The following is a 47,379-nucleotide window of genomic DNA, read 5'->3' on the forward strand; positions in this document are numbered from 1 at the left end:
TCCAGGTACCCCAGCCATATTCCTGAATGTTTTCATAAAATTTACGGTTAACGTAAATGGCTACGTAGCTCAGCTGGTTAGAGCACAGCACTCATAATGCTGGGGTCACAGGTTCGATTCCCGTCGTAGCCACCATTTAAAATTCAGTTGGGGTATCGCCAAGCGGTAAGGCACCGGATTCTGATTCCGGCATTCCCAGGTTCGAATCCTGGTACCCCAGCCAGATTTTTCAAAGTGTTAACTGAATTGACCACCACCGATAGGTGGTTTTTTTATTTTTCTGCCACTAAATTTCCCCTATATCTTCATCAAACAACACTTAATACATGTTATTAAAATATGGCAGGTCATAGATTAAACAATAAATACTTGCCGAAGTCCCATTTCGGGACTACCACGAAGATTATGAAAATAATATCCGTTGCATCACTGAAAGCGTTTTGGGAAAAACGCCCAGTGCTGAACAACATTATCAAGGCGCACTGAAAGCGATAGCACCACTACTTAATCCAAAAATATTCGATCAAGAAACAACAATCACACGCCCAACGCATATTTTAGCGCCAGTTTTTTCATCGCACCTGAACGTTGTGCTGCCATCAATGCCAGATTACGCATGGTTTTCAATCCCGGCAAATCATGACTGAATACCGTATGAAAGAGATCCATTCCCGCCTGCATGACCAAATTATCCGGCATCCTGCGACATTGATAGCGTTTCAGAACTGCCAAAGACTCCCACTTTTCATGCAAGTCCTTAGCATTGATCAATACATTAAGCAAAGTATCAACATCCCGATAGCCCAAATTAACCCCCTGCCCCGCCAATGGGTTAATAGTATGAGCGGCATCTCCCAGTAAAACCAAACCTTCGCGTACATAATCGTTGGCATGATGGCGCATCAAAGGAAACGACCCTGTGGCAACCGGCGTTACTTTGCCTAAACGGGCTGGAAATGCCTGAAATATTTCCCGTTCAAGTTGTGTCATTGACATCGCCTGCAACTGGCGAATACGAGCGGGAGAGTCATACCACACTAATGAAGCCCATTGTTCAAACAATGGCAGGAAGGCTCTAGGGCCGGAAGGAAAAAATTGCTGCCATGTTATATCTTGCTGAGGCCGTTCAGTTTTGACTGTAATCAGCATACACGACTGACGATATTGCCATCCTCTGCTACCGATACCAGCCAATTGCCGAACCTGCGAGCGGGCACCATCAGCACCAATAATTAAACGTGTGTTTAATTCTGTACCATCAGTCAATTCAACCCGCCATGTTTTATGATCATATTGCCGATGCATCGATTTCAATGCAGTTGGACAGAGAAGCGAGAGGTTGGGATGCTGTTCAAATTCCTGCCACAATCCTAGCTGCAAAACACGGTTTTCTACCATGTACCCCAATTCCGGTAAACCAAGACTTTCTGCATCGAAAATCACGTTGGAGTCATTCTGTTCCCAAGTTTCCAGAGTCCGATAAGGTGCACTACGCATCTGTAAGACATTTTTCCATGCCCCTAGCTGTTTCAATAAATTCACAGAAGCGCAGCTAACCGAAGAGACACGAATATCCGGTTCATGAGCTGCATGGTACGGTTGTGGTGCCTGGTGTTCCAATAATGCAACACGCCAGCCTTCTTGTGCTAACCCCAATGCCGTTGCTGCACCAATCATACCTGCACCAACGACAACAATATCGAATTTTTGTTTTGGATTATTCATATTCATCACATTATTAACCTCTTGATTAAAAGTGTACCGGAATTTTCCCTTTCCGGCTGTGAATATCCGGTGTTACAGTCTGGTCACTGGTGTCTCAAATGACTACAATAGCCAGCAACATTATGATGCTAAATACACTGTATTCAATACGCAGGTTTAATACACTACGCTTTTCAGTGTTGATGCATTATTTCACTGAAAACACCGGATACACAAAATGTCGACGATAAAAAAACTGTATATCAAAACCTGGGGCTGTCAGATGAACGAATACGATTCATCCAAGATGGCCGACCTGCTGGAAACCACTCACGGTTATCAGTTAACCGATGTCGCCGAAGAAGCAGATATCTTACTCCTGAACACATGTTCAATTCGTGAAAAAGCACAAGAAAAAGTCTTCCACCAACTCGGACGCTGGAAGGGGCTGAAAGATAAAAACCCTGAAGTCATTATTGGAGTCGGTGGTTGCGTTGCTTCTCAGGAAGGAGATTATATCCGCCAGCGTGCACCTAGTGTTGATATTATCTTCGGACCACAAACACTGCACCGTCTGCCAGAAATGATTAATCATGTAAAAGGCACTCGCAGCCCTGTTGTTGATATCAGTTTCCCTGAAATCGAGAAGTTCGACCGTTTGCCAGAACCACGAGCTGAAGGTCCGACTGCATTCGTTTCTATCATGGAAGGCTGTAATAAGTACTGCACATTCTGCGTGGTTCCTTACACCCGCGGGGAAGAAGTCAGTCGTCCTTGCGATGATATCCTATTTGAAATTGCCCAACTTGCGGCCCAGGGCGTGCGTGAAGTTAACTTGCTCGGCCAGAATGTTAATGCTTACCGTGGAGCAACGTTTGATGGGGATATCTGCACATTTGCAGAATTACTGCGTCTGGTTGCGGCTATTGATGGTATCGACCGTATACGCTTCACCACCAGCCATCCAATCGAATTTACTGATGATATTATCGCCGTTTATGAAGATACACCGGAATTAGTTAGCTTCCTGCATTTGCCCGTCCAGAGTGGTTCTGATCGTATTCTGACCCTGATGAAACGCGCCCACACCGCGCTGGAATACAAAGGCATTATTCGCCGTTTGCGTAAAGCACGCCCTGACATTCTCATCAGTTCTGACTTTATCATCGGTTTCCCAGGCGAAACACAAGACGACTTTGAAAAAACGATGAAATTGATTGCCGAAGTTAATTTCGACATGAGTTTCAGCTTCATATATTCAGCACGTCCGGGAACGCCTGCGGCTGATTTGCCAGACGATGTGAGTGAAGAAGAGAAGAAACAACGCCTGTACCTGCTCCAGCAGCGTATTAACCAACAAGCTATGAGCTATAGCCGCGCCATGCTTGGCAGCACACAGCGTATTTTGGTTGAAGGCCCATCCCGCAAAAATATCATGGAGCTTTCTGGCCGTACTGAGAACAATCGCGTGGTTAACTTCGAAGGTACACCTGATATGATTGGTAAATTTGTTGATGTCGAAATTGTTGATGTTTATGCCAACTCCCTGCGTGGTAAGGTGATCTGTACCGAAGATGAAATGGATTTACGTATCCATGAATCGCCTGCGTCAGTGATTGCCCGTACCCGTAAAGAAGACGAAATCGGCGTTGGCATTTATCAGCCCTAAAAAATAGGTCAACTTTAACAAATAGGCCAGTCTTGACAGGCCCTAATATAGAGATAATCAGTGACACAGATAAACCCACAAGTAGCAACACAAGAGATTTTTCTGGAACCCGCAGACAATCAGCGACTAATGAGCCTGTGTGGCCCACTTGATGACAATCTGAAACAACTTGAACGTCGCCTGGGAGTCGAGATCAACCGCCGCGACAATCGTTTCAAATTGGTGGGCAAGCCACTGTGTGTCAGTGCAGTAACAAGCATATTACGCCACCTTTATGTCGAAACCGCACCTGTACGTGGCGTGATACCGGATCTTGAACCTGAACAGATCCATCTGGCAATCACAGAAAGTCGCGTACTGGAACAGTCAGCAGAAAGCGTACCTGCCTACGGCAATGCCGTGAATATCAAAACCAAACGGGGTGTTGTAAAACCCCGTACTCCTAATCAGGCACAGTATATTGCTAATATCCTTGACCATGATATTACATTTGGGATCGGGCCAGCAGGAACAGGTAAAACCTATCTGGCCGTTGCCGCAGCAGTTGATGCACTAGAGCGGCAAGAAATTCGCCGGATACTTCTTACCCGTCCTGCGGTTGAAGCCGGAGAAAAACTGGGATTCTTACCGGGTGATCTGAGCCAAAAAGTTGATCCTTACTTACGTCCACTTTACGATGCCCTGTTTGAGATGTTGGGTTTTGAAAAAGTTGAGAAGCTGATCGAAAGAAATGTTATTGAAGTCGCTCCATTGGCTTATATGCGTGGACGAACACTCAATGATGCTTTTATTATTCTTGATGAGAGTCAGAACACTACCATCGAACAGATGAAAATGTTCCTGACTCGTATTGGTTTTAACTCTAAGGCGGTGATTACTGGTGACGTAACCCAGATCGACCTGCCAAGAGGCCAGAAATCTGGTTTGAGCCATGCAATGGAAGTCTTGTCGGAAGTTAACGAGCTGAGTTTTAATTTCCTCCATAGCGAAGATGTGGTTCGCCACCCTGTAGTTGCCAAAGTCGTTATCGCCTATGAAGCATGGGAAGCTACAGAGCAAAAACGCAGACAAGCGCTTAACGAAAAACGCAGACAGGAAGCGCAATGAGTTCAGTTATATTAGATTTACAAATCGCGTGTGAAATCCCAACAGGACTTCCTGAGGAAGTCCTTTTCCAACGTTGGCTGGAAAGCGTTTTGCCGCAATTTCAGGCTGAAAGTGAAGTGACAATCCGTGTGGTTGATGAGGCAGAAAGCCACGAATTAAACCTCACTTATCGCGGGAAAGACAAACCAACCAATGTGTTATCCTTCCCATTTGAAGCTCCGCCCGAAGTGGAACTGCCCTTACTCGGCGATTTGATTATATGCCGTCAGGTTGTTGAGAAAGAAGCGAAAGAACAACAAAAAACTGTTGAAGAGCACTGGGCACACATGGTAGTTCACGGCTGTCTCCATCTACTTGGATATGACCATATTGAAGATGAAGAAGCGGAAGAAATGGAATCTCTGGAAACAGAAATCCTAAAAAAAATGGGTTATCCTGATCCTTATCTTGCGGAAAAAGAATAACCCCTAAGAACATTTTTATGTTAAACATTACGATCCGTACCTATAGATTTCAGGATGCAGCCAACAAAGCTGCTACCTGAAAGACGACAGGTATCTAACTTTAATTAATGAGGAATTTTAATTAAAACGCCATGAGCGACGACCATCCTTCTAGTAACGATAGCCCTAGTCCTAAGAAAGGCTTTTTTGCACTTCTTAATCAGATTTTTCACGGTGAGCCGAAAAACCGTAACGATTTGGTTGAACTGATCCGTGATTCTGAACAGAACGATCTGATTGACCCTGATACCCGAGAGATGCTCGAAGGGGTAATGGATATTGCTGACCAACGCGTGCGTGACATTATGATCCCACGCTCACAAATCGTTACCTTAAAACGAAATCAATCTCTGGACGAATGTCTGGATGTGATTATCGATTCAGCCCACTCTCGCTTCCCTGTGATCAGTGAAGATAAAGATAATATTGAAGGCATCTTGATGGCAAAAGATCTTCTGCCATTTATGCGTACGAATGCAGAACCTTTCAGCATTGATAAAGTGTTGCGTCAGGCTGTCGTGGTGCCGGAAAGTAAGCGGGTTGACCGACTGCTGAAAGAATTCCGTTCTCAACGCTATCATATGGCAATTGTTATCGATGAATTCGGCGGTGTTTCCGGCCTTGTCACGATTGAGGATATACTTGAATTAATTGTGGGGGAAATTGAGGACGAATACGATGATGATGAAGATAACGATATTCGTGCCTTGAGTCGCCATACTTATTCAGTGCGAGCATTGACTCAAATCGCAGACTTTAACGATGTTTTCGGTACTAATTTCAGCGACGAAGAAGTTGATACCATTGGCGGGTTGGTTATGCAGGCCTTTGGACATCTGCCTTCCCGTGGAGAATCCATCAATATCAATGGCTATCACTTCAAAGTAGCAATGGCAGATAGCCGGAAAATCATTCAGGTTCATGTCAAAATACCGAATGATGCTGAAGTTCCTAGCCTTGATAAAGATTAATAGGATCTGGATGAACAAAGCCTCATTAATGAGTTGCCAGCGGCTGCGTGCTTTGCTGGCACTTTTCTTCGGAGCCAGTGGAACACTGGCTTTTTCACCTTTTGACTTCTGGCCCGCAGCCCTTGTTTCTCTCTGTGGTCTGCAAATACTGACACTTAACCGGACTACCCGACAAGCGTTCTTTATTGGCTTCTGCTGGGGCCTTGGCTTGTTTGGTAGTGGCATAAACTGGGTTTATGTCAGTATCGCAAATTTCGGAGGTATGCCAACCACCATTAATATCTTTTTAGTGATCCTGCTTTCTGCTTATCTTGCTCTTTATCCCGCCCTGTTTGCCGGTCTGCTTAACCGCTTTTTCCCGACCTCAAATGGGATGAGATTAATCATCGCCAGCCCTGCATTATGGCAATGCACTGAATTTTTGCGTAGTTGGGTATTAACGGGGTTTCCGTGGCTACAATTTGGCTATAGCCAGATTGATGGGCCCTTGAAAGCAGTTGCCCCGATCTTCGGAGTAGAAGGTATCACTTTCCTGCTAATGATAAGCAGTGGCTTGTTAGTTTTTGCTGCCGTTCATAAAAAACGCTCATCTGCCATCGCTGCTATTATCTTATTACTGCTGCCGTGGCCAATGAGACATTATCAGTGGTATACCCTGATGCCGGAAAAATCAACCGATGTAGCACTGATACAAGGCAATATTCCTCAGGAAATAAAATGGGATCCCGCTGTATTGGGGAAAACCTTGGATATTTATCTGGATCATAGTCGGCCTTTTATCGGCAAAGTCCCTATTATTATCTGGCCAGAAGCGGCTATACCTGATTACGAACATAATCAGAATAATTTTCTGACCAAGCTGGATACTCTGCTCAGACAACATAACACCAGTCTGATTACAGGTATTCCCGATGCGCGTCCCACACTGGATGGGTACAAATTCTATAACAGTATCATTGTATTAGGAGAAAATACTCCTTATCAATATCCAGCGATTAGCCGCTATGACAAACATCACCTTGTTCCCTTTGGTGAGTTTGTTCCTCTGGCATCATTACTGCGCCCATTGGCTCCCTTTTTTAACCTGCCAATGTCCTCTTTCAGCCAGGGAAATTATATCCAACCTCAGCTTTCTGTTGCGGGACACGAAATTACCGCAGCAATCTGCTATGAAATTATTTTGGGCGAGCAGGTCCGTGATAACTTCAAACCCAATACAGAATTTCTGTTGACCGTTTCCAATGATGCCTGGTTTGGACGTTCTATTGGGCCGTGGCAACATTTCCAAATGGCGCGTATGCGTTCCCTTGAACTGGGCCGTGCTCTGTTAAGAGGGACAAATAACGGGATTACAGCGGTAATCAAACCCGATGGTTCAATACAAGCCGAAATTCCACAATTTACTCGTCAAGTTTTGGCAACTAAAGTCACACCAGCCAGTGGTATTACACCTTATTTCCGATTCGGTAATTGGCCAGTCTGGGGAATAACCGTATTGTTTATTTTATTCGGTTTGATAAGCAACCGTCGCCAAATCTAGCTAATCATTTAGCGATATTCCAGAAAATACCCAATATAAGTCCAGAAATTTAATTTATTAACTGGGCTTATATTTTTTTACTTTCTCACCTTGATAACCTCAATAAATATTACCCGTCATATTTAATATCAAAACATAAATGCTTTCATAAAAGATAAAATTAAATAATACCCAATAAAATAGTTGATCCTAAAAAATAGAAACTGTGAACAAGATTAAAAATTCTTCACCTCAAAATCACACTTAAATAAAATTGTTTATTTTTAGTGCGAAGTAGCTCGCGAAATGAAAACATATGGTTTAAAAAAAGTAACATTATGAATTATTTTTTTACAACCCATACACAAAATAATTCAAAAAATCGTTTCTACAAAAACAGAAACACCAATATGTGCAAGCAAACCCAACTTTGCGCAAAGCAGTTTGTAGAAAACTCATCGTACACAACAAACTGTACAAAATAAGTTGCGCAAAACAACCAAATGAAGGAGCTATGTATGCGTAAGTTGATTTTAACCATGATGTTGCTTAGCGCAGTAGGGGCTGCCCATGCTGAGGAATTGACTGGAACATTAAAAAAAATCAAAGACAGTGGTGTTGTTGCTGTCGGACACAGAGAATCTTCTGTTCCATTTGCTTACTATGATGGTAAACAGAATGTTGTCGGTTACGCCCAGGACTATTCCAATTTAATTGTGGAGGCAATTAAGAAAAAAATTAATGTGCCCAACCTGCAAGTTAAGCTGATCCCTGTCACTTCTCAAAACCGTATTCCATTGCTACAAAACGGTACTTTTGATTTTGAATGTGGTTCAACCACTAACACCCCTGAGCGCCAAAAACAAGCTGCGTTCTCCAATACCATCTTTATCGTCAACACCCGCCTGCTGACTAATAAGGATTCAGGGATCAAAGGATTTGACGATCTGACTGGAAAAAATGTCGTTGTGAGTGCAGGCACAACTTCTGAAATATTGCTGAATAAACTCAATGACGAAAAGAAAATGAAAATGCGCATTATTAGTGCAAAAGATCATGGCGATTCATTCCGTACGCTGGAATCAGGCCGCGCTGTTGCCTTCATGGTTGATGATGCACTACTGGCAGGCGAACGTGCAAAAGCGAAAAAACCTGATCAATGGATTATCGTCGGTGAACCCCAATCCAAAGAAGCTTACGGTTGTATGATGCGCAAAGACGATCCTCAATTCAAAAAGTTACTGGATGACACTGTTGCAGAAATACAAACTTCTGGCCGGGCAGAAAAAATGTTTGATCGCTGGTTCAGAGCGCCAATCCCACCTAAGAATTTGAACCTGAACTTCACTCTGCCAGACGAAATGAAAGCTTTGTTTAAATCACCAAATGATAAGTCTCTAAATTAATAAACCGGAGATCCCGATTTTATTGGCACGACGGGTATGAGGTAGTCGTTCCCTACCTCATTTTTTTATGCTTCAGGGAGCATGTGTATGTCAGTTGATTGGAATTGGGGCATCTTTCTGCAAGAAGCCCCTTTTGGTAATACCACCTATCTTGGGTGGATCATTTCTGGATTGCAGGTGACAATTGCTCTTTCTATCTGCGCCTGGATTATTGCGTTTATTGTCGGCTCGTTTTTCGGCATTCTTCGTACTGTTCCGAATAAATTACTGGCAGGGTTAGGAACCTGTTACGTTGAACTGTTCCGTAACATTCCTCTTATCGTCCAGTTTTTTGTATGGTATCTGGTTGTACCAGAATTCCTGCCTAAAGACCTGAGTAATTGGTTCAAGATGGATTTGGATCCCAATATCCAATTTTTCCTTTCCTCGGTAATTTGTCTGGGGCTATTCACTGCGGCCCGTGTATGCGAACAGGTTCGTGCCGCCATTCAATCGTTGCCGCGAGGACAAAAAGCCGCAGGGCTGGCAATGGGTTTGACCCTGCCACAAACCTACCGTTATGTCCTGCTACCTAATGCCTATCGTGTCATTACGCCACCAATGACATCAGAAATGCTTAATCTGGTGAAAAATTCCGCGATTGCCTCAACCATCGGTTTGGTAGATATGGCAGCACAAGCAGGAAAATTGCTGGATTATTCAGCGCATGCGTATGAAACATTTACAGCAATCACTCTGGCATATGTTGGTATCAATCTCGTTATCATGTTTGCAATGAGTATGCTTGAGAAAAAAGTACGCTTGCCGGGCAACATGGGGGGACGATAAGAATGTATCAATTTGACTGGAGTTCCATTATCCCTAGCCTTCCCCTGTTGTTAGACGGGTTAATCATCACTGCTGAAATTACCATAATAGCCATTATCATCGGTATTGCCTGGGGAACGGCTCTGGCAGTTATGCGGCTTTCTTCCATTAAAGTACTGAGCTGGTTTGCCACCTTATATGTCAACCTTTTCCGCTCTGTGCCACTAGTAATGGTATTGTTATGGTTTTATTTAATTGTGCCTAACTTAGTCCAAAACGTTCTAGGCATATCACCAAAAACTGATATCCGTTTAATCTCTGCAATGGTAGCGTTCTCGCTCTTTGAAGCAGCCTATTATTCCGAAATTATTCGGGCTGGTATTCTGAGTATTTCCCGTGGTCAGTCATCTGCATCATTAGCACTGGGAATGACGCATATGCAAAGCATGCGTCTGGTCATCTTGCCACAGGCATTCCGTGCGATGATCCCATTACTGCTAACACAAGGCATTGTATTATTTCAGGATACCTCTCTAGTATATGTATTGAGTCTGGCCGATTTTTTCCGTACAACAGCCAATATCGGTGAGCGTGATGGCACACAGATTGAAATGGTTCTGTTTGCCGGTTTTATTTATTTTGTGATTAGTTTTTCCGCTTCCATGCTGGTTAACTATTTGAAGAAAAGGATTATTTAATGATTTCCCTGAAAAATGTATCCAAGTGGTATGGCCAATTTCAGGTTCTGAATGACTGCTCAACTGAAGTCAAAAAAGGCGAAGTCGTGGTAGTCTGTGGGCCTTCTGGTTCCGGTAAATCCACGCTGATAAAAACAGTCAATGGCCTTGAAGCTGTCCAGCAAGGTGAAATTTGGGTAAACGGAACAAAAGTAAATGATAAAGGCACAAATCTGGCTCAACTACGCGCCAAAGTTGGCATGGTGTTTCAACATTTTGAACTGTTTCCCCATCTGTCTATCATAGACAATCTGACACTGGCTCAGGTCAAGGTTTTAAAACGTGATAAACAAGCTGCGGCTGAAAAAGGCTTAAAGCTATTAGAGCGTGTTGGATTGGCAAATCACACCAATAAATTTCCTGCTCAACTTTCCGGTGGACAGCAACAGCGTGTCGCCATTGCCCGTGCGCTTTGCATGGATCCCATCGCCATGCTGTTTGACGAACCAACTTCCGCCCTTGATCCAGAAATGATCAATGAAGTCCTGGATGTTATGGTTGAACTGGCTAACGAAGGGATGACCATGATGGTTGTTACTCACGAAATGGGATTTGCCAAAAAAGTTGCCCATCGCGTTATCTTTATGGATGAAGGCACTATTGTCGAAGACAGCAAGAAAGAAGAGTTCTTCGCCAACCCTAAATCAGAACGTGCCCGCGATTTTCTGGCGAAGATCCTGCACTAATTTACCTCTGTCGGCGGATAATACGTTACCGCCGACTTTAAACCATGACTAAATTCAGTAATTTTCCGTGTTCTTCCTATAACAAGTGTTGTTGCCCCAATTCCTATCCGCTATGCTATGTCATCCTAAATTTCATAAACAAACACGCTCGCTAAAAGCGTAGCTTTATTACTCACCATAGGATTATCGGTGCCATGCAAGAACAATATCGTCCAGAAGACATAGAGCAACAAGTCCAGCTTCATTGGCAAGAGAAGCAAACTTTTAAAGTGACCGAAGACAGCAGCAAAGAAAAATACTATTGCCTGTCTATGCTACCTTATCCTTCTGGCCGACTACATATGGGCCATGTTCGTAATTACACTATTGGTGATGTGATCTCCCGTTATCAGCGTATGCTTGGCAAAAATGTACTACAACCTATCGGTTGGGATGCCTTTGGCCTGCCAGCAGAAGGCGCTGCGGTTAAGAACAAAACTGCCCCTGCTCCGTGGACTTATTCCAACATCGAATACATGAAAGGTCAGCTGAAAATGCTAGGATTCGGTTATGATTGGGATCGTGAAGTCACAACCTGTACACCAGAATATTATCGCTGGGAGCAGTGGTTCTTTACTAAGTTGTATGAAAAAGGACTGGTTTACAAAAAAACCTCTGCTGTTAACTGGTGCCCAAATGACCTGACAGTTCTGGCAAATGAACAAGTTATTGATGGCTGCTGCTGGCGTTGTGACAGCCAGGTAGAACGCAAAGAAATCCCACAGTGGTTTATTAAAATCACCGATTATGCAGAAGAACTGTTAAATGATCTGGATAAGCTGGAAGACTGGCCTGAACAGGTTAAGGTCATGCAGCGTAACTGGATCGGTCGTTCTGAAGGTATCGAAATCACCTTTGATGTCGCTGATAGCCAAGAAAAACTGACCGTTTATACTACCCGCCCAGATACCTTTATGGGAACGACCTATGTTGCCGTAGCCGCAGGTCATCCCCTGGCAAAACAAGCTGCGGAAAATAATCCGAAGCTGGCTGAATTCATCAATGAATGCCGTAATACCAAAGTTGCCGAAGCAGACATGGCAACTATGGAGAAAAAAGGCATGTCAACCGGTATGTCCGTCATCCACCCATTAACCAATGAACGAATCGCTATCTGGGTTGCTAACTTCGTACTGATGGAATACGGCACAGGTGCTGTCATGGCAGTTCCAGCCCATGACCAACGCGATTGGGAGTTTGCCACTAAATATAATCTGCCAATGAAAGTGGTTATTCTGGATAACGATGGTAACGTACCAACGGTTCAGGAAGCGGCTGTCACCGATAAAAATGCTCTGGTTAATTCCGGTGAGTTCAGTGGCCTGAGCCACGAAGAAGGCTTCAATGCCATCGCAGATAAGCTGGTTGAGATGGGAGTTGGCAAACGCAAAGTTAACTATCGTCTGCGTGACTGGGGTGTTTCTCGTCAGCGTTACTGGGGGGCACCAATTCCAATGGCAACACTGGAAGATGGTACTGTTGTACCTGTTCCTGAAGATCAACTGCCAGTGATCCTGCCAGAAGATGTTGTGATGGATGGCATTACCAGCCCAATCAAAGCTGACCCTGAGTGGGCAAAAACCACTATCAACGGCCAACCGGCTCTGCGTGAAACCGATACCTTCGATACCTTTATGGAATCATCATGGTATTACGCACGCTATACCTGCCCGGATTACGACAAAGGTATGCTTGATGCTGCTGCCGCTAACTATTGGCTGCCAGTGGATCAATATATCGGTGGTATTGAACACGCTATCATGCACCTGATGTATTTCCGTTTCTTCCACAAATTGATGCGGGACGCGGGCCTGGTTAATTCTGATGAACCAGCAAAACGTCTGTTGTGTCAAGGCATGGTTCTGGCCGATGCTTTCTATTACACCGGTAGCAACGGTGAAAAAGTTTGGGTGTCACCGGCCGATGCAATTATTGAACGTGATGAAAAAGGCCGTATCATAAAAGCAATGGATCAGGCGGGTCATGAGTTGATCTATACTGGCATGAGCAAAATGTCAAAATCCAAAAATAACGGTATCGATCCACAACTTATGGTTGATAAATATGGCGCAGATACCGTTCGCTTGTTTATGATGTTCGCTGCACCACCAGAGCTGACTCTGGAATGGCAAGAGTCTGGTGTAGAAGGCGCTAACCGCTTCCTGAAACGTGTATGGCGTCTGGTTCATGAGCACGTTAATAAAAACGCAGACAAAGGCGAACCTGAACTGTTGGATATTGCTAACTTGACAGCAGAGCAGAAAGACTTGCGTCGTGATCTGCACAAAACGATAGCTAAAGTTACTGATGATATTGGTCGCCGTCAGGCATTCAATACCGCAGTTGCCGCTATCATGGAGCTAATGAACAAACTGACCCGCGCACCACAGGAAACAGAGCAGGATCGTGCTCTGATGCAAGAAGCGCTGACAGCAATTGTGCGTATGCTTTCACCTATCACTCCACATGCTTGTTTCGTTATGTGGAAAGCGCTCGGTAATGAAAGTGACATTGATGTTGCTGAATGGCCGCAGGCTGATGAACAAGCAATGGTTGATGATACTAAACTGGTCATCATCCAGATTAACGGCAAAGTCCGTGGCCGCGTTACTGTACCAGCAGACGCGACAAAAGAGTACGTTCAGGAGATGGCAACCCAAGAATACAGCGTAACGAAATATCTTGAAGGCGTGAGTATTCGTAAAGTCATCTATGTTCCGGGCAAATTGCTAAATCTGGTCGTTGGCTGATATTAGCTGATAATGGGAGGCCATTCTTGTGATAAAAAGTGTGGCAGTAAATGTGATAGGAAAGAATATGCGGCATCGTATTTTCACGTTGTTGCTGGGGTTAGCGGTGCTGGTCACCGCTGGCTGCGGTTTTCACCTTCGTGGCACAACACAAGTACCAAAAGAACTTCAGACGTTACAATTAAGTTCGAGTGATCCATACGGACCATTGGCACGAGCAGTACGCCAGCAACTACGTCTGAATGACGTCAAAATTGTTGAACAGGCCAGTACCTCTGTTCCGATCCTGAAACTGTTAGGTTCAAGTGAAAACAAAGACACTGTATCAGTGTTTCAGGATGGTAAAGCAGCAGAACGTCAGCTAGTACTGAATGTTGATGCACAAGTTCTGATGCCGAATGGCAGTATCTATCCATTGCAGGCAAGGGTTGATCGCGCTTTCTTCGATAACCCATTGGAAGCTCTGGCAAAAGATGCAGAAAATGAACTGGTTCAGCAAGAAATGCGTGAACAAGCTGCCCGCCAGCTTATACGCCAACTGCTGACAGTTCAAAGTGCAGAACAGCTAAAACCGGCTAAAAAACAGCAAGCAGCAACTACGCAAAAACAATGATCAGACTCTATCCTGAACAACTTCTTTCGCAGCTCAAGGAAGGGCTGCGAAGCAGCTACCTGTTATGGGGCAACGAACCGTTGTTGCTACAGGAAAGTCAGGACAACATTCGTAGAGTGGCTGAACAGCATGGCTTTGTAGAACATTTTTCGTTCTCGTTGGATAACCATACCGAATGGGATGAAATCTTCAGCCTATGTCAGTCACTCAGCCTTTTCGCCAGCCGTCAGTCAATTACTTTGTTATTACCTGAGAATGGCCCCAATACGGCAATGGCCGAACGTCTGACCAAACTTTCTGAATTATTGCATGAAGATATTCTGTTAATACTGCGTGGGCATAAACTGACCAAAGCACAAGAAAACAGCGCATGGTTCAAAGCAATTGGAAAGCATGGTGTCTATGTCAGTTGCCTTAATCCAGAACAAAATCGTCTTCCCCAATGGGTGGCACAACGCGCTAAAAGTATGGGATTGTCATTGGAAGATGAAGCAAACCAATTATTGTGCTATTGCTACGAAGGCAACCTGCTGGCACTGTCTCAAGCATTAGAACGCCTCTCATTACTCTACCCGGATAATCGGCTAACTCTTCATCGTGTCGAAGATGCAGTCAATGATGCGGCACATTTTACTCCTTATCATTGGGTTGATGCTCTGCTGGCAGGCAAGATCAAGCGGGCATGGCATATCCTGAAACAACTACGACAAGAAGATACCGAAGCAATTATTTTACTGCGCACGATACAGCGGGAACTTATGCTGCTGTTAGCGCTTAAGCGTCAGGAAAAAACGACGCCTTTGAAGACACTGTTTGATCAACATAAAGTGTGGCAAAACCGCCGAACACTTCTGACAACGGCATTACAGCGGCTGTCATTACAAGATCTACATTCGGCTATTCATTTGTTAACCCAGATGGAACTGTGCATCAAACAGGATTATGGCCAATCGATTTGGGCTGACCTGGAAACACTTTCTATGCTGTTGCTATACGGAAACCCCCACGGAAAAACGCACGGAAAAATATTACCAGAGAGCTTTTTGAATGCTTCATACCACTAATTCATCCTTAAATTCACCGATTATTCATGCTTTATTTGGTGGCACTTTTGATCCCATCCATTATGGTCATTTGCTCCCGGTGGAAGCATTAGCGAAACAAGTGGGTCTTAAACAGGTTATTTTGTTACCTAATCATGTCCCACCGCATCGTCCTCAACCCGAAACTTCTCCTCAACAACGGTTGGAAATGGTGTATCTGGCGGTACAGGATAACCCGCTCTTCACAGTTGATACTCGAGAATTGCAACGTCAGACACCTTCTTACACCATCGAAACATTGAAATCATTCCGTGAAGAAGTTGGGAAACGATGTCCACTGGCATTCATCATAGGACAAGACTCTCTGCAATCTATCCATACATGGCATCGCTGGACAGAATTATTGGATATCTGTCATCTATTGGTCTGTTCCCGTCCAGGATATGCAAGACAACTGGCAACCCCAAAAATGCAGAAGTGGCTTGAGCAACACCAAGTTGATACTCCGGCCCCATTAAGCCAAAAATCACACGGTTATATTTATCTGGCTGAAACTCCGTTATTAGACATTTCAGCAACAGATATACGTCAGCGCCATCAACAAGGTTTGAACTGTGATGATTTACTGCCTACATCAATACAAAATTATATTGATTCACATAAGTTATATAGCTGATAGTTAAATCATTATGGGATTTCGCCGTTGAGCCGCTTACGTTTATAGAGACGGACATGCTATTATTCTACGTTACACAACTAATTTGATGAAATTAAGGTGATCCTTTTGCAAGGCACAGAACTACAACAATTTATTATTGATAAACTTGAAGATTCCAAAGCACAGGATATTGTTTCTATAGATGTTCGAGGAAAATCCAGTATTACAGACTGCATGGTTATCTGCACTGGTACATCAAGTCGCCATCTGATGTCAGTCGCAGACAATCTTGTTGATGACTGCCGTAAAGCGGGCATTATGCCTCTGGGTGTCGAAGGACAAGGCATTTCAGACTGGATCGTTGTTGACCTCGGCGAAGTGATGGTACATGTCATGCAGGAAGACAGCCGTCGCATGTATGAACTAGAAAAACTCTGGAGCTGAGGTTGAAGTTACAACTTGTCGCTGTAGGTACAAAAATGCCGGACTGGGTGCAGACCGGCTTTACGGATTACCTGCATCGTTTTCCCAAAGACATGCCATTCGAATTAATTGAAATTCCGGCTGGAAAACGAGGCAAAAACGCCGACATCAAACGTATTCTGGAAAAAGAAGGCGAACAAATGCTGTCGGCTGTCAATAAAGGCAATCGCATTGTCACATTAGATATCCCCGGATCTCGTTGGGATACTCCCCAGTTGGCACAACAACTTGAACGCTGGAAACAGGATGGAAGAAATGTCAGTTTGCTGATTGGAGGCCCAGAGGGTTTAGCGCCTGCCTGTAAAGCCGCCGCAGAACAAAGCTGGTCTCTTTCTCCCCTGACTCTTCCACATCCTCTGGTACGGGTTTTGGTTGCAGAGAGCTTGTACCGGGCATGGAGCATTACAACTAATCACCCTTATCATCGGGAATAAGTTAGGTAATCTATCACCGTGAGTTCTGGTAATGGGATGAAAAATAAACGAACCCCTTTTCGCGATCATACGGCTGAATCAGCCCTTTTTATACGCCGCGCGCTGGTGGCGTTTGCCGGCATTATCCTTTTAACAGGGGTTCTGATTGCCAATCTCTATAATCTCCAGATCACCCGCCACGAAGATTATCAAACACGCTCAAATGGGAACCGTATTAAACTTGTTCCCATTGCCCCAAGCCGGGGACTCATTTATGACCGTAACGGTATACTACTGGCAGCTAACCGTACGATTTACCAGTTGGAGATTGTCCCCCAAAAAGTTGCTGATATTGATAAGACCTTAAATGAGTTGCGTTCCATCATCGGGTTAACCGATGAAGATATCGAAAATTTCAAAAAAGAGCGGGTGCGCGCACGCCGCTTCACATCAATACCTCTGAAAACATCACTGACTCAAGTACAGGTTGCCCGATTCTCTGTCAATCAATACCGCTTCCCAGGGTTGGAAATCAAAGGATACCAACGCCGTTATTACCCATATGGTTCTGCCCTCACCCATGTCATCGGTTATGTTTCTAAAATTAATGATAAAGACGTAGAGCGACTCGACAAAGAGGGGATTTTGCCGGATTACGCCGCGACTCATGACATCGGCAAACTAGGTATTGAACGCTATTATGAACCTGTTCTGCATGGAAAACCCGGTTATGAAGAAGTTGAAGTCAATAACCGTGGTAAAGTTATTCGCCAGTTACATGAGCAGCCACCACAAGCGGGTAAAGATATCTATCTATCAATAGACTTAGAGCTACAAACTTACATTGAAGAGATACTGACAACCAGCCGTGCAGCAGTTGTTGTCACAGATCCTCGTACCGGCGAAGTTCTGGCAATGGTATCCAACCCAAGCTATGACCCTAATCTGTTTGTTGATGGCATTTCCAGTAAGGATTATAAAGCTCTGCTTAACAACCCCAACCGCCCATTGATTAACCGTGCAACACAAGGCGCTTACCCTCCCGCCTCAACAGTAAAACCTTTTATCGCCGTTGCAGCACTAAGTAGTGGTGTCATCACAAAGAATACAACCATCAACGATCCAGGCTGGTGGCAATTGCCTAACTCTAATATGAGTTATCGTGACTGGAAACGTTATGGGCATGGTCTTTTGAATGTGCATAAGTCCCTTGTTGAATCAGCAGATACCTTTTTCTATCAGTTAGCCTATGATATGGGTATTGATAGGATCTCCAACTGGATGACAAAATTTGGTTTTGGTCAATTAACTGGTATTGACTTGAAAGAAGAGGCGGCGGGTAACATGCCGACACGGGAATGGAAACAAAAGCGTTATAAAAAACCGTGGTTTCAAGGAGATACGATATCTGTTGGCATTGGTCAGGGATACTGGACGGCAACACCTATGCAGATGGTAAAAGCCCTGATGATATTGATTAATGATGGCGAGGTAAAAACACCGCATTTTTTACTGGGAACACGGGTAAATGGTGACATACATCCTTATCAGCCTCCTGTCAGTGAACCCATCGGAGATATTCATTCTGGGTATTGGGAGATTGCCAAAGATGGCATGTATGGTGTTGCTAATGCCCCCAATGGCACAGCACGCAGCTTTTTTGCCGGTACTCCTTATAAAGCCGCAGTAAAAACCGGTACGGCGCAGGTGTTCAGATATGAAACCTATAATGCGAGTAAATTGGCGGAGCATCTACGGGATCATAGGCTAATGATTGCTTTTGCTCCTTACGATAATCCAACCGTTGCGGTTTCCATTATTTTGGAGAATGGAGGAGCGGGGCCATCTGTTGGCACTATTGTGCGCCAAATTCTGGATCATATTCTGATCAGGAATAATAAAGGCACTTCATCTACTGAGTCAGCTAATAAAAGTAGAAAATCGTCTACAGGAGAACCCGTTGGCAAAAAACCATCTACCCAAGAACCGGCTACCAGAACATAAGCTAATTGAGTAATGCTATGACAGAATCGCAGAATAAAGTTCCTTTCTGGACCAGAATACATATAGATATCCCTCTGCTACTCTGTATTCTGGCACTGCTGGCCTATAGTCTTTTCATTATGTGGAGCGCCAGTGGACAAGACATTGACATGATGGAACGTAAAATCGGGCAGGTGCTCATTGGCTTAGCGGTCATGATCGCCCTGGCTCAAGTACCACCTCGCATATACGAAAGTTGGGCTCCTTATCTTTATATTGTCTGTGTCATGCTACTCGTCTTTGTCGATGTTTTTGGGCAAATAAGTAAAGGGGCTCAGCGTTGGCTGGATTTAGGCATTGTACGCTTTCAGCCATCAGAAATTGCCAAAATCGCTGTCCCTTTGATGATTGCACGCTTTATAAATCGTGACCTTTGCCCTCCTTCCCTGAAAAATACAGGTATTGCATTAGTACTGATATTCTTGCCTACTCTGCTTGTCGCTGCACAACCTGATTTAGGTACATCTATCCTGATAGCGACTTCCGGGTTGTTTATCCTGTTTCTGGCAGGAATGAACTGGCGGTTAATTGCTATTGCCGTTTTACTGGTTGCCTGTTTCCTGCCTATCTTATGGTTCTTTTTAATGCATGATTATCAGCGAGCCAGGGTCATGATGTTGTTAGATCCAGAAAGTGACCCATTGGGTAAAGGCTATCACATCATTCAATCAAAAATTGCTATTGGATCAGGTGGGTTATTTGGAAAAGGCTGGTTACAAGGCACACAATCACAATTAGAGTTTTTGCCTGAACGTCATACCGACTTTATTTTTGCTGTCTTAGCGGAAGAATTGGGATTGATCGGTGTCCTCGTTTTATTGGCACTTTACCTATTAATCATCATTCGCGGCCTGTTTATCGCTGCCAACGCACAAAACACCTTCGGCCGTGTCATGGTAGGGGGGCTGATATTAATATTGTTTGTCTATGTCTTCGTGAATATCGGCATGGTTAGCGGTATTTTGCCTGTAGTCGGTGTCCCCCTGCCCCTGATTAGCTACGGAGGTTCAGCGTTAATTGTCTTAATGGCAGGATTCGGCATTATCATGTCGATACATACTCATCGCAAGTTATTATCCAAAAGTCTATGAGGAAGAAATTTCATGCGTCAACAATGGCTTATTCTTAGCATAGTGGCTGTACTGATTTCAGGCTGTACAACAAACAATGAAAGAGGCGCTTCTTCTGTTCCGCCAGTTCCGACCCGTGATGTATTGGGAGCAGAGCCTGTATATGAGCCTTACCATCCAAGTGCTAACCAAGATTACAGCAGAGATGGAGAAAACTATCATATCATTCAGGACCCTGCCCAGTTTACTCAAACAGGCTATGCCAGTGTATTTGGTGAAGAAACGAACGGAAAATTGACAGCAATTGGAGAACGAGCCAGTCCTTATGCTTTGACGGCTGCTCACCCGACACTTCCAATTCCAGGCTATGTACGCGTCACCAACTTAAGCAATGGTCGCATGATAATCGTCAGAGTTAATGATCGCGGTCCCTACAATAAACCGGGAAAAGCGGTTGAATTATCACGAGCTGTTGCCGAACGACTGAATTTGATGCCACAAAGTCGGGTAAAACTGGATGGCATTCAGGTTGCTCCTGATGGATCACTTTCTGGTTTGGGGACAGCGGGTTCAACTATTGTCAAACAAAGTTATGCTTTACCTGATAGGCCTGTCCTTAATTCTCCATCAACGGAGGCTGTCATAAACATGACGCCGGATTCTCCTGAACAGAATAGCTCAAACCAAAATCTGTCTGGAAATAGAGAAAATCAACCTCCTGTACCTTCAGAGAAAACAATCCCTGAATCAGCCTTAGCCACTTCCTCTGGTTATATGGTACAAGTTGGTGCTGTCAGTTCTGAACAAAAAGCCAAAGAATGGCAGCAATTATTAAGCCAACGCTTTAATGTACCGGGGCGTGTGACCCAATTTAATAATGTTCATCGTGTTCAGCTAGGGCCTTTTAGCAGCCGCCAGCAAGCAGCACAAATGCAAAAGAAATTAACTGACCAAATGCACCAATCTTCCTTTATTGTCGCCCCTTGATTGCATTGTTCTCTGATGAGTCTGCTCCCTGCTGATATTTGTTATTCTGATTAATATCAGCGGGGGGAGAGAAAAAACCGAGTAAAAAAATGCAAATCTTTATCTCTTCCAATTTTGTTTAATGTCACGCTTTTTGTCATTTGTTATTATGTGGTTTATTATCAATGCTTCTCTCACGGATGTTATCTAATCAATCATGAAATACATAGTTACTTCTCGTATAGTTACTTCCCGTATAGCTAATTCCCGTTTTATTAAAAATGCAGCCTTGAGTCTTGCTCTGGCTACCAGTGTTTCTGCATTCGCTAATACGGATGATAATTTCAAAACCATGATCCCCGGAGTGCCGCAGATCGATGCCGAAGCCTATATTCTGATTGATTACAATTCAGGAAAAATATTGGCCGAAAAGAATTCAGATGTCCGTCGTGATCCTGCCAGCCTGACCAAAATGATGACCAGTTATGTTATTGGACAAGCCATCAAATCAGGGAAAATTGGTCCGAATGATATCGTTACGGTAGGTAAAGATGCCTGGGCAACAGGAAATCCTGTATTCAAAGGCTCTTCTCTGATGTTTTTGAAGCCCGGCGATCAAGTTTCCGTCGCTATGCTGTCCCGTGGTATTAACCTGCAATCCGGTAATGATGCTTGTGTAGCAATGGCGGACTACGTAGCAGGTAGTCAGGATGCGTTCGTCAGTCTGATGAATAAATATGTTCAGAGTTTAGGACTGAAAAACACCTACTTTCAAACCGTTCACGGTCTGGATGCAGAAGGCCAATACAGTTCTGCCCATGATATGGCGCTGATTGGTCAGGCATTGATCCGCGATGTACCGGATGAATATGCCATCTATAAAGAGAAAGAATTCACTTACAATAACATCCGCCAACCCAACCGCAATGGTTTGCTGTGGGATAAGAGCTTGAATGTGGATGGCATCAAAACCGGCCATACTAGTGGTGCTGGCTATAACCTTGTTTCCTCTGCTACTGAAGGTAACATGCGCCTGATTGCTACGGTAATGGGCAGCCCAACATTCAAAGGCCGTGAAACTGACAGTAAGAAACTACTGACCTGGGGTTTTCGTTTTTTTGAAACTGTCTCACCACTACGGGCAGATAAAGAATTTGCTTCTGAACCAGTCTGGTTTGGCGATATTGATAAGATCCAACTGGGTGTCGAGAAGGACGTTTACCTGACTATTCCCCGTGGTCGCCTGAAAGATCTAAAAGCCAGCTATGTACTAAATAGCAATGAACTACACGCCCCTCTCGCCAAAGATCAGGTAGTCGGCACAATCAATTTCCAACTTGATGGTAAAACGATCGAACAGCGTCCATTAGTCGTGATGCAGGAAGTAAAAGAGGGGGGTTTCTTTAGCCGTATATTCGATTACATCCGATTGACATTCCATCACTGGTTTGGCTGAAATCTTGAAAGCTAAACATTGAACCTTATATTAATATAAATTGTTAGAAAATAATCACGTCACGGAATAATCCATCATTCTGCCGTGGTTAATAAATCAGGAGCGCCCATGAAAACGAAATTAAATGAACTGCTTGAGTTCCCCTGCTCATTCACTTACAAAGTGATGGGTTTAGCTCAACCTGAGCTGGTGGATCAAGTTATTGAAGTGGTTCAGCGCCATGCGCCGGGCGATTACTCTCCAGCAGTGAAGCCAAGCAGCAAAGGTAATTACCACTCTGTTTCCATTACTATCAATGCAACTCATATTGAGCAGGTTGAAACGCTGTATGAAGAATTGGGTAAACTGGAACTGGTACGCGTAGTCTTGTAATAAGAAGAAAAATAAATAGTACCGTGACAATTTCTACTTCTGCAACTTCTATAAAAAGCGCTGACAAAAAAGTCAGCGCTTTTTTCAGCTTCCTATTCTCACCTGGCACCCTATACTAATGCCCCAGTCAAAAACGCCAGAACGCTTTCGAGCACAAAATCAGAATAGGATAAATTTCTAGCCTTCCCAATAACATAGCCGCACACATCATCCATTTCGCCACAACATCAAGATTGCCAAAACCCTGTGCTGTCTCACCATAGCCGACTCCCATGTTATTGATACATGCGGCAACCGTAGCAAACGAAGTCACCAGATCATATCCCAGAAAATTCAGTGCCCAAATAAAGAAACAACTACAAAAAATATACAAGAAGAAAAAGCCCCAGACGGAACGAAGTACCCTTTCCTGTACTGGTGATTTACCTATTTTAATCGTTGAAATAGCATTCGGATGAATAAGCTGATTAATCTCACTGAAACTTTGTTTTGTCAGGATCAGAAAACGCAGCGCCTTAATGCCTCCACAAGTCGAGCCAACACAGCCACCAAAAAAACTTATCGCCAATAACAGCAACATCGTGTGAGGTGGCCACTGTGCATAATCTGAAGTTGCCAGACCATTGTCTGTCATCATTGAGCTGGTCATGAAAAAACCATGCACAAAAGCATCTTTCAAGCTGTACATTCCAGAGCGGTATAACTCCAGCCAAATAATACAAATCACGATGAAAAGTACCAGCAGGAAGAATTGAAACTCTGCATTTTTCAGTAAAGGTTTGATGCTTCTTCGCGTCAGGACAACAAAATAGAGGGTGAAGTTAACCGCTGATAATATTGAGAAAATCCCTCCCACCATTTCAATGAGAGAATTATCATAATAGCCAAGACTTTCATTACGGGTCGAAAATCCCCCCAAAGAGACCGTTGATATCCCATGGCAAATGGCATCAAACCAGGACATCCCGGCGGCCCAGAAGCTGAAAGAGCATACCCCACCCAGCAACAAATAAACTACCCATAAACTTTTGGCACTATCTGCAAGGCGAGGAGTTAATCGTTCCTCTTTAAACGGGCCGGGCATCTCTGATTGATAAAGCTTTACGCCACCAATACCAAGTAATGGCAAAATAGCCACGGCAAGCACGATAACTCCCAAACCGCCGATGAAATTGAGCTGAGCTCGGTAATAAAGAACGGACTTAGGCAATGAAGAAACATCATTTAGTACCGTTGCTCCTGTCGTTGTAATACCAGATACACCTTCAAACATGGCATCTACAAGATTGATATTCAGATTTTTATCCAGCACAAAGGGTAAGGCACTGAGCAACGAAAAAAGTAACCAGAATAAGACGATGATAAGGAACCCATCTTGAGTACTGGGCTGTGCTTTAGTTTTTCGGGTGAAATACCACCCAACACCGCCAAGGATCATTCCAATAATAAACGTTTCGAAAAACGCAAAAATACTTTTTTCTTTATAAAACAAAGCGACAAAAACAGGCAGCAACATTGAGAGGCTGTATAGGAGCACCAGAGAACTGCAAAGATGCCCAACAATCAGGAGTTGGTTTTTTCTGACCATCTGTTAGCTCAAACAGAAAACAAGGGGGAAATCGTCGAAATATATAACTATGATAATATAAAATCTAAACATATTCGTCTAATTAACATTATTATTGCATTAAGGCATTCTCTAACTGGAGAGAATCCCTTTAGGGCGTTATACTGGCGGGCAATTTTTGTTAACTGATGATGAAACTTCCATTGCAACATAACACCGTTATCCTACGCCAGTTGGGTATTCAGCCTTACGAGCCGGTTTCTGAATCTATGCACCAGTTCACCGAGCAGCGTACAGCGGAAACTCCCGATGAAATCTGGCTTGTCCAGCATGAAAAAGTGTTCACACAGGGGCAGGCAGGTAAAGCAGAACATGTACTTGCGCCGGGTGATATTCCTGTTATTCAATCAGACAGGGGGGGCCAAGTCACTTATCATGGGCCAGGTCAGCAAGTCATGTACGTTTTGATCGACTTAAAAAGGGCTAAAATTGGGGTTCGTCAGTTAGTCACCGCAATTGAAAATACCGTTATCGAGACATTAGCTCATTTTGGCGTTGAGTCTCATGCCCGGCCAGATGCGCCAGGGGTTTATGTCAAAGACAATAAAATTTGTTCATTGGGATTACGTATCCGAAAAGGGTGTTCTTTCCATGGCTTGGCATTAAATATTGCAATGGACTTACACCCCTTTTTGCGCATTAATCCATGTGGTTATGCAGGCATGCAAATGATTCAGCTCAGTGACCTTGTAGATGGGATCACTGTTGAAGATGTACAACCCATTCTGGTACAAAAATTCTGCCAGATCTTAGGATTTCAACTCACCGATGAAAGATGATATAATTTTTTAACATTTTTCAAAAAAATTTGAATACACTTATTGCTCCGATGAATTTGACTTAATAATCAAGCAATAAATAACAATCTGAAAAATATAACTGGAACCAGCACGATTATGAGTAAACCAATTCAGATGGAACGTGGTATCAAATACCGCGACGCAGATAAGATGGCTTTGATCCCTGTGAAAACAGTGGTCACAGAACGTGAAGCACTCTTGCGTAAACCTGAGTGGATGAAAATCAAACTTCCTGCGGATTCCAGCCGCATTCAGGGAATCAAAGCGGCAATGCGCAAAAATGGATTGCATTCCGTCTGTGAAGAAGCCTCTTGTCCTAACCTTGCCGAATGCTTTAACCACGGAACCGCCACTTTTATGATCCTGGGTGCCATTTGTACTCGCCGCTGTCCGTTCTGTGATGTGGCACACGGGCGTCCAAATGCACCAGATGTAAATGAGCCGGTTAAACTTGCGCAAACTATTCAGGATATGGGTCTGCGCTATGTTGTTATCACATCTGTTGACCGTGATGATTTGCGTGATGGCGGAGCTCAACATTTTGCCGACTGTATCACTGCGATCCGTGAAAAAAATCCATCAATCAAAATTGAAACATTAGTACCGGATTTTCGCGGCCGTATGGATCGTGCACTGGAAATTCTGACTGCAACCCCTCCCGATGTTTTTAACCATAATCTGGAAAACGTACCACGGATGTATCGTCAGATCCGCCCAGGTGCAAACTACAATTGGTCATTACAACTGCTGCAAAAATTCAAAGAAGCACATCCAGATATCCCGACCAAATCAGGTTTGATGGTGGGTTTGGGAGAAACTAATGAAGAAATTTTGGAAGTGATGCGTGACTTACGTAGTCACGGAGTAACTATGCTGACATTGGGGCAATATTTGCAGCCAAGTCGCCACCACCTGCCGGTCCAACGTTATGTCAACCCGGCTGAATTTGATGAAATGAAAGAAGCAGCATTAGAAATGGGCTTTACTCATGCAGCTTGTGGGCCATTTGTTCGTTCTTCTTACCACGCTGACTTACAAGCCAAAGGTATGGAAGTCAAATAACCGAGGCCACTACTGATGGATCTTATTCTCGCTGTATTTATCGGTGGTGGTTTTGGCAGTGTCTTACGTTGGTTTATCGGCCTCCGCCTGAATAATGTCTCAGCTCCTATTGCCATTGGTACTCTGACGGCTAACTGTATTGGAGCATTCATTATCGGGTTGGGGCTGTCCTATTTCAGCAAAACAACACATCTTGCCCCTGCCTGGAAGCTCATGTTAACAACAGGGTTCTGCGGTGGATTGACAACTTTCTCTACATTTTCCGCTGAAGTGGTTTATTTATTACAAGCAGGGAAAATAAGTTGGGCACTAAGCACCATTCTGGCAAATGTTATCGGTTCATTATTAATGACCGCCCTCGCGTTCACCTTAATAAATAAACTCTGAACTAAGCAGAAATTAAAAAACATAAAAAACCCGTTATAAAAACGGGTTTTAAGAATATGGGATTAGAAATTAGATCGCGACAACGTTTGCAGCAGATGGACCTTTCGCACCCTCAGTGATTTCAAATTCAACTTTTTGGCCTTCAGCCAATGTCTTGAAACCGTTAGACTGAATGGCGGAAAAGTGTACGAAAACATCTTTACTACCATCTTCTGGAGTGATGAAACCGAATCCTTTAGATTCATTAAACCACTTAACGTTACCTTTAATTTTAGACATCAAACTTACCTTTAATAAAAAATACACAAACTCCATGCTACATACAGTACAACAAATAATATAGTTCACTGTCTGCAACCTAGATCACGAAACATATAACAAAATGTACAAAACGCACGTTTTGTTTAATTTCATTAAATTATTCTATACTCCAATCGTCATTTCACAAATTAATTGGCGTTTCATTCTAGATTGGTTTAATTTTCGTCTTTTTTTTCTTCTCATGCTCCAGCAACCACTCCTTAATATTAAGCCCGCCTGTATATCCGACTAACTTACCATCATGCCCAATTACCCGATGGCAGGGAACAATCAGTGAAATCGGATTACGTGAGTTTGCCATACCGACTGCGCGACAATAATTTACCGAACCCAACGTCAATGCTAATTGTTTGTAACTCCACATTTCACCAAATGGGATATTACAGAGTTGCTGCCAGACACGTTGCTGAAATTCAGTTCCTTGCATACTTAGCGGAACCGTAAATATCTGCCGTTTTCCTTTAAAATATTCCTGTAGCTCTTTTACACACTGCTTAGTAATAGCATTTTTAGATTCCAGTTCTTTCTTTTCATTAACAAAATAAATACTAGTGACTCCTTCATCGTTCGCAGTGATGTGTACATAAGGTTTAGGAAAACCTTCTGGAGTATTCAGGTAATGGTGATACATAAACTACCTCCATTTAATTTATTGTTAATATTTCTATACTAGCCTAAGTCTCTCTTTCATCACTTTGCAATGATGAATTCAGTTACACATCTGACAATTTGATAAAGAAACCATACCGCCTTCTGATAATAAAAATCATAGGATTACCAATAAGATATAACATCTTACTTTTGGCAGCATTCATCCAAAAAAGATAAAAACACCATATATAGATAAAAATATCGACAAAGTTACTATATATAGTACTCCTCTCATAAAGAGATTTCTGTATTGTAAGCCATAAATACGCGTTTTCATTCTTCGATAAGTGCGTAGATCAATAAAGAATTTTACCAGAAGAGTGATAATTTATGGCAAACACAGTTGGATTGTAGGTAATCTTATCCATCATAAAAGCTAGCAAAATGTTCTTACCCTACAATTATAGACAATAAATTTTTTCAAAGTAGCCACACGATAAAAAAGCAAAAAAGGCAAAAAGAGATAAATCCCACAAAAGTTTACTTTGCTCTATCTTTCTGACGATAATAATTTTTTTTTATTAAGTTCAACCGTCCTACAATGAAAGTTAAAATTAAGTAAAAAATGTAGACATTTACCTGTAAAAAACTTTATCTTTTAGTTAATAATTATGTTCTGGAAGTTGTCAACATATCTCAACTCTCAACGTGCTCAAGTATAGCTTGGGTTAATTATCTGCAGATTATCTGAAGTAAGCAATTAAAGAGAATATACCTTTTCACAAAGCTAAATATTTATTACATGACAATTAAACTCGAAGTTAAAGATCTGTATAAAATATTCGGTGACCATCCAAAGCAAGCGGTTAAGTTATTAGAATCCAACTACAATAAAGCAGAAATATTTGAAAAAACTGGTATGGCAGTTGGCGTACAAAATGCTAATTTGGTCATCGAAGAAGGCGAGATATTTGTGATTATGGGCCTGTCCGGCTCAGGAAAATCCACACTGATACGCCTTCTCAACCGCCTGATAGAACCGACCAAAGGTCAGGTAATTATCGATGGGCAGGATATCTCTGTTATTTCAGACATTCAACTGCGCGAAATCCGTCGCAATAAAATCAGTATGGTTTTCCAATCATTTGCGCTCATGCCACATTTAAATGTGCTGGAGAATGTGGCTTTCGGTATGGAGTTTGCTGGTATTCCTAAAGAAATACGCCAGCACAAAGCTCTCGAAGCCCTGAAACAAGTCAATCTGGAAAATTACACTATGTCTTACCCGGATGAGTTATCGGGTGGTATGCAACAGCGTATTGGATTAGCCAGAGCGCTCGCCAATAATCCTGATATTTTACTGATGGATGAGGCTTTTTCGGCCCTTGATCCTCTTATTCGTGCAGAAATGCAGGATGAGTTATTACGCCTGCAAGGTCAACATCAACGCACAATTATATTTATTTCCCATGATCTGGATGAAGCAATCCGTATTGGTGATCGCATTGCCATCATGCAGGAAGGGGTTATTGTTCAGGTAGGAACACCTGATGAGATCTTAAATAATCCTGCCAGTGATTATGTCAAGGCATTCTTTCGGGGAGTGGATATCAGTCATGTATTTTCAGCAAAAGATGTCGCTCGTCGTCGGCCAGAAGCATTACTCCATATTACAGTAGGCTTTGGGCCTCGCTCAGCGTTGAAAATACTGGAGGATGAAGATCGAAACTATGGCTATCTAATCGACAAAGGTCAGAAATTTATTGGGGTAGTTTCAGTCAATTCCCTGCAAGATACTCTGGAAAAGAAATATCCTATCGAACACGCTATCCTGACAGAGCCAACCGCAGTCCCAGCAGATACGTCATTGAATGAGCTGATATCCATCGTAGCTCAATCCCCCTGTGCCATTCCTGTCGTGGGTGATGATCATCGTTATTTGGGTGTTATTTCTAAAGGAATACTGTTGCAAGCTTTAGATAAGGAGGCTCCAAATGAGCAGTAATACACCGCAATCAACACCCGATCAGACAACATCAAGTGATCCCTGGCTCAACAGCACCACCACAGGTGATTCATTATCAAATACAAATTGGCTGGACGCCCCTACAGATAATATCTCACAGGGGCATTTTAATATTATGGAACCTTTTCAGCATAAACTCATCCCTTTTGATTCATGGGTCACCCATGCTATTAATTGGATCGTTCTACACTTCCGGCCTTTTTTTCAAGGAATACGTATTCCGGTAGATTTTATCTTAAACAGATTTGAGCAATTTTTGATGTCAATGCCCGCTCCCATCACGATACTTTTCCTGACATTTCTGGCCTGGCAGCTAGCAGGTGTCGGCATAGGCGGGCTCACTTTAGTTTCATTATGCTTTATTGGTGCCATCGGGGCATGGTCTCAAGCGATGATCACACTGGCATTGGTACTCACGGCTTTGCTGTTTTGTGTCCTTATTGGGCTGCCAAGCGGGATTTGGCTGGCACGCAGTAACCGAACAGCCAGGATCATCCGCCCTCTACTGGATGCAATGCAGACAACACCTGCCTTTGTTTATCTCGTGCCTATTGTGATGCTATTCGGTATTGGGAATGTACCGGGTGTTATAGTAACAATCATTTTTGCCTTACCTCCGATTATTCGCCTGACCATTTTAGGGATCAAACAGGTTCCGATAGATCTGATTGAAGCCGCAAGATCTTTTGGTGCCAGTCCACGTCAAATGTTGTTCAAAGTCCAACTTCCCCTTGCTCTGCCAACAATTATGGCTGGTGTAAACCAGACATTAATGTTAGCGCTATCCATGGTTGTTATTGCTTCAATGATCGCTGTTGGTGGTTTGGGACAAATGGTGCTGCGGGGGATTGGTCGTCTTGATATAGGGCTGGCCGCAGTTGGCGGGACGGGTATTGTCATCCTTGCCATTATCCTTGATCGCTTAACTCAATCTTTGGGAAGAAATATCCGCACCAGAAATAACAGATACTGGTATCACACAGGGCCAATAGGATTGTTAATTAAATTCTTATCCCTGCAAAAACTAATCCACCACAAAAATACTCAACATCAGGATAGTCAAACAGATTAATAACAGGGGAAAATTATGCTAATCACAACCCAATTTAAAAAGCTCATAAACAAGAAAATTATCTTAGGATTCAATCTAATATTATTAACAAGCACGTCGTTAGCTGCCACAGAACTTCCTGGAAAAGGTATCAGTGTACAACCTTTACAAAGTACCATTGGTGAAGAAACATTCCAGACGTTAATTGTCTGCAAGGCTTTGGAAAAGCTTGGTTATGATGTCAAACCCATCAAAGAAGTCGATTACAACGTCGCCTATGCCACTATTGCCTCAGGTGATGCCACTTTTATGGCGGTCAATTGGGTTCCCCTTCATAATGTACAGTACAAAGCTGCCGGCGGTGATAACACGTTCTACCGTAAGGGGACCTTCGTTAAAAATTCTGTTCAAGGATATCTGATCGATAAGAAAACAGCCGAAAAATATCACATCAATAATATTGCCCAATTACGAGATCCAAAACTGGCTAAGTTGTTTGACAGCAGTGGAAACGGTAAAGCAGACCTGACTGGCTGTAACCCCGGCTGGGGATGCGAAAAAGTGATAAACCATCAATTAAAGGCTTATGGTTTAGAAAATACCGTGGAGCAAAATCAGGGGAACTATACCGCCATGATGGCAGATACTATCGCCCGTTACCGTGAAGGTAAGTCTATCTTTTACTACACCTGGACGCCTTATTGGGTCAGCGATGTTCTAAGACCCGGAAAAGATGTGGTATGGCTACAAGTCCCTTTCTCTGCCCTCAATGAAGGCGGTGAAATTGATACTCAATTACCAAATGGCCGCAATTATGGTTTTCCCCCCAGCTCTATGCATATCGTGGCGAACCGGATTTGGGCTGAAAAAAACCCTGCGGCGGCGGCACTTTTTGCTGTTATGCAACTATCTGTTGCAGATATCAACGCACAAAATATGCATATGCATACTGGGAAAGATTCTGAAGAGGATATTGAACATCATGCCAACGGCTGGATTAACGCACATCAAAAAACCTTTGATGGCTGGCTCGCTAAAGCCAGAAAAGCTGCGAAGCAAAAAGCAGCTTCGTCTTAGCCTCTTTTATAATCACACATAAATTTATTAACAAATCAACTCCCCAATCACCTAATAACTCCATTTTTCGATCAAAATCTTTGTTCTAAATAATATTTGTTAAATAATTTAGACATTTCATATTTTCAATTTTATTATATTTTGTTAATGTTGTTTTACTATTAACAAAAAAATAAATTACCCTATGTCGATACCTGATACCCCTGTGCCCGATAACTTAACATCTGGCACAGCGATAAATGACCCCGCAATACCAAGCAAGTGCTCTTCATTCATCAAGGGTATTTTCGATAATCTTCTTATTGTCGTTAGCTATATTTCTATCTCCTTCACATTTGGCCTCAGTGCCATCAAATTGGGATTCACTTCTGTTGAAGCAATATCAGGCAGAAAGACTGCAACCTGGGCTTTTGGGTTAACCGATGAAATTTTTGCCAGAGCTAATCGAACTCCGGGTAAAAATATAGGCAAGATAAGTATTGTTCTGTGTCGTATAGGAGTCGCATCAATTTGTTCGCTTCTGATTGTTGCCGGGAGCTCTGATGTGATGCGGGCGCACAATAAGCTTTTTCTTACTCTAATTGGTTGCTTGATCATCTGTGTATGCTTCTATAAAACGCGCAGCATCAGCATTTCTACACTATCCAGATCATCCATTTTTGGATTAACATTCAAGGTATTTATGAATTAGGTATCAATATTAAAAGAAATATGATGATAATAAATAACTATAATTGCTAAATTTAACTTTTAATATAGTATTTGTATGGTTTTTCGCAGAAGTTACTTTACCGGTTGAAACTAATAAGGTATCTAAACAATGGAAAGTTCATTCACTCCCACAGAAGAGTTGCTTAATTGCCGTGTTGCACAGCAAAAAGAGTTGAACAAAAGTTTGCCCTATCAAGAGATATTACTCACCCGCTTATCGATGCATGTCCAGAGCAAGATGCTGGAAAATCGTAATAACATGCTGAGAGCGCAAGGAATCAATGAAACCTTGTTTATGGCACTGATGATCTTGGATACCAAAGAAAGTCGTAGCATTCAGCCATCAGAACTTAGCTCGGCGTTGGGTTCATCTCGTACAAACGCAACTCGAATTGCTGATGAATTAGAGAAGCAAGGCTGGATAGAAAGAAAAGAGAGCCACAACGATCGTCGTTGTCTCCATCTTCATCTGACAGAAAAAGGTACAAATTTCTTGAATAGTTTACTTCCACCTCAGCATGAGTGCCTGGTTAAACTTTGGTCTGCCCTTGATCTGGAGGAACAAAAACAGTTAGAAAAATTGATGAGAAAATTGTTGGCACAATTGGATAATATCGGGGATTGTTTGAAAAAGTGATTGTATTCTCCATGAACAATACCGGACCCCGAAAAATCACAATATGGCAACATGACCTAAAAAAACTTTTCTGCTAGCCAGTATCATTTGGTATGTCATATGGCCTGATATGTCATATGACTAACTATTATCCTCAGATAATAATCAATCCCATATAGCCATCTTTTCCAGTAGTGTAACCCACGCTACTGGAAATGAGTGGTCTTTATGATGTGGATACCATGCAACAATACGAACAAAAAATATACGGAGATTCACTATGAGCCTTAGTGAGGAAAGTCCTTTGTCACCGACTTTAAGTCGTCAGCAAAAGAATAAAAAGCATCAACGTCGCAATATAATGATTTTTCTTACATTATTATTTTCAATCCTCGGTATGATCTACGCTGTTTACTGGTTCACCTTTTCGCGCCATCAGCAAGAAACAGATAACGCTTATGTCGCAGGCAATCAAATACAAGTCATGTCTCAAGTCGCGGGTAGTGTCACCACTATCTATTTTGATAATACCGACTTTGTAAAAAGTGGTAATGTTCTGATACAGCTTGATCCGAGAGATGCTGAACTCACTCTGACAAAAGCGGAAAATGAACTGGCTACCGCCGTGCGGAAAACTCACCAACAGATGGTTGATAGCAAGAAGTACCAAGCGATCATTGAACAGAAAAAGATTACTCTTAGAAAAGTGCAGAATGATTTCAACCGAAGGAAAATACTTGGCAGACAAGATGCTATTGGTCAGGAAGAACTACAACATTCCTATGAAAGTGTTGCACTTGCCCAGGCTGATCTGGATGTGGCCATCGAACAGTACAATAGTAATCAAGCTATCATTTTAAACACACCGTTGGAAAAACAACCTGCTGTAGAAAAAGCGGCTTCCGGGGTTCGTGATGCCTGGTTAAACTTACAAAGAACAAAAATTGTCAGTCCTGTAGATGGATATGTTTCTCGTCGTAATGTACAAATAGGCTCTCGCATCAATATGGGTACACCTTTAATGGCTATCGTACCAGCCACTAATATGTGGATTGACGCCAATTTTAAAGAAACCCAACTTTCCAATATGAAGATCGGGCAACCGGCAAAAATTACCAGCGATTTTTACGGTGGTGATATCGTCTATAAAGGTAAGGTTGTTGGTCTTGATATGGGAACCGGTAGTGCTTTTTCTCTTCTGCCAGCTCAAAATGCCAGTGGAAACTGGATCAAAGTTGTTCAACGTTTGCCTGTTCGCATTGAACTTGAACCAGAACAACTGAAGCAACATCCTCTGCGTATTGGCCTGTCAACAAAAGTGATTGTCGATACGGCAGATACCAATGGAATGACTTTGCCAACCACTGAACGTATCAAACCCGCCTATCACACGAATGCCTTAATGATAGACATGTCTCCTGCAAATCAAATAGTTACTGACATCATTAATAGTAACTCAAATAATTAGCCATAAGGGGAAGTCATGGTGACACGAGAACCACTTACAGGCGCGAAGCTGGCGTTACTGACCATTTCCCTCGCAATGGCTACTTTCATGTTGGTTTTGGATTCCACCATTGCTAACGTCGCCATACCGACAATTGCAGGAAATTTAGGTGCATCAAATTCCCAAGGAACATGGGTCATCACCTCTTTTGGTGTTGCAAACGCCATTTCCATTCCTATTACCGGTTGGTTGGCAAAACGGTTTGGAGAGGTCAAACTGTTTATTTGGTCTACCGCTCTCTTTACCTTCTCCTCATGGCTGTGTGGCATCTCCAACAGCCTTGAGATGTTGATTGTATTTCGTATCATTCAGGGGCTGGTCGCAGGGCCAGTCCTTCCACTTTGTCAAAGCCTTTTGTTGAATAACTATCCCCCTGCTAAACGAAATATGGCATTGGCACTCTGGTCTGTTATGATCGTGGTTGCCCCTATTTGTGGCCCGATACTGGGTGGTTATATCAGTGATAACTATCATTGGGGCTGGATTTTCTTTATTAACATACCTCTTGGTATCGGTATTATTTTTGTCTCAATGCAGATCCTACGAGGGCGGGAAACTAAAATCGAAATTCATCCTATTGATATAGTAGGATTAATTCTGCTGATCGTTGGTGTCGGTTGTCTACAAATCATGCTTGATCAGGGTAAAGAGCTGGATTGGTTCAATTCCACTGAAATTATCGTTCTGACAGTCGTAGCGGTTATCTCATTATCGTTTTTAATTGTATGGGAATTAACCGATGAACACCCTGTTATCGATCTATCATTATTCAAAGAGCGTAACTTTACTATCGGTACACTCAGTATCAGTCTCTCCTTCATGCTGTACTTCGGCAGCATTGTCCTGTTGCCACAGCTACTACAAGAAGTGTTCGGTTATACCGCAACATGGGCTGGCTTTGCAGCTGCTCCGATAGGGTTGTTACCTCTGCTACTTTCACCCATCATTGGTAAATATGGTCATAAGATCGATATGCGTTTGATCGTAACATTCAGTTTCGTTACTTATACTGTCTGTTTCTATTGGCGGGCATATACATTTGAATCAGGGATGGATTTCGCTACTGCGGCATGGCCCCAATTCGTACAGGGACTCGCTATAGCTTGCTTCTTCATGCCGTTAACAACCATAACTTTGTCAGGTTTAGGGCCAGAGCGCATGGCATCAGCTTCCAGCTTGTCAAACTTTACCCGTATATTATCAGGCTCAATTGGAACTTCCATCACAACCACAATGTGGACCCAACGTGAGGCCGTGCACCATTCATACTTTACGGAGAATATCAATTCGTATAACCCTAATTATCAGCAAACTTATCAGCAACTCTCCCAACTAGGTATGAATGACCAACAGATTTCAGCTTATCTGGCAAAGGAGATAACCCATCAGGGATTGATTATTTCAGCTAATGAAATTTTTTGGATTTCTGCAGGCGTATTCCTGACGTTGACATTGCTGGTCTGGATGGCAAAACCACCTTTTGGTGCAGGAAATCAGGGGAGTGGAGGAACACACTAACCCTATTTTATCCTCTTGTTTAAAAAGAATCCGATGGCAGTCGGGTTCTTTATTATCTGTACTCCTGGGGATAATGAGATGCCCCTATTTCTCACCGGAGGCCAGCCTTTGGCTGTGCAAATTCGTTCCCTTACCGCCGCGATGTAGCTTGAAATTCATTGGCTATAAAATAAAATGATTGGTGTTCAAATCACTTTAATAGACAACTGTTTAAAATTATCTTTTTACAACATCAAGCTCTCTATTAACAATCAAGTTAACAAAGTCAGAAAAAATCATAACCTTCTTTTAAGAAAGAAAGTAACTCAACTTATATTATTTATGCCGTTGATTCAAGAGGGCAATCATGACAATTTCCTACTCCCGGTAGTTTGTTCCTTTGACAGCAACAACGACGCTGAATCACATTATTTCTCAGAATAACTGTCCGATACAATGGATTATCCCTGCCATCCGGTAATTTCTGTTCAAAGAAAAGGTTATTTACCAATATGTCGTATTGTTCAGCATCCATTCTTTCCCTGAAATTACTCAAATACCAATACATCACATAACCAATATTGTTCCATAATAAACGCCCATTAATTCCTCGATAAGATTCAATTTTCTCACAAACAGGAATAATATGGCGATCCAATAAAGAATAATAACGTTCCAGCAAGGATATGGGTTCTTTCATCCAGTTTAACTGGTAATAAACCATATTAGGCCTGCCACTTTCATGAAATTCAACCTGAAAAAGATGGTAATCTGTATCTACTGCTTGTGGATATTCCAACAACATTAGCATAATAGGAGGAACAACCAAGCCAAAATACCATTGTGCCCATAACGAATAAAGACCTTTATTGTTTGGTTTTTGTTCATTATTCCCATAGTATTCGTTCTGGTAACGTTGCATTAATATTGAGAATTCTTTTTCATTCGACCATTGATAAAAACCCATACTCTCTGATGGGATATTTTCCGCATTTACTTTCATTGATGAATTAAAGTGACTGAATGCACTGTCGAATAAATTAACAATATCGTTAACATCTATTTTTGATATCATTTGATTGGAGCTATGATTATTTTTATTTGTCATTTTACACTCTCCTGTTATATCTCGGAATAATTAACGGCTTATCAGATTCCGGATCACGAATAATGCAACAGGCCAGACCAAATACATCTGCAATACTTTGTTCTGTGATGATTTCTTCTGGCTTTCCTTCCGCATAAACTTGCCCGTTCTTCATCATGATCAAGCGTGTGGCATAACGCAGAGCCAAATTGATATCGTGTAAAACCAGTACCAGAGTTTTCCCTTGTTGATGTAAACGCTGACACAAATCAAGCATCTCAATTTGATGAGAAATATCCAGATAAGTCGTCGGTTCATCCAACAGAATAATGGGAGTTTGCTGTGCCAATGTCATAGCAAACCATGCGCGCTGACGCTGGCCACCTGACAACTCACTGACCAATTTCTGCGACATATCCCATAAGTCTACTGCCCGCAATGCTTCATTTACGACACGTTCATCTTCTTCTGACCACTGCCGCAAGAAAGTCTGATAAGCGTAACGTCCACGCGAAACAAGGTCATAAATTGTCAATGCCTCAGTTATCACTGCCCCTTGCGTTAATAATGACAGCTCACGTGCAACAGCTTTTGGCTTATAACGATGGATATTTATGCCATCCAGTTGAACCTCACCCTGTTGCGGCGGCATACCTCGGCTAATTGCCCGCAACAAGGTTGACTTCCCACATCCATTGGGGCCAATAATGACGCTAAACTCATTATCGTGAATCGCGATATTAATACCGTCAATGATCGTTCTTTTACCGTATGCCAGTGAAAGATTCAGGGCCTTAAGCCGTGAAGTCATCACAGGGGAATTCTCATCCGATGACATTATCGTGTTCTCCTTAATTCTGCATACAGTAAATACATCAAATAGAGTCCACCAATTACCGCAGTCACTAAACCAACAGGTAAACGAGCCGGGGTCGGTAATATCAGGGTAATTAAATCAGACAACAGCATCAGCAAAGCTCCAACCAAAGCAGAGCAAAATAATGCAGCTCCTTTCGCATGTACTAATCGACGTGCAATTTGTGGTGCAGAAAGGGCAATAAAAGAAACAGGGCCGACCACTAATACTGACATGGCGGCAAAAATGACTGCCAACAATATGCTGACAATCTGAACAAAGCGTACTGGTACACCCAGTGTATTAGCGATGTCATCACCAAAATGGGTATAATTTAATTGCCTGCCCAACCAAAACAATACGGGAGTAAAAAATACCAACCCACTGATAAGTGCCACATCCTGCCAGCCTCTACTGGCAAGACTACCACTCAGTAATGAACGTATTTGTTGAGCCTGCTCTACGCGAATATTTGAGACAGCAAAGTCAACCATTGCCATACAAAATGCAGCAACTGCAACCCCGGATATCACTATTTTCCCGGTTTGCATTCTTCCCAGACCTGCGCCATTACCGAGATAAACCAACAACACAGCAAGCCCGGCTCCCAATAAGGCTCCTAAAGGAATTGGCAGTACATCGGGCCAGATAAGCAGCGCTGCCATAATACCTACTGCCGCTCCGGCATTAATACCAATGATGTCTGGGCTACCAAGTGCATTGCGGGTTGTCAACTGAAAAAGCGTCCCTGAAAGAGCCAGTGCTATTCCCGCTCCAATTGCTACCAACGCCCTGGGCAAACGGATCTGTAATAGAATAAATTCTTGATAAGATATTTCCGTTGTCAAAAAAGGATTATCCATCCCTTCTCTGCCTAATGATAAAGTCAGATAAAAAAGCACTATCAACAACAGTAACATCGAAAATACCACTTTTCTTGTCTGCCATGATGGTATGATAAAAATGGCCTTTCCCAATGCGAATGTTCTAACACGTGGCTGCCTGATTGGTGTTGACGAATCAATCTGCGTCATACTCTATTCCATCATTATTTTTTGTGTCCGGTTTTTGGCAACCAGATAAAGTAACGGTGCGCCAAGAGCTGCTGTAATAATTCCAACCATGACCTCCTCTGACGCTATCAGCAATCGTCCTACAACATCCGATATCAATAGCAGGCAAGAACCTGCAAACAGACAGTAAGGCAACAACCAGCGAAAATCACTGCCTACTAAGGCCCGCATCAAATGTGGTGCTGCCAGACCAATAAAGGCAATCGGCCCCGCCATCGCTGTCGCTCCTGCGGCCAGCATGGTGGCACTTAATAATGACAATATACGAGTACGGGCTACATTGGCACCGAGAGAACTGGCGATCCCTTCGCCGAAAACCATCACATTCAATGAAGCACTGAGTGAAAGCGTCAAAACGATAGCCACCAGCAGATAAGGGATCAATAAACTTGCTTCCCTTAATGACATGATGCTCAAAGAACCCACTGTCCAAAAACGATAACTGTCCATCGCTTGTGCATTCATCAGAACCATCCCCTGCACCACAGCAAACAGGCAGGCATTGATAGCTGCTCCTGTCAAAACCAATCGTACAGGATTGGTATTGCGGGAGCTCCCGCTAAGCAGGTAGAACAATAAAGTTGATAAACCAGCGCCAATAAATGCAGTCCAAAAGCGAGGCAGTTGATCCAACACTGGAATGAAAGAGAAAAAGACCACCGCAGTTGCCGCTCCTGCATTTACACCCAACAAACCGGGATCGCCTAATGGATTGCGTAACAATCCTTGAGTAACCGTTCCTGCTAGTGCCAATGCGGCTCCAGCCATTAATCCAATGAATGTACGCGGTTCACGGGCGTTGATAACCAAATCATAATAACTACCTTGATCCCCTAACCAATAATGTTGCCAGATAGCTGACAGCGGTAAGGGTTTCGATCCCAAACTTAAGCTGGCGGCGACACAAAGACAGCTCAGTAATGCCATCAACACCAAACCCAATGTGAGAGATAGACTTCGCTTAGTATTTCTCATGTTTTGCGATCTCCTGCTTCAACAACGGCATAAATTTAGGTAATCCCCAACGCAAACTCAGTGGTGAACCATAAGACATTGACATTACAAGGGATTGGTCAGTTATCGGGATATATCCTCCCTCACGGACGGCACGAATAGATCGAAACAGAGGCTGTGCTTCCGTTTGCTGACGCTCCTTTTCACTGGTATACCAGGTAACTAAAATATCCGCTCCATTCAACAAATCAGCATTCTCCAGACCAATGTTGGATGCAAAACTACCAAAAGGTGCGGTCAAAGAATCCGCCAATGGTAGCAATGACAAGCCTAGGTGTACCAAAGTATCAACCCGTGGATCATTTTTGACATAAATGGATAAGGTGTTACCTGTTGTTCCAGCCTTGATATAGGCAAATGAATAATGCTTTATATTAGGGATTGTGCTCCCCGTCTGAGTCAATATGGCATCCAATTCAGCATTGAGTTTTTCTCCCTGTGGAATTTTATCCAACACACGAGCCACCAGCTCAATCTGCTGCCGGGGTGTCGTCTGCCACGGCTTATGAGGGTAGGCAATGACAGGGACAAAATGGGACAGATGATCATAATTCTCCTGTGTAATACCTGATTGTGTTGCCAGAACTAAATCCGGTTTCAGTTTGATGATTTTCTCAATATCTAGCTCAGGATACATTTCGATAATGGCAGGCAGTTTTGCGCCACGTTGCTCTATCTCCTCTCTGAACCAGGGTAAATACCCGTCTGCATCCCCACCCCAACGGTGTGATTCAATACCTACGGGAATAACGCCGAGATCTAACAAAATATCTTCAGTACCCGTTCCTAATGCGACAATCCGCTGCGGCGGTTGGTTAATCACTGCCGTTCCCAGTTCAGTGGTAATAATTTTAGGATAACCAGCTTTTGAATAACCGGTGGTGTCCACCGGTATATTGTTTGCTGTTGTCGGTTTATCACAACCGGCTAATAAACCGACCAGCAATATCAACGACACGGCGGCCAAAATTCTGCAATGTGTTCGTACTCTTTGTATCAACCTCATCGCTTATGATCCTTTACCGCTTGTTGCTTAAATGGATAAAAGTACATCACCGCCGTCCGTGATCCAGTTAGAACTTATAACGTAAGGTCGCTTCGACATTACGTGGTGCACCATAGTAGTACTGAGTGTAGCTACCGAATGAGGTGTAGTATTTTTTATCAAACACATTATTCAAGTTAACAGTCAGGGAAAGGTCCGGCGTAAATTGATAACGTCCCATCAGGTTAACCGTGGTAAAGCTACCTTGCCCATCTTCACGTTTACCAAGCTCCAGCCGTGTTTTATCCTGCCAGTCAACTCCTCCACCAAGAGTCAGATCATTCATTACTCCAGGTAAGGTATAAGTAGTAAACAATTTGAACAGACGATTTGGTTTATCTGTATTGACACGCTGACCACCAGGCATAGTGGCGCGGAATTGGGTGTAACCCGCATATAAACGCCAGTCATCGGTAATCTGTCCACTGACTTCAGCTTCAAAACCACGGGTTTTTACGCCTTTGATTGCGTAGTAAGCTTTGACGTTATCTGGGCGTGGTGGGGCTGTACTATCCAATTTTGCATAATTATTTTGACGGATCTCAAAAATCGCTAATGAATAATCAAGACCATTATCTAGAGCAACTCCTTTCAATCCCAATTCATAATTTTCACCAGTAACTGGCTTAAGAAGTTCGCCTGTGCGATTAATACGGCCTTCTGGGTTGAAGATTTTAGTATAACTACCATAAACGGAGAAATCTGACGTGATGTTGTAAACCAAGCCACCATACGGCACAAATTCATCACTATAACTGGCATTTTGAGGAGTTCCAAAATCATCGCCACGAGTCTTCCAACTGGTGATACGTCCACCGAGGATCAATGTTAATGGATCTGCCAATGAAAGCTGAGTGACTGCATAACCGGCTGTTTGTTCAATATAGCCATTTGAACCAGTATCACGAGTTTTACTCCATGTTGGCTCAGGATAACCCCATGAAGGCCGGGTAAAATCACCTATTGGGAAATTTGAACAACTACGAGATTTCATACATGGGGCATTGTAATAATCATTCAGGAAATTCTGCTTCTGGTAGTTCAAACCAAAACTAGCGTGATGAGTTCGTCCCAACAGCCCATAATTACCATTTAGCTGCAAATCGAAATTACGCTGACGACGAGTTCCATCGATCAATGTAATATTACCCGGATACATTCCCACATTAGTTACACGATCAGGAACACCCTTTGCCCATAATACTTTTTGGTCAAGCGTATTATTGTCATAGGTGAAAGTCCCTTTCACACTCCAGCCATTATCAAATTTGTGTTGTAAACTGGTAAAGGTAGAAAATGAACGAACCTTAGAAAATGCCCAATCCGGTGCATAACTGCTACTGCGTTTATAATCAGTTTTGCTGCCATCTTTAAAATAAATCGGCAAACCACCAAACATCCCACCACGGGTATGGTTAATCTGATAATCAGCACCAACGGTCAGCAAAGTATTGTCTGTCAGATCGGCTTCAATAATACCGTAGAATGGATATTTTTCATGTTTATCGCGATCGATAAAAGAGTTGGAACGTTGGTAGGCGGTGACAAAACGCCCTCTGACTGTAGCGTCTTCATTTAATGGACTAGAGAGATCAAGGCCAGTACGCCATTTATCCCAAGAACCCCCTTCCAGTGTAATTTCACCACGAAAATCGCGGGTTGGACGTTTGCGGATTACATTCACAGCGGCGGAAGGTGTACCCGGCCCGACCATCAAACCCGCTGCACCGCGTACGACTTCCAGACGATCAAACATGATGGTGTCCATCAGGTTATCGCCGTAATTAAAACGAATATCGTAGAAAGTCGGTACACCATCGCGTAGCATGTTTCTGACACTCATTCCCCTTGAAGAGAAAGTAAAACGATCGCTGTCAGCCTGATGAACAGTCATCCCCGTAATACTATCTATGGCACTTTTTACGCTATCCAGATTTTCATCCACCATCCGCTGTTTGGTCATTACACTGACACTTTGTGGTGTTTCTCGCGCAGACAAATTCAAACCCGTTGATGTCACCATTGAGGTCGTGTTGTACATGCCACTGTCTTCGGTTACCCCTTCATGCTCTGGAGTTCCTGCTGTCACGACAATTTTATCGTTTTTTCCTTGTGCTTCTTCTGCTATTGCCGAATGATTCCCTGCAAGAAGCAGCGGGATTAAAATAGAAAGGGCTTTTTTCTTGATTAAATGATTTCGTTGCAAAATTGGGTTTATCACTCTATTCATCCTGTTATCAAAATAATTTATTGTTATACTGACTTTATATTTTTCCGCCACTCATTGTTTTAAACCGCTTGTTCCAAAGCATTTGCTCTAAATCGTGACGGAATATTTTTCCCGAAATGCATGAAGGGGATTAACTAATGTTCCAGCAAATTTCAGATTTTTTTCTCGATCATCAAGATCAATCATTTGCTGGTTATTCGCCATTTGCAGTCGATTTAAACAAGTACGTACAAAATCATGTTTAAATAGATCAAATTGGCGGAATTTTTCCATTTGGTTCAAGTGTTGTGATTGATAGTTATAAACACACTGAGCAACTAGTTCCCAAAAATGTATTTCTGGCAATACAAGATGTTTTTGCAATAACGGACTTAAATAACGGAAGAAACAATCAAAAACATCAAGGAATATATAGTTAATCTTCATATCATCCTGAATAGTGACATGTAGAAAATCAATCTCCTCAGATAATTGAAGGTCTCCATTCAAAATGGCAATTTCTTCACCAATATCTTTCATCAACATTTTCACTGGAAGATAGATTGCTGAGCCAGATAACGATCATTCCCCTCACCGAGATAAATAGGCAGCATCTTTTCTGATACGCCTAGCAATGGATACAAATCAATGATCAGTTGAATTGCATCCAATGATTGTAGTTGACCGTGGTTGAATTTTTCGATTGATGAGGCATCAATATCTAAATGTTCTAGTTGACAATCCTGATCCTGAAAATGGTATTCAAAATTACCAAATTCAATGGAGTAAGATTGCCCTTGTTGGTGTACTGGATAAATCAGTTTTTCATGAGTCAATTCACGCAGTATTTTAGCGAAGTGATCATCTATATAATCCAAAATATTTCTATCCAGCTCTTGGGTATTAACTGTAGCACACTAACATACCTCACCAAATGATAATTAAAATCATTATTATTAACAACCATAAAAATATAAAGACTTTAAGTAAACCAATGAAAAAAGATGCATTAAGACAATTAGATAAATTTCAGGAATGAATTTCTGCCATTTAATAAAAAATTATTATGATATACAAAAGAAATAATTACACGTATAAAATATTAATTTTTACTTTAATTATACAATTGTGAAATACTCATCATGCTTGCAAATAGAATAATACTTCCCCTTATAAATAAGGCTCTGATTGAAAAACCAGAGCCTTATTTACAAAAGAAACTATATTAAATTATTTATCAGACTTTATTCTGACGCCACCATTCCGCTAGCATAATACCCGTAGCAACAGAAACATTCAGGCTTTCTATTCGACCCGTACCACCAATCGAAAGACGGATATCACCATCCTCCCAGACACTATCACTCAAACCATCACTTTCCTGCCCTAATACCAAGACTATTTTTTCAGGAAGCTTGACTTCTGTCAGCTTTGTACTTCCTTTATGGCTTGAAGTAGTCACGATGGTGTAGCCTGCATCGCGGAATTGATTCAGCGTGATTGTAAGATCATTAACATCAATACCTTTAATATGCTCAGCTCCTCCCTCAGCAGTACGGACTGCCGCACCAGATTCCAGCATCGCTGTATCGTGCAATATCATACCCTGTACACCAAAGTGGGCACAGCTACGCATAATTGCACCGAGATTATGCGGGTTACCCACACTTTCTAATGCCAGAACACAATCTTTCGCTGGGGCTTGCTGTAAATAAGTTTCTGCCTCCAGACCATTACGCTTTTTGATCAGGAAACAGACACCACCATGATGCTCCGTTCCTGATGCTTTGCTCAATTCTTCATCGTCGACCACATGATAAGCCTTACGATTTGCCGCCATCCACTTAAGAGCGTCACGGAAGCGGGGAGTTACTGACTGGACAAACCATGCCCTGACGATGGCTTCTGGACGATTTTGGAACATTGCCTGACAAGCATTTTCACCATAAATACGGGTTTCTTCCAACCGTTGACGGCGAAGTTGTTCAGGGTCAATCTGACTTCTACCACTAATACCGCCATGATCAGGTTTTGATTCTTCCCCTACTGGACGGGAAACCGTTCTCCAGGGAGAATGTTCTTTTGAACGCTGAGGGCGTTCATTGTCACGTCGCCTGCCTCCTTGTTCACGTCCTTTGCCAGACTGACGATTATTGCCGTTACGACGATCGTTATTATTACGGCTGTCACTCTTGTCCTCACTACGGACATACATCACTTTGACTTTGCCACTTTTACCACTATAGGAATCGTTCATTTATTTCTCCAACTTCGCTATGGCGCGAAGATTACCCGATGTTCGCGCCCGAAGCTACCTCTGGCAACGACAATCCATCAAAATATCCACCAATTTTTTACTGGTTTTATCCATGAACATTTTTGAGTTCTTAAATGAGAAATAACAACGCCGTTTATCAGCTTCGCCAACATCGCCTTGCCCGCTCTACCCGTCCTTTTCAAGCAAGAGGCTGCCGAGTTCAGCGTTGCACTTATTGTTTATTGCCCCAAAAAAGATGCCTGTGTAAAAAAATCTCACCAGTAAAAGCGGCCAGCCGCTTTTGCCTCATCATGTTTGATACTGAACCTATGAAGCCTAGCAATACAGGTAAGTTAATTGCAGATGTTCTACCTGATACTGATGCTTTTCTCTGGTCAAGAACTGAGCCTGATCAACGCATGCTTGAAATACTACGTGATCCAACGCGACAACCTTATCTGATCTTTCCGGAAAGTTACGCCACACCACCTCGTACTGTGTATCAACAATTGCCGGATAATCAGAAAGCACCTCTGTTTATTATATTGGATGGAACTTGGCCCGAAGCAAGAAAAATGTTTCGCAAAAGCCCATATTTAGATGATATTCCTCTATTATTATCCAAATAGAAATCCACCAAGTTCCATTAAAGTAAATTAATAAAAATAAAATCAATAAGTTTATAGTTAAATTACTCGCAAGAAGTCTAGCATCGTCAGAGAAATTAATGAATTACCGTCTCTCGCGTTAACTTGTTTTTAAAAGTTTAATACTCCCTGCAATCAAACAACGTCCATTGCAACATCTTAAGGACTCGATAACAGGAGGGCTACATGCCATTAATTACAACCCCTAAAGAAAACCTCATTCGCTTACCCGAAATTCAACGCAGAACTGGTTACGGTAAAGCGTGGATCTACAAACCCATTGCAGATAACCGATTCCCGAAACAAGTCAAAATCGGCACTCGCTCAGTCGCTTTTATTGAATCAGAAGTTGATAGCTGGATAGCTCAACGTATTGCTGAATCTCGCAGTGAGGTGATGTAATGCCAAAATTCATATTACCCACCGACGAACAGCGGAAATATATTCTTTCCGCTTATGGCGAAATTGAAAGACGAATAAGAGAAAAAGAACGAGAAAAAATATCTAGTATTTCTCGCAGTCACTGCCATAAATTAGAAACATTAGGTTTATTTCCACCTCGCTGTCATTTTGTGTGTAATTCCTACGCGTGGTTATTAAGTGATATGCTCTGGTGGGTACGTAACCCGCCAACCGTAGAGAACGTAAATAACCCCTATAGCCGAAAATCAAATTAATTAAGACAGGGTAAAAATATGACATCTAAAAATGTGGCCTTGAATGGTCAGGGACCCGCTCACGCTGAAAATAACCAGAATGATATTTCAGCTATCCGTAAAGCGGTTATTTCCGGTAACTGGTCATCAATTAACAAAGGTATTTTCACACTCACTGATTTAGGCTTGCATCATAACGGTCAAGGGTTGGTCTGGCTTAATTCTGGGGTCATGTATTGAATGGTTA

General features: G+C 42.7%; 46 protein-coding genes, 2 tRNA genes and 1 pseudogene. 35 read left to right on the top strand and 14 right to left on the bottom strand.

Annotated features, from left to right (window positions below):
* Positions 1-58 precede the first annotated feature (58 nt).
* Both ABLA85_RS17370 and ABLA85_RS17375 read left to right on the top strand, forming a co-directional pair.
* A tRNA-Met gene (locus ABLA85_RS17370) sits at positions 59-135 on the top strand.
* A gap of 13 nt (positions 136-148) precedes the next feature.
* Positions 149-223: transfer RNA gene (locus ABLA85_RS17375), tRNA-Gln, on the top strand.
* A 314-nt stretch (positions 224-537) separates the two neighbouring features.
* On the opposite strand, the gene ubiF is transcribed toward ABLA85_RS17375, so the two are convergent.
* Complete coding sequence (gene ubiF, locus ABLA85_RS17380; RefSeq protein WP_367965596.1) at positions 538-1,725, bottom strand: 3-demethoxyubiquinol 3-hydroxylase; 1,188 nt, start codon at positions 1,723-1,725, stop codon at positions 538-540.
* Between the two features lie 217 nt (positions 1,726-1,942).
* Between ubiF and miaB the strand changes: the two genes are divergently transcribed.
* From miaB to ybeD, 20 genes are all read left to right on the top strand, one after another.
* On the top strand, positions 1,943-3,373 hold the full coding sequence (gene miaB, locus ABLA85_RS17385) for a tRNA (N6-isopentenyl adenosine(37)-C2)-methylthiotransferase MiaB (protein WP_367965597.1): 1,431 nt from the start codon (positions 1,943-1,945) through the stop codon (positions 3,371-3,373).
* 129 nt (positions 3,374-3,502) lie between these two features.
* Entirely contained in the window at positions 3,503-4,480 is a 978-nt protein-coding gene (locus ABLA85_RS17390; protein WP_367965635.1) for a PhoH family protein, read from the top strand.
* Positions 4,477-4,944, top strand: coding sequence for an rRNA maturation RNase YbeY (ybeY, locus tag ABLA85_RS17395; RefSeq protein WP_367965598.1), 468 nt, complete (start codon positions 4,477-4,479; stop codon positions 4,942-4,944). Before ABLA85_RS17390 ends, ybeY begins: the two co-directional genes overlap by 4 nt.
* Positions 4,945-5,075: 131 nt before the next feature.
* Positions 5,076-5,954, top strand: coding sequence for a CNNM family magnesium/cobalt transport protein CorC (corC, locus tag ABLA85_RS17400; protein WP_367965599.1), 879 nt, complete (start codon positions 5,076-5,078; stop codon positions 5,952-5,954).
* 10 nt (positions 5,955-5,964) lie between these two features.
* Complete coding sequence (gene lnt, locus ABLA85_RS17405; protein ID WP_367965600.1) at positions 5,965-7,494, top strand: apolipoprotein N-acyltransferase; 1,530 nt, start codon at positions 5,965-5,967, stop codon at positions 7,492-7,494.
* A gap of 497 nt (positions 7,495-7,991) precedes the next feature.
* Positions 7,992-8,879: a glutamate/aspartate ABC transporter substrate-binding protein gene (locus ABLA85_RS17410; RefSeq protein ID WP_367965601.1), complete on the top strand. Its 888-nt coding sequence runs from the start codon at positions 7,992-7,994 to the stop codon at positions 8,877-8,879.
* 87 nt (positions 8,880-8,966) lie between these two features.
* Positions 8,967-9,707: an amino acid ABC transporter permease gene (locus ABLA85_RS17415; protein WP_367965602.1), complete on the top strand. Its 741-nt coding sequence runs from the start codon at positions 8,967-8,969 to the stop codon at positions 9,705-9,707.
* Between the two features lie 2 nt (positions 9,708-9,709).
* The gene (gltK, locus tag ABLA85_RS17420; RefSeq protein ID WP_367965603.1) at positions 9,710-10,384 is read left to right on the top strand and encodes a glutamate/aspartate ABC transporter permease GltK; all 675 of its coding nucleotides are present in this window, start codon (positions 9,710-9,712) and stop codon (positions 10,382-10,384) included.
* Entirely contained in the window at positions 10,384-11,109 is a 726-nt protein-coding gene (locus ABLA85_RS17425) for an amino acid ABC transporter ATP-binding protein (protein WP_367965604.1), read from the top strand. Before gltK ends, ABLA85_RS17425 begins: the two co-directional genes overlap by 1 nt.
* 194 nt (positions 11,110-11,303) lie before the next feature.
* The gene (leuS, locus tag ABLA85_RS17430; RefSeq protein WP_367965605.1) at positions 11,304-13,898 is read left to right on the top strand and encodes a leucine--tRNA ligase; all 2,595 of its coding nucleotides are present in this window, start codon (positions 11,304-11,306) and stop codon (positions 13,896-13,898) included.
* Between the two features lie 67 nt (positions 13,899-13,965).
* Positions 13,966-14,511, top strand: coding sequence for an LPS assembly lipoprotein LptE (gene lptE, locus ABLA85_RS17435; protein ID WP_367965606.1), 546 nt, complete (start codon positions 13,966-13,968; stop codon positions 14,509-14,511).
* Positions 14,508-15,575 carry a DNA polymerase III subunit delta gene (gene holA / locus ABLA85_RS17440; protein WP_367965607.1) on the top strand — a complete coding sequence of 356 codons (1,068 nt, stop codon included), beginning with the start codon at positions 14,508-14,510 and terminating at the stop codon, positions 15,573-15,575. The genes lptE and holA overlap by 4 nt, the downstream gene beginning before the upstream one ends.
* Positions 15,559-16,230 carry a nicotinate-nucleotide adenylyltransferase gene (gene nadD / locus ABLA85_RS17445; protein WP_367965608.1) on the top strand — a complete coding sequence of 224 codons (672 nt, stop codon included), beginning with the start codon at positions 15,559-15,561 and terminating at the stop codon, positions 16,228-16,230. The genes holA and nadD overlap by 17 nt, the downstream gene beginning before the upstream one ends.
* Positions 16,231-16,329: 99 nt before the next feature.
* Positions 16,330-16,656, top strand: a complete 327-nt coding sequence (gene rsfS / locus ABLA85_RS17450) for a ribosome silencing factor (RefSeq protein ID WP_081989069.1) — start codon at positions 16,330-16,332, stop codon at positions 16,654-16,656.
* A 2-nt stretch (positions 16,657-16,658) separates the two neighbouring features.
* Positions 16,659-17,129, top strand: a complete 471-nt coding sequence (gene rlmH, locus ABLA85_RS17455; protein WP_367965609.1) for a 23S rRNA (pseudouridine(1915)-N(3))-methyltransferase RlmH — start codon at positions 16,659-16,661, stop codon at positions 17,127-17,129.
* 36 nt (positions 17,130-17,165) lie between these two features.
* Entirely contained in the window at positions 17,166-19,112 is a 1,947-nt protein-coding gene (mrdA, locus tag ABLA85_RS17460) for a peptidoglycan DD-transpeptidase MrdA (RefSeq protein ID WP_367965610.1), read from the top strand.
* A 17-nt stretch (positions 19,113-19,129) separates the two neighbouring features.
* Positions 19,130-20,242 carry a peptidoglycan glycosyltransferase MrdB gene (mrdB, locus tag ABLA85_RS17465; RefSeq protein WP_367965611.1) on the top strand — a complete coding sequence of 371 codons (1,113 nt, stop codon included), beginning with the start codon at positions 19,130-19,132 and terminating at the stop codon, positions 20,240-20,242.
* 12 nt (positions 20,243-20,254) lie between these two features.
* Entirely contained in the window at positions 20,255-21,208 is a 954-nt protein-coding gene (rlpA, locus tag ABLA85_RS17470; protein WP_367965612.1) for an endolytic peptidoglycan transglycosylase RlpA, read from the top strand.
* A 196-nt stretch (positions 21,209-21,404) separates the two neighbouring features.
* Positions 21,405-22,643 carry a D-alanyl-D-alanine carboxypeptidase DacA gene (dacA, locus tag ABLA85_RS17475; protein ID WP_367965613.1) on the top strand — a complete coding sequence of 413 codons (1,239 nt, stop codon included), beginning with the start codon at positions 21,405-21,407 and terminating at the stop codon, positions 22,641-22,643.
* Positions 22,644-22,751: 108 nt separating this feature from the next.
* Positions 22,752-23,015, top strand: coding sequence for a DUF493 family protein YbeD (gene ybeD, locus ABLA85_RS17480; protein WP_047683163.1), 264 nt, complete (start codon positions 22,752-22,754; stop codon positions 23,013-23,015).
* A gap of 127 nt (positions 23,016-23,142) precedes the next feature.
* Here ybeD and ABLA85_RS17485 read toward each other — a convergent pair whose 3' ends face one another.
* On the bottom strand, positions 23,143-24,603 hold the full coding sequence (locus ABLA85_RS17485) for a TrkH family potassium uptake protein (protein WP_367965614.1): 1,461 nt from the start codon (positions 24,601-24,603) through the stop codon (positions 23,143-23,145).
* Between the two features lie 170 nt (positions 24,604-24,773).
* Between ABLA85_RS17485 and lipB the strand changes: the two genes are divergently transcribed.
* From lipB to crcB, 3 genes are all read left to right on the top strand, one after another.
* The gene (gene lipB / locus ABLA85_RS17490) at positions 24,774-25,421 is read left to right on the top strand and encodes a lipoyl(octanoyl) transferase LipB (protein ID WP_367965636.1); all 648 of its coding nucleotides are present in this window, start codon (positions 24,774-24,776) and stop codon (positions 25,419-25,421) included.
* A 117-nt stretch (positions 25,422-25,538) separates the two neighbouring features.
* On the top strand, positions 25,539-26,504 hold the full coding sequence (lipA, locus tag ABLA85_RS17495) for a lipoyl synthase (RefSeq protein WP_038260083.1): 966 nt from the start codon (positions 25,539-25,541) through the stop codon (positions 26,502-26,504).
* 12 nt (positions 26,505-26,516) lie between these two features.
* Positions 26,517-26,891, top strand: a complete 375-nt coding sequence (gene crcB, locus ABLA85_RS17500) for a fluoride efflux transporter CrcB (RefSeq protein WP_367965637.1) — start codon at positions 26,517-26,519, stop codon at positions 26,889-26,891.
* Positions 26,892-26,960: 69 nt separating this feature from the next.
* On the opposite strand, the gene cspE is transcribed toward crcB, so the two are convergent.
* A complete protein-coding gene (cspE, locus tag ABLA85_RS17505; RefSeq protein ID WP_045969514.1) occupies positions 26,961-27,170 on the bottom strand; it encodes a transcription antiterminator/RNA stability regulator CspE in 210 nt (69 codons plus the stop codon).
* A 187-nt stretch (positions 27,171-27,357) separates the two neighbouring features.
* Positions 27,358-27,843, bottom strand: a complete 486-nt coding sequence (locus ABLA85_RS17510; protein WP_047683160.1) for a methylated-DNA--[protein]-cysteine S-methyltransferase — start codon at positions 27,841-27,843, stop codon at positions 27,358-27,360.
* A 762-nt stretch (positions 27,844-28,605) separates the two neighbouring features.
* Between ABLA85_RS17510 and proV the strand changes: the two genes are divergently transcribed.
* Genes proV through proX form a run of 3 tightly spaced genes read left to right on the top strand, consistent with a single transcriptional unit; the run spans position 28,606 to position 31,957 of the window.
* A complete protein-coding gene (gene proV, locus ABLA85_RS17515; RefSeq protein ID WP_367965615.1) occupies positions 28,606-29,808 on the top strand; it encodes a glycine betaine/L-proline ABC transporter ATP-binding protein ProV in 1,203 nt (400 codons plus the stop codon).
* Positions 29,798-30,901 carry a glycine betaine/L-proline ABC transporter permease ProW gene (proW, locus tag ABLA85_RS17520; RefSeq protein WP_367965616.1) on the top strand — a complete coding sequence of 368 codons (1,104 nt, stop codon included), beginning with the start codon at positions 29,798-29,800 and terminating at the stop codon, positions 30,899-30,901. Before proV ends, proW begins: the two co-directional genes overlap by 11 nt.
* Positions 30,902-30,916: 15 nt before the next feature.
* Positions 30,917-31,957: a glycine betaine/L-proline ABC transporter substrate-binding protein ProX gene (gene proX, locus ABLA85_RS17525; protein ID WP_367965617.1), complete on the top strand. Its 1,041-nt coding sequence runs from the start codon at positions 30,917-30,919 to the stop codon at positions 31,955-31,957.
* A 312-nt stretch (positions 31,958-32,269) separates the two neighbouring features.
* Here proX and ABLA85_RS17530 read toward each other — a convergent pair whose 3' ends face one another.
* Positions 32,270-32,554 carry a hypothetical protein gene (locus ABLA85_RS17530; protein WP_367965618.1) on the bottom strand — a complete coding sequence of 95 codons (285 nt, stop codon included), beginning with the start codon at positions 32,552-32,554 and terminating at the stop codon, positions 32,270-32,272.
* A gap of 223 nt (positions 32,555-32,777) precedes the next feature.
* Between ABLA85_RS17530 and mprA the strand changes: the two genes are divergently transcribed.
* From mprA to emrB, 3 genes are all read left to right on the top strand, one after another.
* Positions 32,778-33,305: a transcriptional repressor MprA gene (gene mprA, locus ABLA85_RS17535; RefSeq protein ID WP_367965619.1), complete on the top strand. Its 528-nt coding sequence runs from the start codon at positions 32,778-32,780 to the stop codon at positions 33,303-33,305.
* A 259-nt stretch (positions 33,306-33,564) separates the two neighbouring features.
* A complete protein-coding gene (emrA, locus tag ABLA85_RS17540) occupies positions 33,565-34,752 on the top strand; it encodes a multidrug efflux MFS transporter periplasmic adaptor subunit EmrA (protein ID WP_367965620.1) in 1,188 nt (395 codons plus the stop codon).
* Between the two features lie 15 nt (positions 34,753-34,767).
* Positions 34,768-36,309 carry a multidrug efflux MFS transporter permease subunit EmrB gene (gene emrB / locus ABLA85_RS17545; protein ID WP_367965622.1) on the top strand — a complete coding sequence of 514 codons (1,542 nt, stop codon included), beginning with the start codon at positions 34,768-34,770 and terminating at the stop codon, positions 36,307-36,309.
* A gap of 319 nt (positions 36,310-36,628) precedes the next feature.
* Here the strand turns inward: emrB and fhuF are convergent, their stop codons facing one another.
* The 9 genes from fhuF to ABLA85_RS17590 all read right to left on the bottom strand — a co-directional run bounded on the left by fhuF (position 36,629) and on the right by ABLA85_RS17590 (position 45,829).
* Positions 36,629-37,396 carry a siderophore-iron reductase FhuF gene (fhuF, locus tag ABLA85_RS17550; RefSeq protein WP_367965623.1) on the bottom strand — a complete coding sequence of 256 codons (768 nt, stop codon included), beginning with the start codon at positions 37,394-37,396 and terminating at the stop codon, positions 36,629-36,631.
* A 1-nt stretch (position 37,397) separates the two neighbouring features.
* Entirely contained in the window at positions 37,398-38,213 is an 816-nt protein-coding gene (locus tag ABLA85_RS17555) for an ABC transporter ATP-binding protein (protein ID WP_367965624.1), read from the bottom strand.
* A complete protein-coding gene (locus tag ABLA85_RS17560) occupies positions 38,213-39,265 on the bottom strand; it encodes a FecCD family ABC transporter permease (RefSeq protein WP_367965625.1) in 1,053 nt (350 codons plus the stop codon). Before ABLA85_RS17560 ends, ABLA85_RS17555 begins: the two co-directional genes overlap by 1 nt.
* Before the next feature lie 3 nt (positions 39,266-39,268).
* The gene (locus ABLA85_RS17565) at positions 39,269-40,279 is read right to left on the bottom strand and encodes a FecCD family ABC transporter permease (RefSeq protein WP_367965626.1); all 1,011 of its coding nucleotides are present in this window, start codon (positions 40,277-40,279) and stop codon (positions 39,269-39,271) included.
* On the bottom strand, positions 40,266-41,324 hold the full coding sequence (locus ABLA85_RS17570) for an iron-siderophore ABC transporter substrate-binding protein (protein ID WP_367965627.1): 1,059 nt from the start codon (positions 41,322-41,324) through the stop codon (positions 40,266-40,268). The genes ABLA85_RS17565 and ABLA85_RS17570 overlap by 14 nt, the downstream gene beginning before the upstream one ends.
* A gap of 67 nt (positions 41,325-41,391) precedes the next feature.
* The gene (locus ABLA85_RS17575) at positions 41,392-43,584 is read right to left on the bottom strand and encodes a TonB-dependent siderophore receptor (protein WP_367965628.1); all 2,193 of its coding nucleotides are present in this window, start codon (positions 43,582-43,584) and stop codon (positions 41,392-41,394) included.
* Between the two features lie 96 nt (positions 43,585-43,680).
* Positions 43,681-44,112 (bottom strand): IucA/IucC family C-terminal-domain containing protein, encoded by a 432-nt coding sequence (locus ABLA85_RS17580; RefSeq protein WP_367965629.1) that lies wholly within the window; start codon positions 44,110-44,112, stop codon positions 43,681-43,683.
* An 8-nt stretch (positions 44,113-44,120) separates the two neighbouring features.
* Positions 44,121-44,450 (bottom strand): hypothetical protein, encoded by a 330-nt coding sequence (locus ABLA85_RS17585; protein ID WP_367965630.1) that lies wholly within the window; start codon positions 44,448-44,450, stop codon positions 44,121-44,123.
* 359 nt (positions 44,451-44,809) lie between these two features.
* A complete protein-coding gene (locus ABLA85_RS17590) occupies positions 44,810-45,829 on the bottom strand; it encodes a tRNA/rRNA methyltransferase (protein WP_367965631.1) in 1,020 nt (339 codons plus the stop codon).
* Between the two features lie 134 nt (positions 45,830-45,963).
* Between ABLA85_RS17590 and ABLA85_RS17595 the strand changes: the two are divergent.
* From ABLA85_RS17595 to ABLA85_RS17610, 4 genes and pseudogenes are all read left to right on the top strand, one after another.
* Positions 45,964-46,446: pseudogene (locus ABLA85_RS17595) on the top strand (tRNA-uridine aminocarboxypropyltransferase); the annotation flags it as partial.
* 216 nt (positions 46,447-46,662) lie between these two features.
* Entirely contained in the window at positions 46,663-46,878 is a 216-nt protein-coding gene (locus ABLA85_RS17600; RefSeq protein WP_367965632.1) for a helix-turn-helix transcriptional regulator, read from the top strand.
* The gene (locus tag ABLA85_RS17605; protein ID WP_367965633.1) at positions 46,878-47,153 is read left to right on the top strand and encodes an AlpA family phage regulatory protein; all 276 of its coding nucleotides are present in this window, start codon (positions 46,878-46,880) and stop codon (positions 47,151-47,153) included. The genes ABLA85_RS17600 and ABLA85_RS17605 overlap by 1 nt, the downstream gene beginning before the upstream one ends.
* An 18-nt stretch (positions 47,154-47,171) precedes the next feature.
* Entirely contained in the window at positions 47,172-47,372 is a 201-nt protein-coding gene (locus ABLA85_RS17610) for a hypothetical protein (RefSeq protein WP_367965634.1), read from the top strand.
* Positions 47,373-47,379: the final 7 nt, after the last annotated feature.

The sequence above is a fragment of the Xenorhabdus sp. SGI246 genome (assembly GCF_040838225.1).
In the GTDB taxonomy this organism is placed as follows: Bacteria; Pseudomonadota; Gammaproteobacteria; order Enterobacterales; family Enterobacteriaceae; genus Xenorhabdus; species Xenorhabdus indica.

Bases quoted from the DNA above. Each gene is read 5' to 3' on its own strand.
- ubiF (WP_367965596.1), bottom strand. From the start codon at position 1,725: ATGAATAATCCAAAACAAAAATTCGATATTGTTGTCGTTGGTGCAGGT.
- miaB (WP_367965597.1), top strand. From the start codon at position 1,943: ATGTCGACGATAAAAAAACTGTATATCAAAACCTGGGGCTGTCAGATG.
- ABLA85_RS17390 (WP_367965635.1), top strand. From the start codon at position 3,503: ATGAGCCTGTGTGGCCCACTTGATGACAATCTGAAACAACTTGAACGT.
- ybeY (WP_367965598.1), top strand. From the start codon at position 4,477: ATGAGTTCAGTTATATTAGATTTACAAATCGCGTGTGAAATCCCAACA.
- corC (WP_367965599.1), top strand. From the start codon at position 5,076: ATGAGCGACGACCATCCTTCTAGTAACGATAGCCCTAGTCCTAAGAAA.
- lnt (WP_367965600.1), top strand. From the start codon at position 5,965: ATGAACAAAGCCTCATTAATGAGTTGCCAGCGGCTGCGTGCTTTGCTG.
- ABLA85_RS17410 (WP_367965601.1), top strand. From the start codon at position 7,992: ATGCGTAAGTTGATTTTAACCATGATGTTGCTTAGCGCAGTAGGGGCT.
- ABLA85_RS17415 (WP_367965602.1), top strand. From the start codon at position 8,967: ATGTCAGTTGATTGGAATTGGGGCATCTTTCTGCAAGAAGCCCCTTTT.
- gltK (WP_367965603.1), top strand. From the start codon at position 9,710: ATGTATCAATTTGACTGGAGTTCCATTATCCCTAGCCTTCCCCTGTTG.
- ABLA85_RS17425 (WP_367965604.1), top strand. From the start codon at position 10,384: ATGATTTCCCTGAAAAATGTATCCAAGTGGTATGGCCAATTTCAGGTT.
- leuS (WP_367965605.1), top strand. From the start codon at position 11,304: ATGCAAGAACAATATCGTCCAGAAGACATAGAGCAACAAGTCCAGCTT.
- lptE (WP_367965606.1), top strand. From the start codon at position 13,966: ATGCGGCATCGTATTTTCACGTTGTTGCTGGGGTTAGCGGTGCTGGTC.
- holA (WP_367965607.1), top strand. From the start codon at position 14,508: ATGATCAGACTCTATCCTGAACAACTTCTTTCGCAGCTCAAGGAAGGG.
- nadD (WP_367965608.1), top strand. From the start codon at position 15,559: ATGCTTCATACCACTAATTCATCCTTAAATTCACCGATTATTCATGCT.
- mrdA (WP_367965610.1), top strand. From the start codon at position 17,166: ATGAAAAATAAACGAACCCCTTTTCGCGATCATACGGCTGAATCAGCC.
- mrdB (WP_367965611.1), top strand. From the start codon at position 19,130: ATGACAGAATCGCAGAATAAAGTTCCTTTCTGGACCAGAATACATATA.
- rlpA (WP_367965612.1), top strand. From the start codon at position 20,255: ATGCGTCAACAATGGCTTATTCTTAGCATAGTGGCTGTACTGATTTCA.
- dacA (WP_367965613.1), top strand. From the start codon at position 21,405: ATGAAATACATAGTTACTTCTCGTATAGTTACTTCCCGTATAGCTAAT.
- ybeD (WP_047683163.1), top strand. From the start codon at position 22,752: ATGAAAACGAAATTAAATGAACTGCTTGAGTTCCCCTGCTCATTCACT.
- ABLA85_RS17485 (WP_367965614.1), bottom strand. From the start codon at position 24,603: ATGGTCAGAAAAAACCAACTCCTGATTGTTGGGCATCTTTGCAGTTCT.
- lipB (WP_367965636.1), top strand. From the start codon at position 24,774: ATGAAACTTCCATTGCAACATAACACCGTTATCCTACGCCAGTTGGGT.
- lipA (WP_038260083.1), top strand. From the start codon at position 25,539: ATGAGTAAACCAATTCAGATGGAACGTGGTATCAAATACCGCGACGCA.
- cspE (WP_045969514.1), bottom strand. From the start codon at position 27,170: ATGTCTAAAATTAAAGGTAACGTTAAGTGGTTTAATGAATCTAAAGGA.
- ABLA85_RS17510 (WP_047683160.1), bottom strand. From the start codon at position 27,843: ATGTATCACCATTACCTGAATACTCCAGAAGGTTTTCCTAAACCTTAT.
- proV (WP_367965615.1), top strand. From the start codon at position 28,606: ATGACAATTAAACTCGAAGTTAAAGATCTGTATAAAATATTCGGTGAC.
- proW (WP_367965616.1), top strand. From the start codon at position 29,798: ATGAGCAGTAATACACCGCAATCAACACCCGATCAGACAACATCAAGT.
- proX (WP_367965617.1), top strand. From the start codon at position 30,917: ATGCTAATCACAACCCAATTTAAAAAGCTCATAAACAAGAAAATTATC.
- ABLA85_RS17530 (WP_367965618.1), bottom strand. From the start codon at position 32,554: ATGATCAAGCAACCAATTAGAGTAAGAAAAAGCTTATTGTGCGCCCGC.
- mprA (WP_367965619.1), top strand. From the start codon at position 32,778: ATGGAAAGTTCATTCACTCCCACAGAAGAGTTGCTTAATTGCCGTGTT.
- emrA (WP_367965620.1), top strand. From the start codon at position 33,565: ATGAGCCTTAGTGAGGAAAGTCCTTTGTCACCGACTTTAAGTCGTCAG.
- emrB (WP_367965622.1), top strand. From the start codon at position 34,768: ATGGTGACACGAGAACCACTTACAGGCGCGAAGCTGGCGTTACTGACC.
- fhuF (WP_367965623.1), bottom strand. From the start codon at position 37,396: ATGACAAATAAAAATAATCATAGCTCCAATCAAATGATATCAAAAATA.
- ABLA85_RS17555 (WP_367965624.1), bottom strand. From the start codon at position 38,213: ATGTCATCGGATGAGAATTCCCCTGTGATGACTTCACGGCTTAAGGCC.
- ABLA85_RS17560 (WP_367965625.1), bottom strand. From the start codon at position 39,265: ATGACGCAGATTGATTCGTCAACACCAATCAGGCAGCCACGTGTTAGA.
- ABLA85_RS17565 (WP_367965626.1), bottom strand. From the start codon at position 40,279: ATGAGAAATACTAAGCGAAGTCTATCTCTCACATTGGGTTTGGTGTTG.
- ABLA85_RS17570 (WP_367965627.1), bottom strand. From the start codon at position 41,324: ATGAGGTTGATACAAAGAGTACGAACACATTGCAGAATTTTGGCCGCC.
- ABLA85_RS17580 (WP_367965629.1), bottom strand. From the start codon at position 44,112: ATGAAAGATATTGGTGAAGAAATTGCCATTTTGAATGGAGACCTTCAA.
- ABLA85_RS17590 (WP_367965631.1), bottom strand. From the start codon at position 45,829: ATGAACGATTCCTATAGTGGTAAAAGTGGCAAAGTCAAAGTGATGTAT.
- ABLA85_RS17600 (WP_367965632.1), top strand. From the start codon at position 46,663: ATGCCATTAATTACAACCCCTAAAGAAAACCTCATTCGCTTACCCGAA.
- ABLA85_RS17605 (WP_367965633.1), top strand. From the start codon at position 46,878: ATGCCAAAATTCATATTACCCACCGACGAACAGCGGAAATATATTCTT.
- ABLA85_RS17610 (WP_367965634.1), top strand. From the start codon at position 47,172: ATGACATCTAAAAATGTGGCCTTGAATGGTCAGGGACCCGCTCACGCT.